57 protein-coding genes, 1 pseudogene and 2 CRISPR repeat arrays are annotated in these 54074 nt (G+C 31.9%); of the genes and pseudogenes, 43 read left to right on the forward strand and 15 right to left on the reverse strand.

Annotated elements, in window-relative coordinates; genetic code table 11:
- Positions 1–36: 36 nt before the first annotated feature.
- The 3 genes from K5Q11_RS03055 to K5Q11_RS03065 form a co-directional block, all read right to left on the reverse strand.
- On the reverse strand, positions 37–315 hold the full coding sequence (locus K5Q11_RS03055; protein ID WP_220751188.1) for a hypothetical protein: 279 nt from the start codon (positions 313–315) through the stop codon (positions 37–39).
- A gap of 143 nt (positions 316–458) precedes the next feature.
- Positions 459–1097, reverse strand: a complete 639-nt coding sequence (locus tag K5Q11_RS03060; RefSeq protein ID WP_220751189.1) for a uracil-DNA glycosylase family protein — start codon at positions 1095–1097, stop codon at positions 459–461.
- A 47-nt stretch (positions 1098–1144) separates the two neighbouring features.
- Positions 1145–1519: a hypothetical protein gene (locus K5Q11_RS03065; RefSeq protein ID WP_220751190.1), complete on the reverse strand. Its 375-nt coding sequence runs from the start codon at positions 1517–1519 to the stop codon at positions 1145–1147.
- A gap of 125 nt (positions 1520–1644) precedes the next feature.
- On the opposite strand from K5Q11_RS03065, the gene K5Q11_RS03070 reads away from it, so the two are divergent.
- The 12 genes and pseudogenes from K5Q11_RS03070 (at position 1645) to K5Q11_RS03125 (ending at position 17488) form a co-directional block, all read left to right on the forward strand.
- Positions 1645–1935, forward strand: coding sequence for a hypothetical protein (locus K5Q11_RS03070; protein ID WP_220751191.1), 291 nt, complete (start codon positions 1645–1647; stop codon positions 1933–1935).
- Positions 1936–2209: 274 nt separating this feature from the next.
- Positions 2210–3001 (forward strand): zinc metalloprotease, encoded by a 792-nt coding sequence (locus K5Q11_RS03075; RefSeq protein WP_220751192.1) that lies wholly within the window; start codon positions 2210–2212, stop codon positions 2999–3001.
- A gap of 69 nt (positions 3002–3070) precedes the next feature.
- Positions 3071–5783: a CRISPR direct-repeat array (repeat unit 29 nt; unit sequence AGAATCACTCCTGCGTGTGCAGGAAATAC).
- Positions 5784–5941: 158 nt separating this feature from the next.
- Positions 5942–8698, forward strand: a complete 2757-nt coding sequence (gene cas3, locus K5Q11_RS03080) for a CRISPR-associated helicase Cas3' (protein WP_220751193.1) — start codon at positions 5942–5944, stop codon at positions 8696–8698.
- Positions 8699–8959: 261 nt separating this feature from the next.
- Entirely contained in the window at positions 8960–10561 is a 1602-nt protein-coding gene (gene casA, locus K5Q11_RS03085; protein WP_220751194.1) for a type I-E CRISPR-associated protein Cse1/CasA, read from the forward strand.
- Between the two features lie 14 nt (positions 10562–10575).
- Positions 10576–11355 carry a type I-E CRISPR-associated protein Cse2/CasB gene (casB, locus tag K5Q11_RS03090; protein ID WP_220751195.1) on the forward strand — a complete coding sequence of 260 codons (780 nt, stop codon included), beginning with the start codon at positions 10576–10578 and terminating at the stop codon, positions 11353–11355.
- Positions 11345–12421, forward strand: coding sequence for a type I-E CRISPR-associated protein Cas7/Cse4/CasC (cas7e, locus tag K5Q11_RS03095; protein WP_220728758.1), 1077 nt, complete (start codon positions 11345–11347; stop codon positions 12419–12421). The genes casB and cas7e overlap by 11 nt, the downstream gene beginning before the upstream one ends.
- A 9-nt stretch (positions 12422–12430) precedes the next feature.
- Complete coding sequence (gene cas5e / locus K5Q11_RS03100; RefSeq protein WP_220728757.1) at positions 12431–13150, forward strand: type I-E CRISPR-associated protein Cas5/CasD; 720 nt, start codon at positions 12431–12433, stop codon at positions 13148–13150.
- Between the two features lie 31 nt (positions 13151–13181).
- The gene (gene cas6e / locus K5Q11_RS03105) at positions 13182–13817 is read left to right on the forward strand and encodes a type I-E CRISPR-associated protein Cas6/Cse3/CasE (protein WP_220751196.1); all 636 of its coding nucleotides are present in this window, start codon (positions 13182–13184) and stop codon (positions 13815–13817) included.
- Positions 13818–13823: 6 nt separating this feature from the next.
- Positions 13824–14756, forward strand: coding sequence for a type I-E CRISPR-associated endonuclease Cas1e (gene cas1e / locus K5Q11_RS03110; protein WP_220728755.1), 933 nt, complete (start codon positions 13824–13826; stop codon positions 14754–14756).
- A gap of 18 nt (positions 14757–14774) precedes the next feature.
- Entirely contained in the window at positions 14775–15683 is a 909-nt protein-coding gene (gene cas2e, locus K5Q11_RS03115) for a type I-E CRISPR-associated endoribonuclease Cas2e (protein ID WP_220751197.1), read from the forward strand.
- A gap of 102 nt (positions 15684–15785) precedes the next feature.
- Positions 15786–15872 (forward strand): annotated as a pseudogene (locus K5Q11_RS07570) (antA/AntB antirepressor family protein); the annotation flags it as partial.
- A 22-nt stretch (positions 15873–15894) separates the two neighbouring features.
- Positions 15895–17205: a CRISPR direct-repeat array (repeat unit 29 nt; unit sequence GTATTTCCTGCACACGCGGGAGTGATTCT).
- A gap of 91 nt (positions 17206–17296) precedes the next feature.
- Complete coding sequence (locus K5Q11_RS03125; protein WP_220751198.1) at positions 17297–17488, forward strand: hypothetical protein; 192 nt, start codon at positions 17297–17299, stop codon at positions 17486–17488.
- 90 nt (positions 17489–17578) lie between these two features.
- On the opposite strand, the gene K5Q11_RS03130 is transcribed toward K5Q11_RS03125, so the two are convergent.
- Positions 17579–18352 (reverse strand): hypothetical protein, encoded by a 774-nt coding sequence (locus K5Q11_RS03130; protein WP_220751199.1) that lies wholly within the window; start codon positions 18350–18352, stop codon positions 17579–17581.
- Positions 18353–18555: 203 nt separating this feature from the next.
- On the opposite strand from K5Q11_RS03130, the gene K5Q11_RS03135 reads away from it, so the two are divergent.
- Together K5Q11_RS03135 and K5Q11_RS03140 are read left to right on the forward strand one after the other, a co-directional pair.
- Positions 18556–18837 (forward strand): type II toxin-antitoxin system Phd/YefM family antitoxin, encoded by a 282-nt coding sequence (locus K5Q11_RS03135; RefSeq protein ID WP_220728749.1) that lies wholly within the window; start codon positions 18556–18558, stop codon positions 18835–18837.
- Positions 18830–19150, forward strand: coding sequence for a type II toxin-antitoxin system mRNA interferase toxin, RelE/StbE family (locus K5Q11_RS03140; protein ID WP_220728748.1), 321 nt, complete (start codon positions 18830–18832; stop codon positions 19148–19150). Before K5Q11_RS03135 ends, K5Q11_RS03140 begins: the two co-directional genes overlap by 8 nt.
- A gap of 102 nt (positions 19151–19252) precedes the next feature.
- Here K5Q11_RS03140 and K5Q11_RS03145 read toward each other — a convergent pair whose 3' ends face one another.
- Positions 19253–19696, reverse strand: coding sequence for a GNAT family N-acetyltransferase (locus tag K5Q11_RS03145; RefSeq protein WP_220728747.1), 444 nt, complete (start codon positions 19694–19696; stop codon positions 19253–19255).
- 497 nt (positions 19697–20193) lie between these two features.
- Between K5Q11_RS03145 and K5Q11_RS03150 the strand changes: the two genes are divergently transcribed.
- Positions 20194–20988, forward strand: a complete 795-nt coding sequence (locus K5Q11_RS03150; protein ID WP_220751200.1) for a replication initiator protein A — start codon at positions 20194–20196, stop codon at positions 20986–20988.
- Positions 20989–21042: 54 nt separating this feature from the next.
- Here K5Q11_RS03150 and K5Q11_RS03155 read toward each other — a convergent pair whose 3' ends face one another.
- On the reverse strand, positions 21043–22158 hold the full coding sequence (locus K5Q11_RS03155) for a hypothetical protein (protein WP_220728745.1): 1116 nt from the start codon (positions 22156–22158) through the stop codon (positions 21043–21045).
- A gap of 139 nt (positions 22159–22297) precedes the next feature.
- On the opposite strand from K5Q11_RS03155, the gene K5Q11_RS03160 reads away from it, so the two are divergent.
- The 5 genes from K5Q11_RS03160 to K5Q11_RS03180 all read left to right on the forward strand — a co-directional run bounded on the left by K5Q11_RS03160 (position 22298) and on the right by K5Q11_RS03180 (position 25471).
- Entirely contained in the window at positions 22298–23530 is a 1233-nt protein-coding gene (locus K5Q11_RS03160) for a HEPN domain-containing protein (protein ID WP_220728744.1), read from the forward strand.
- An 81-nt stretch (positions 23531–23611) separates the two neighbouring features.
- Complete coding sequence (locus K5Q11_RS03165) at positions 23612–24163, forward strand: hypothetical protein (RefSeq protein WP_220728743.1); 552 nt, start codon at positions 23612–23614, stop codon at positions 24161–24163.
- Positions 24164–24256: 93 nt separating this feature from the next.
- Positions 24257–24640: a hypothetical protein gene (locus K5Q11_RS03170; protein WP_220751201.1), complete on the forward strand. Its 384-nt coding sequence runs from the start codon at positions 24257–24259 to the stop codon at positions 24638–24640.
- 33 nt (positions 24641–24673) lie between these two features.
- On the forward strand, positions 24674–25021 hold the full coding sequence (locus K5Q11_RS03175; RefSeq protein WP_220751202.1) for a hypothetical protein: 348 nt from the start codon (positions 24674–24676) through the stop codon (positions 25019–25021).
- Positions 25022–25090: 69 nt separating this feature from the next.
- A complete protein-coding gene (locus K5Q11_RS03180) occupies positions 25091–25471 on the forward strand; it encodes a hypothetical protein (RefSeq protein WP_220728741.1) in 381 nt (126 codons plus the stop codon).
- A 49-nt stretch (positions 25472–25520) separates the two neighbouring features.
- On the opposite strand, the gene K5Q11_RS03185 is transcribed toward K5Q11_RS03180, so the two are convergent.
- Together K5Q11_RS03185 and K5Q11_RS03190 are read right to left on the reverse strand one after the other, a co-directional pair.
- Entirely contained in the window at positions 25521–25865 is a 345-nt protein-coding gene (locus tag K5Q11_RS03185; RefSeq protein ID WP_220751203.1) for a hypothetical protein, read from the reverse strand.
- A 46-nt stretch (positions 25866–25911) separates the two neighbouring features.
- A complete protein-coding gene (locus tag K5Q11_RS03190; RefSeq protein ID WP_220728739.1) occupies positions 25912–26271 on the reverse strand; it encodes a hypothetical protein in 360 nt (119 codons plus the stop codon).
- A gap of 321 nt (positions 26272–26592) precedes the next feature.
- Here K5Q11_RS03190 and K5Q11_RS03195 point away from each other — a divergent pair, with 321 nt between their 5' ends.
- On the forward strand, positions 26593–26772 hold the full coding sequence (locus K5Q11_RS03195) for a hypothetical protein (protein ID WP_220728738.1): 180 nt from the start codon (positions 26593–26595) through the stop codon (positions 26770–26772).
- 33 nt (positions 26773–26805) lie between these two features.
- Here the strand turns inward: K5Q11_RS03195 and K5Q11_RS03200 are convergent, their stop codons facing one another.
- Entirely contained in the window at positions 26806–27726 is a 921-nt protein-coding gene (locus K5Q11_RS03200; protein ID WP_220751204.1) for an SEC10/PgrA surface exclusion domain-containing protein, read from the reverse strand.
- A gap of 142 nt (positions 27727–27868) precedes the next feature.
- Between K5Q11_RS03200 and K5Q11_RS03205 the strand changes: the two genes are divergently transcribed.
- From K5Q11_RS03205 to K5Q11_RS03255, 11 genes are all read left to right on the forward strand, one after another.
- Positions 27869–28597, forward strand: coding sequence for a CAP domain-containing protein (locus tag K5Q11_RS03205; protein ID WP_220751205.1), 729 nt, complete (start codon positions 27869–27871; stop codon positions 28595–28597).
- 36 nt (positions 28598–28633) lie between these two features.
- Positions 28634–29068 carry a hypothetical protein gene (locus K5Q11_RS03210; RefSeq protein WP_220751206.1) on the forward strand — a complete coding sequence of 145 codons (435 nt, stop codon included), beginning with the start codon at positions 28634–28636 and terminating at the stop codon, positions 29066–29068.
- Positions 29069–29245: 177 nt separating this feature from the next.
- Positions 29246–30574, forward strand: a complete 1329-nt coding sequence (locus tag K5Q11_RS03215) for an MFS transporter (RefSeq protein ID WP_220751207.1) — start codon at positions 29246–29248, stop codon at positions 30572–30574.
- 14 nt (positions 30575–30588) lie between these two features.
- The gene (locus K5Q11_RS03220) at positions 30589–31191 is read left to right on the forward strand and encodes an NAD(P)H-binding protein (RefSeq protein ID WP_220751208.1); all 603 of its coding nucleotides are present in this window, start codon (positions 30589–30591) and stop codon (positions 31189–31191) included.
- A gap of 12 nt (positions 31192–31203) precedes the next feature.
- Positions 31204–31605 carry a MerR family transcriptional regulator gene (locus K5Q11_RS03225; protein ID WP_220751209.1) on the forward strand — a complete coding sequence of 134 codons (402 nt, stop codon included), beginning with the start codon at positions 31204–31206 and terminating at the stop codon, positions 31603–31605.
- A gap of 206 nt (positions 31606–31811) precedes the next feature.
- Positions 31812–32270 carry a MerR family transcriptional regulator gene (locus tag K5Q11_RS03230; protein ID WP_220751210.1) on the forward strand — a complete coding sequence of 153 codons (459 nt, stop codon included), beginning with the start codon at positions 31812–31814 and terminating at the stop codon, positions 32268–32270.
- 18 nt (positions 32271–32288) lie between these two features.
- The gene (locus tag K5Q11_RS03235) at positions 32289–32837 is read left to right on the forward strand and encodes an NAD(P)H-dependent oxidoreductase (protein WP_220751211.1); all 549 of its coding nucleotides are present in this window, start codon (positions 32289–32291) and stop codon (positions 32835–32837) included.
- Positions 32838–32858: 21 nt separating this feature from the next.
- On the forward strand, positions 32859–33131 hold the full coding sequence (locus tag K5Q11_RS03240) for a YciI family protein (RefSeq protein WP_220751212.1): 273 nt from the start codon (positions 32859–32861) through the stop codon (positions 33129–33131).
- A 15-nt stretch (positions 33132–33146) separates the two neighbouring features.
- Positions 33147–33443: a putative quinol monooxygenase gene (locus tag K5Q11_RS03245; RefSeq protein ID WP_220751213.1), complete on the forward strand. Its 297-nt coding sequence runs from the start codon at positions 33147–33149 to the stop codon at positions 33441–33443.
- A gap of 177 nt (positions 33444–33620) precedes the next feature.
- Entirely contained in the window at positions 33621–34541 is a 921-nt protein-coding gene (gene rihC / locus K5Q11_RS03250) for a ribonucleoside hydrolase RihC (RefSeq protein WP_220751214.1), read from the forward strand.
- 117 nt (positions 34542–34658) lie between these two features.
- Entirely contained in the window at positions 34659–35684 is a 1026-nt protein-coding gene (locus K5Q11_RS03255) for a threonine aldolase family protein (RefSeq protein WP_220751215.1), read from the forward strand.
- 47 nt (positions 35685–35731) lie between these two features.
- Here K5Q11_RS03255 and K5Q11_RS03260 read toward each other — a convergent pair whose 3' ends face one another.
- The gene (locus K5Q11_RS03260) at positions 35732–36694 is read right to left on the reverse strand and encodes an NAD(P)H-quinone oxidoreductase (RefSeq protein WP_220751216.1); all 963 of its coding nucleotides are present in this window, start codon (positions 36692–36694) and stop codon (positions 35732–35734) included.
- 115 nt (positions 36695–36809) lie between these two features.
- Positions 36810–37430: a hypothetical protein gene (locus K5Q11_RS03265; protein WP_220751217.1), complete on the reverse strand. Its 621-nt coding sequence runs from the start codon at positions 37428–37430 to the stop codon at positions 36810–36812.
- Between the two features lie 152 nt (positions 37431–37582).
- On the opposite strand from K5Q11_RS03265, the gene K5Q11_RS03270 reads away from it, so the two are divergent.
- The 3 genes from K5Q11_RS03270 (at position 37583) to K5Q11_RS03280 (ending at position 39280) form a co-directional block, all read left to right on the forward strand.
- Positions 37583–38095: a hypothetical protein gene (locus K5Q11_RS03270; RefSeq protein ID WP_220751218.1), complete on the forward strand. Its 513-nt coding sequence runs from the start codon at positions 37583–37585 to the stop codon at positions 38093–38095.
- 107 nt (positions 38096–38202) lie between these two features.
- Positions 38203–38493 (forward strand): hypothetical protein, encoded by a 291-nt coding sequence (locus tag K5Q11_RS03275; protein ID WP_220751219.1) that lies wholly within the window; start codon positions 38203–38205, stop codon positions 38491–38493.
- Positions 38494–38563: 70 nt separating this feature from the next.
- Positions 38564–39280 (forward strand): CPBP family intramembrane glutamic endopeptidase, encoded by a 717-nt coding sequence (locus tag K5Q11_RS03280; protein ID WP_220751220.1) that lies wholly within the window; start codon positions 38564–38566, stop codon positions 39278–39280.
- A 92-nt stretch (positions 39281–39372) separates the two neighbouring features.
- On the opposite strand, the gene K5Q11_RS03285 is transcribed toward K5Q11_RS03280, so the two are convergent.
- Positions 39373–39996, reverse strand: coding sequence for a hypothetical protein (locus K5Q11_RS03285; RefSeq protein ID WP_220751221.1), 624 nt, complete (start codon positions 39994–39996; stop codon positions 39373–39375).
- Positions 39997–40174: 178 nt separating this feature from the next.
- Here K5Q11_RS03285 and K5Q11_RS03290 point away from each other — a divergent pair, with 178 nt between their 5' ends.
- The 5 genes from K5Q11_RS03290 (at position 40175) to K5Q11_RS03310 (ending at position 46573) form a co-directional block, all read left to right on the forward strand.
- A complete protein-coding gene (locus K5Q11_RS03290) occupies positions 40175–41683 on the forward strand; it encodes an ATP-binding cassette domain-containing protein (RefSeq protein WP_220751222.1) in 1509 nt (502 codons plus the stop codon).
- Positions 41684–41774: 91 nt separating this feature from the next.
- Positions 41775–42719, forward strand: coding sequence for a hypothetical protein (locus K5Q11_RS03295; protein ID WP_220751223.1), 945 nt, complete (start codon positions 41775–41777; stop codon positions 42717–42719).
- Between the two features lie 557 nt (positions 42720–43276).
- The gene (locus K5Q11_RS03300; RefSeq protein WP_220751224.1) at positions 43277–44776 is read left to right on the forward strand and encodes a phytoene desaturase family protein; all 1500 of its coding nucleotides are present in this window, start codon (positions 43277–43279) and stop codon (positions 44774–44776) included.
- Positions 44769–45623: a phytoene/squalene synthase family protein gene (locus K5Q11_RS03305; protein ID WP_220751225.1), complete on the forward strand. Its 855-nt coding sequence runs from the start codon at positions 44769–44771 to the stop codon at positions 45621–45623. The genes K5Q11_RS03300 and K5Q11_RS03305 overlap by 8 nt, the downstream gene beginning before the upstream one ends.
- Positions 45624–45721: 98 nt before the next feature.
- On the forward strand, positions 45722–46573 hold the full coding sequence (locus K5Q11_RS03310; RefSeq protein ID WP_248702468.1) for a C39 family peptidase: 852 nt from the start codon (positions 45722–45724) through the stop codon (positions 46571–46573).
- A gap of 40 nt (positions 46574–46613) precedes the next feature.
- Here K5Q11_RS03310 and K5Q11_RS03315 read toward each other — a convergent pair whose 3' ends face one another.
- Positions 46614–48299, reverse strand: a complete 1686-nt coding sequence (locus K5Q11_RS03315) for an alpha-glucosidase (RefSeq protein WP_220751226.1) — start codon at positions 48297–48299, stop codon at positions 46614–46616.
- A gap of 70 nt (positions 48300–48369) precedes the next feature.
- Positions 48370–49248 (reverse strand): LysR family transcriptional regulator, encoded by an 879-nt coding sequence (locus K5Q11_RS03320; protein WP_220751227.1) that lies wholly within the window; start codon positions 49246–49248, stop codon positions 48370–48372.
- Between the two features lie 128 nt (positions 49249–49376).
- Here K5Q11_RS03320 and K5Q11_RS03325 point away from each other — a divergent pair, with 128 nt between their 5' ends.
- The gene (locus tag K5Q11_RS03325; RefSeq protein ID WP_220751228.1) at positions 49377–51005 is read left to right on the forward strand and encodes a malolactic enzyme; all 1629 of its coding nucleotides are present in this window, start codon (positions 49377–49379) and stop codon (positions 51003–51005) included.
- 63 nt (positions 51006–51068) lie between these two features.
- Here the strand turns inward: K5Q11_RS03325 and K5Q11_RS03330 are convergent, their stop codons facing one another.
- A complete protein-coding gene (locus tag K5Q11_RS03330; protein WP_220751229.1) occupies positions 51069–52634 on the reverse strand; it encodes an ATP-binding cassette domain-containing protein in 1566 nt (521 codons plus the stop codon).
- 223 nt (positions 52635–52857) lie between these two features.
- Here K5Q11_RS03330 and tnpA point away from each other — a divergent pair, with 223 nt between their 5' ends.
- Together tnpA and K5Q11_RS03340 are read left to right on the forward strand one after the other, a co-directional pair.
- Complete coding sequence (tnpA, locus tag K5Q11_RS03335; RefSeq protein WP_220751230.1) at positions 52858–53310, forward strand: IS200/IS605 family transposase; 453 nt, start codon at positions 52858–52860, stop codon at positions 53308–53310.
- Positions 53291–54074: RNA-guided endonuclease TnpB family protein (locus K5Q11_RS03340; protein ID WP_220751231.1), on the forward strand; the 784-nt coding region annotated here is incomplete at its 3' end. The genes tnpA and K5Q11_RS03340, both read left to right, overlap by 20 nt.

Here is a 54074-nt window from a genome sequence, read left to right on the forward strand (position 1 = left end):
GATTGAATATCGAAATCATTCCATGAAATTAAATATTTAATTTAGTAATAATTGTCTAACTTTTTTAAGGCACTTCACTTCGCGTCTTTCTTTTTCTTTAACAAGCGCATTGTATGAAAATTTATATGCCATCACAATGATTGCTATTAACAATGTAATCCATAAAATACCCCACGAAAGAAATGTCCAAAAATGAATTTCACACAGCATTTGGAAAAGCAATATAAAACATGCTATATAAAAAATACCCTGTATAATTGCCACTAAGCAACCAACGGTTCCGCTCAAAGTGCCAAAAATAATTTTGAAAAGCAATTTGAAACCTCCAAAATATGATATGTTGCACTTAGTGTATGTAACATCGATTAGATTAATATATTGATATTACTAGTGCTTGCTATTTATTAGCATAAAAATTTTATTAAAAGTATTTATTTTTCATTAATGTGAATTTGCTTTTAAATAATGTTAAATTGTTGCATTGTTTTAAGCAGTTTAGCGTGCGATAAACGCGTGTTTTTATTGTTATTAGAGCCAGAGTAGTGGGGGACTTTTAATACTAAATGTTTGCCAATGATTACAGGTTCTTGTTTCTTATAAGTACCGCTTAATTCTTTACGGTAAGTTTTGAAGGCATCATAAGCTTTTGTGCCTAAACATAGAATCACGGCATCATCTTGCATATGTAAGTCGTGCTTTAAATGATGTAGAGTGCTATCAACATCTTTACTATCGGTATTAACCAATTCACTATTGCTTTCAAATTCTGGAGTTAAGTCAGTCATTAAACCACCCCAAAATGAAGTTTGATAAATCGTGGCAGCTAAACGATGGTCATTACTCTTAGTGCTAAAATGAAATGACAATAACGAATTGCTGTGAATATCTTTACCGTCATTGCCAGGGTTTTGACCAATAATAACACGATCATAACGAATATTTTTTAACCATTCTTCATTGAACACTTTAGCTTGAAAGACAGTTTTAAATAATTCATCTTGTTGATTGGGGGTTAAATCTGCATAGTTATGACAATTATTAGGGGTGTCCCAGATTGCGATACTATCAAACTTTGTAAAAGCGTTTTTAGTTAACATATTTATGCATCCTTTGCTAAATTTTATTCATAGTTAAGTCAGATTGATTATCTTTTTACTACAGTTTTGATTGGCCCAAAATCTTTACAATCCTTATTGGGATATTTAGAAAAATGACCTCCGCCAAGTGAACCAAATGTAGCATGAATATGTACATACTTGCCTTTAGTAGTTAATTTAAAAATGTCCGCACCTTGAGCTCCCGGATATGTCCATACGGTAGTTTTATTGCCAACTCTCTTGGTTACTTTAGGACTTTCGGGAGATTCTGTAGAATAACCACCTTTAATAAGTAAGTGTGATATTTCTTTTTTAGATAGATAATGATTGTTGGCACTAGCGTCCACACAATTAAAAGTAAAGATGCTAAGCAATATTACAAAAGCAGCAAATAACAAATCGATTTTTTTAATATGATTCATGTTAATCCTCCTAGAATTTAATTCTTAAATAATGTTATCATAACTCATAATTAATTAAAAATTTATTAGATATGGTTATATTCCACAAACGTATTGTTATTATCAATTAGTATGGAGGTAATTTTTTGAAAGATAATAATTTTAAACGTAAATTATCACGAATGGTAAAGAACATATTAGGTTTATTTGTTGTTTTTACTTTGTTGGTGCTTGTATTTGAAGATGATATAAATTTAAATTCTTTAATAATTAGTTCTCTTAAGGGCCTATTTACAGCACTTTGTATTTTTGTAGGAGTAGGAATCAAAAGATTTAATAAAATATCAGATCATGATATGAAAATTTTTTATTTTAGTTTTTTATTTTGCAGTATCTTTCTATTGATATGTCTTGTAATTAGATGGCTTCTTTTTTAACTTATTTAAACAGTAAAAATGCAGATATATCCGAAATATCTAATATTATCGTACATAACAATATAAAAAAGACATGTAGACTATTAGCCTGCATGTCTTTTTTGCATTCTGTTATCATAAAAATCCTACAATCACAACTAATTACATAAAATACACAAAAAAGTTAACAAAAAATTAATATTTAATGTATAATTATTAACGATTTTATACTTATAACAGTTCATAATCATATAAAACCATTATTAAGATAAATTTAGAAAGGGTATGCATACTGATGCTTAAATCATCATTTTACGCAATATTAGTAATTACAATATTCCTAGGATGCGGAGTTGCACTACCAACAACGTCCGCCAAAAACAAGCAATTTAAAAAAACAGTTAACAAACCTATTAAAAAAACTAATAAGAAAACACATAAAAAGCATTTAACTAAAAAAATACAAAAACAACTAGATGATAATAATACTTTTATGTATTACTCCAGTGATAATCAAAACACAAATAATGATAATAAGCCCAAATTGTTAGCATTTAATCATTATGGTCCTAATAATAATGTTAATATTCAGAAAATTCAAAGTGATAATACGATACATTATAAAGTAACTAATACTGATCCAAGTTTGAAAATAAATATTCAAGCAGCGGTAAACAATTGGAATAAATTGAATGTTATTAAACTAAAAGAGGTTAATGTTAATGATGATTCCGCCCATATTAATATCGGTGGAGTTATTCATAATAATCAGCATATGACTAAAGACACATTGGGAATTACTGGAACTTACACTGGGGGTAGTAGTATGAGTTCTAAAAATCATAAAATTAACTACATTGTGAATGCTAATATCAATTTTTCTAAACAATTATTATGTATGTCTGAATATTCTCAGACTAGAGTTATTGAACATGAAATTGGTCATGCGTTAGTCTTTGCCGATGAAGAAGATGATTTGCAATGGAATGATGTGATGTATGCCAACCATATGGATACTGAAGATTCAAATAATGAGTTAGGTAAAAATGAAGCTTATTCATTAGATTATTACTATGATAAATATTGAAATTAAAAGCCGCTATAAATTTTATAGCGGCTTTTTTAATTGTTGCAGATAAAGATTTAATTGTATATCAGAATCACTCCTGCGTGTGCAGGAAATACTTCATCTTTATTCCCCCCTATTTGTATTGATTAGAATCACTCCTGCGTGTGCAGGAAATACAAATAAAGCTATTCAAGAGTCGATGTCTAATTAGAATCACTCCTGCGTGTGCAGGAAATACCAAATTAGCTATTTTAATCTATTTGAAAAAGGAGAATCACTCCTGCGTGTGCAGGAAATACACTAAAATACCGTTAGAAATACTATCAATGTCAGAATCACTCCTGCGTGTGCAGGAAATACTCTTCAATTAAAACGTTCTTAACAGCAGTTAGAGAATCACTCCTGCGTGTGCAGGAAATACTGAAATCAAGTGGATTGATTATGGATTGCATGAGAATCACTCCTGCGTGTGCAGGAAATACCAGATATCAAGGTAAACTAGCTGAAATTGACGAGAATCACTCCTGCGTGTGCAGGAAATACTTGCTTAAAATATTTTGTGTTTCACGTTGTTTAGAATCACTCCTGCGTGTGCAGGAAATACTCTTGAGTGAACAAAAGCGTTCATAGCCATCCAGAATCACTCCTGCGTGTGCAGGAAATACCAGTTATTAAAAATGGCGATGGATCATACACAAGAATCACTCCTGCGTGTGCAGGAAATACTAATTTTAACTGCTTTACCACTACTTTTATGTGGAATCACTCCTGCGTGTGCAGGAAATACTCCCAACTACAATGGCATCGTTCATAGAGTGCAGAATCACTCCTGCGTGTGCAGGAAATACCCTTTACGGATTTTAGTTAAGGCGTTACGACCAGAATCACTCCTGCGTGTGCAGGAAATACCACCATAGTTATTAGCTCTACGATCAAGTGATAGAATCACTCCTGCGTGTGCAGGAAATACTTTGGCCTTTTTATCCATATCCATACTTGTATCGAATCACTCCTGCGTGTGCAGGAAATACGGCTCGTAGCAAGTCCTGTAACCGTACTGTTAGGAATCACTCCTGCGTGTGCAGGAAATACATCTTTCGTTTTAGATCAGAGTGACTACCGCTAGAATCACTCCTGCGTGTGCAGGAAATACTTTTCCACCGTCATATCGTTTTGAGCTAGGATAGAATCACTCCTGCGTGTGCAGGAAATACAAACAGGTAAATTGCTCCACCAGTCGCACGAAAGAATCACTCCTGCGTGTGCAGGAAATACTGCCTAAGTTGCTTAGCGGTATGTTTAAGACTGGAATCACTCCTGCGTGTGCAGGAAATACTCGATACTATCATCAACAACACTCACACTGACAGAATCACTCCTGCGTGTGCAGGAAATACCGTGAGTCTACATAAGCTGTTGTTGCATATGCAGAATCACTCCTGCGTGTGCAGGAAATACTAACGTTTGTGGGTCTAGCTCCGTTAATGCTGAGAATCACTCCTGCGTGTGCAGGAAATACTTAGCAGATGCTGAATTATCACTATACCAACGAGAATCACTCCTGCGTGTGCAGGAAATACTTGCTCTGCCCATGATAATGACAACATCAACGGGAATCACTCCTGCGTGTGCAGGAAATACGGATGCAGAGCAGGGGACTTATGACGAACGAGAGAATCACTCCTGCGTGTGCAGGAAATACAAAATCCTCCTATATATGTAAAATACATAACTAGAATCACTCCTGCGTGTGCAGGAAATACCTTAAAAACGGTTCAAAAGTCTTTGCTGATATAGAATCACTCCTGCGTGTGCAGGAAATACCCGGTCCAAAGATAGTTTCACACGTACCCTCAAGAATCACTCCTGCGTGTGCAGGAAATACGTAATCATGGCTTTTAACCTCCAAATGCGTTAAGAATCACTCCTGCGTGTGCAGGAAATACTTGATAAAAATTACAAAGAGTACATTGAAAATAGAATCACTCCTGCGTGTGCAGGAAATACGCTAACTGATGAAGTTGAACAACGCATATCTGAGAATCACTCCTGCGTGTGCAGGAAATACAACAAGAAAGTGATTTAGATTATCAAGAAAGAAGAATCACTCCTGCGTGTGCAGGAAATACTTGCTTTGCTATCCATAACACAACCATATGCCGGAATCACTCCTGCGTGTGCAGGAAATACGTATCTAGCCTTATGGCAGTACCTTTTTTTGCGGAATCACTCCTGCGTGTGCAGGAAATACTAATTATTACCACTATCATTCCAGCGATAATCAGAATCACTCCTGCGTGTGCAGGAAATACAGTGTTTTGATACATAAGGTATAGTGTTTTGTAGAATCACTCCTGCGTGTGCAGGAAATACCTGTTAAAAACCAAAATAATATCATTAGTCGTAGAATCACTCCTGCGTGTGCAGGAAATACGTCACTGTACCGTCTGACGTGATTTGAGCGTCAGAATCACTCCTGCGTGTGCAGGAAATACATTTAAACACTCCTTTATTTTTATAGTGATACAGAATCACTCCTGCGTGTGCAGGAAATACACTTTTTCTTTTTCCCAAGTATTAAAGATTTTAGAATCACTCCTGCGTGTGCAGGAAATACAAATGTAAACTTTTGTAACCATTTTGTTGACAAGAATCACTCCTGCGTGTGCAGGAAATACGACATGATTTCTGGTTCCAAAACCAATAATAAAGAATCACTCCTGCGTGTGCAGGAAATACCAGAGTGAATCCACTTAGATGTGTCTAATTTTAGAATCACTCCTGCGTGTGCAGGAAATACACTAAAGAAACGTTGATTTTGCAACGTTTCATATTTTAGTTTATGCAAAATACATTCACTTTTATTATATTAACATATTATGAAAATTTTTAAACATGATAATTTTATAGTAGAATTATAATCGTTTTATAAATGAAATTTAAAAAATGAGGTAAAACATGGATAAAAATATATTATGGGCTAAAAAAGCTAGAGGCCTGGATGGCACGTCAAAATGGTTGCCATTATCTCAACATTTGTTAGATACCAAATTCGTTATTTCGATGTTATATGAGCATTATTTAAGCGAACATCAAAGAAAAATAATACAAAAGGCAGTTGTAAATCAATTAGATTCTTCAGCTGCTAAACAAGTAGTCGCGTTTACTGGGCTAGTACATGATATAGGAAAAGCTACTCCGGCATTTCAAACTAAGCCAAGTTATCAAGGCTTGGGTGATTTAGATGAAATGTTAATGGAAAGGTTATTTAGTAAGGGTTTCGTTCCAGATGATTATTTAAGCTTACTTTCACGATCTAATAGATCACCACATGCTATGGCTGGTGAAAATATTTTAGAACATTTTGGGGTTCGAAATGATATTGGTTCGATTGTTGGTGGGCATCATGGGAAACCGCTTGAATATGATAGTGACTGTGATAATATTGATACCTTTTCTGATAATTATTATTATGAAATGAATTCTAATAATCCAATACATATTAAATGGTTTAATTTACAAAAGGAATTATTTGAATGGGCATTGTCAGAGAATGGTTACGATGATGTAACACAGATTCCTAAAATAAATGATGTTTCAGCACAAGTGATCATTGAAGGTTTATTGGTCATGGCAGATTGGATTGCTAGTAATGAAAAATACTTCCCACTATTTGAAGAAAACCAAACTGAATGTGATAATTTACAACAAAGAATGGAAAATGGTTGGCTCAGTTGGTTTAAAAACACAAGGTGGGAGCCTAAATTCAATGCTGATGCCGATCAATATTACCAAGAAAATTTTGGCTTTACACCTCGCGGCTTTCAACGAAAAATTTTTAATACAATAAAAAATACACTTAATCCAGGGATTATGATTGTAGAAGCTGGGATGGGAATGGGAAAAACTGAAGTTGCGTTATCAGCAGTAGAGCAGTTAGCACAGAAACAAAATTGTGATGGGATGTTTTATTGTTTGCCAACGCAAGCTACTACTAATGCAATGTTTAATAGAATTTTAACTTGGTTATCTAAGGTTTCTGCAATGGATGATGAATCTAAAGATATTCAATTGGTACATGGTAAATCAGCTTTAAATCGCAACTATGCTAATTTGCCTAAAAATATTGACATTGGAGAAGATAGGGCAGCTGGGGTTATGGTCAATCAATGGTTTTCTGGTAACAAGACTGCGATATTAGATGACTTTGTAGTAGGAACTGTTGATCAACTATTGCTTTTAGCGCTGAAGAAAAAACATTTGGCACTACGTCATTTGGGATTCAGTAGCAAAGTGGTAGTGATTGATGAAGCTCACGGATTTGATTCATATATGCAAACTTATTTGTGCCGAGCATTGCAATGGTTAGGTAAATATCATATTCCGGTTGTTATCCTATCAGCTACTTTACCTGCACAAAAAAGAATGGATTTTATTAACTCTTACTTAGATAAGTCAAGTGTTGATGATAAGGTTTATAATAATTTATCATATCCATTAGTTTCTTACAGTGATGGTAATGATGTTAAAGTTTTAGATGATTTCGAACCAATTAAGCAAACTACTGATGTAATGATTAAACGGATGTCTGGTGACAACGGTGACTTAATTAATAAAGTTAAAGAAATGCTTTCTGATGGTGGAATTTGTGGAATTATTGTTAACACCGTAAAACGTGCGCAAACAATTGGTCAAATGTTCATTGATTACTTTGGAACAGAAAAAGTTGACATTTTACATGCCAGTTTTTTAGATACGGATAGATCCGTAAAAGAGCGTTCTTTATTAAAAGAAATAGGTAAAAAAGATGCCAGTACCAAACGTCCAAAATTAAAAATAGTTATTGGAACTCAAGTTTTAGAACAATCCTTAGACATTGATTTTGATATTTTATTTACAGACTTAGCGCCAATGGATTTGATGCTACAAAGAATGGGACGTTTACATCGTCATGCTAAAAACAATGCTAATCGTCCCATTAAACTTAAAAATCCACAACTTTATGTATTGTCCATAAATGATAATTATGAATACGAGGAGGGCGCATCATTTATCTATGGTGACTTACTATTAATGCGCACGCAGTATTTCTTGCCTAATCAAATTAATCTACCTAATGACATATCCAAATTGGTACAACAAGTTTATGATCTTTCGGTACCTATCAAATTAAATGACGATTTAAATTCAAAGTATAAGTCAGCTTATGAAGACTATCATATCAAGATACAAAGTAAAAAAATTTCTGCTAGCACTTATATCTTGGATAATTACGACGATGTTCATGCTAATCTTATCGGTTGGTTAAATAATGATGACAAACAGCAAGATGACAGTGATGCTAAAGGATTAGCACAAGTGCGTGATGGTGATGATACGATTGAAGTTATTATGGTTAAAGCTAATGATGATGGCGGTTACTCTATCTTAGGCGAAAAAGATGATATTTCTAATGATGTGGCAATGGGTGATCTAGAGGCTACAATTAAACTGGCTAAAAATACAATTAAATTGCCACAAATGTTTTCTAAAAATTATAATATCGAGAAGACAATTGACTTTTTAGAAAAATTTAATAAGCAATATTTATCAAATTGGCAATTTCAACCTTATTTAAAGGGAAGTTTGGGGATTATTTTAGATGAAAATAATCAGTTTACTTTATCCAATCATGTTTTAACTTACGATAAAAATATCGGACTAACAGTGGAATGATTTGTATATGTGTATTAATAACTAATTTTATGGTAATATTTATGTCTGTGTTAATTTATTTGCAGACGCGAATGTGATCCATAAATTTAATAACATTATAATCTTGGTTTTTCATAATTTCTTGCAAACGCGAGATACAAAAAAGAGAACTTTTCAGTTCTCTTTTTAATTTACTGTTGATTTTTATAATTAAATATAATAACATTAAATATGTTATGAAAAACTTATAACAAAATAATTAATAAAAAGGAGAGGTGAGAAATGTCCAGATATAATTTACTTTACGAACCATGGCTAAAAGTAATTGATAATAATAATGAATTACAAAAAGTGTCTTTACTACAAATTTTTGAAAATGCACATACTTATAAGCGACTTGCTGGTGATACTTCAGTTCAAGATTTTGCTATTTTAAGGTTATTATTATCGATTTTACAAACAACTTTTAGTCGTGTTGATGTTGATGGAAATCCAAGACACGATGAAAATGATGAAATAATTATTGATTGGAAGAAAATGTGGGATAATCAAAAATTTGCTTTTACGCCTATTAATGATTATTTAGTTTCACAAGAAAATAAATTTTATTTGTTTGATGATCAATATCCATTCTATCAAGTTAGTAAAAATGATTTAGAATCGGCTAATATCAAAAAGACAGGAAGTATTAGCGGTAAATTAATCAATCGTTTGATATCGGAAAGTAACAATAAGGATGAGCTTTTTGTTATTACTGATAATAAGAATCATTTGACGAATGATGCTTTAGCTAAATGGATTATCATGTTCATGAATTACACTGGTACCTCAGATAAAGCCAAATTTCCTGGAATGACCGCTTCAGCCAGTAAAGGTTGGAATCTAGGTATGGGTTCCATATATTTGGGTGGTATGAACTTATTTCAAACTTTAATGCTCAATTTCGTAGTAACCAAAAAAGCTGCTTCACAAAAGCCAGTTTGGGAAATGACGTTTGCTGAAAAGTCTAGAATTAATTCCAATTATACACCTAGTAATTTATCTGAATTATATACTAACTGTTCTAGATTAATTTTTATTGATCCAGATACAGATTTAGAAAAACATGATGTTGACATTGAAGCAGTGCAATTACCAGGAATTGACATTAACAATTCTAAAGCCATCGAGCCGATGACATTATTTCAAGTTCCTAAATCGGGTAAAAATAAGGGAAATACTATTCCTAGACCACATAATCCAAACAAATCATTGTGGCGTAATTTTGGACTATTAGCTAGTGTGCTTGATAAAAGCAGTGAACATTTACAACTACCTGGTGTGATGAATAACTTTTATTCATCCCTTAGTAAATATGTTGATGATAAGCAAAATATTACCATTACGGCCGTAGGTATGACTTATAATCACGACGCTTCTAGCATGCCAAATGGTGAAGTTTATGACGTTTTAAACATAAATAAAGATGTGCTTAGTGATGTAGTAACTGACGGATTAGTTGCACAAATTAATGAAGAAGTTGCTAAAACTGAAAAGGCTGTGAACACATTTAGATACTTTGTCTTGAACGTGATGAATATCAGAAATTCTAGCAATAATGGATTGGTCGATCGAATGGTCGAGGAAGTCTATTTCGCCATTGATGAACCGTTTAAATATTGGTTAGGTCATATTGATGCTGATACCGATATGGGACGTTATACGGGGCAATGGAATCGTCAACTTTATCGAATTCTAGTAGCTAAAGCTCAAGAACTTATGCATCCACTATCTGATCGCGATTTGTTAGGTGCAATTAATGAAAAGACAAATTCCGTAGAAAATATTATTACTAGATATAGTGCCTTAACTGGTAGTTTAAGAAAACAATTAAATATAAAATAAGGAGGCTTGTATTAATGATTTCCACAGTAAATGGAGTTACTAAGAGTATTATCAAAAGCCTAGATAGTAATTTGCAATCTAGTTATACCAAAGCGGTTCTAGCTGAGTTGAGAAATTCTATTAATAGAAATGAAAACTATGCCAGCAAAACTTGGCAATTGTTATTTGAAAAGCTACCAAAAGACTTTTTAAATACTAACGGTTACTTAACTAGAGAAGAGCGTTCTATCCTAGCTGTTTTACAACTTTATGCAGTACACCAACAGGGAAATTTAGAAACAGTTAACTATGAACAAGAAGAGTTTATTGATACAGTTGGGCATTTTGATGTGCAATATGCTAATAAAAAATTCTTTGTAAATTATAAAGTTATTAATGCTGATAATGAAACTGTTACATGCAATCGCTCATTTGAAAAATATGATGAATTAGTTAATTTTATGAACGAATGGAATGCACAGATTCCCAATAAGATGCCTAAACCTAGAAAATACAGCTCTAATTTAGGACAAAGCTTAAATGTTTTTAGAAGTAATTTAAACGATACTACTGCAATTGATAATCGATTTAATACTATGTTAACCGCTAGTACATATGACGAATTACTAAATCATCTACGCCATATTATTAAAATAGTTAAAGCTAACAAGCAAGTAAAAATTAACTACCCTCAACTAGCTAAAGATATGTATAACTTATTGGGTAGTGAAAATTCACGTAATCGTGTCAAATTACAATGGTCACAAGCTTATTACCATGTTGATTCAAAGAAGGAGAATTCAAATGAAAAATAATTTATATGTTGATATCCACGCAATTCACAGTGTTCCATCTTCAAATATTAATAGGGATGATACCGGAAGTCCAAAAACAGCTCAATACGGTGGAGTTACCAGAGCCAGAGTTAGTTCTCAAGCATGGAAAAAAGCTATGCGTGAATACTTTATTAACAACTTAGATGAAAGCAAATTAGGAACTCGTACACTAGAATTAGTTCGTTATGTTGCTGAAAAAATTCAAAAAATAGATGACAGCATTGATGCAGAAGAAGCTATGAAAAAAGCTGACGATGTTATTAATAAAGCTGGTTTAAAAACAGCTAAATCAAAGGCTGAAGATAAGCATAAAATACTAAAGGCTTTGTTCTTTATTGGAAATGATCAAGCTGAAAAATTAGCTCAAGCAGCTGTTGATGGTGTAAATGATAAAAAAGAACTACAAAACATTTTGAAAAATAATCCAGCAGTTGATATTTCATTATTTGGTCGTATGGCTGCTGATGATCCTAACTTGAATGAAGATGCTTCTGCTCAAGTTGCACATGCAATCTCAACACATTCAGTACGTACTGAATACGACTTCTTTACAGCAACTGATGATTTTACTAATGGTGATAATGCTGGAGCCGGCATGCTAGGCACAGTGGAATATAACTCATCCACACTATACCGTTATGCAAATGTTGCAGGTCACGAATTAGTTAAACAATTAGGTAATGCTGACCAAGCTGCTAAATCAATCGCTTTATTTATTGAAGCATTTGTAAAATCCATGCCAACTGGTAAAGTAAATACTTTCGCTAATGAAACATTACCAAGTGCAGTAGTGGTTACAGTTAGAAACGATCGCCCCGTAAGTTTAGTTAATGGATTTGAAAAACCAGTTAATGCTGATGATGGTTACGTTAACTCATCTGTTCAAGCGTTAAATGCTGAATTTGATAAAGTAGCTAGTTTTGTCAATGAACCAGAATTTACATTAAGTATTGGTGACCAAGACCTAGGTGAAAACCAATCAAACTTAAATACATTATTAGATAATTTTGTGAATGAGATAACTCCATTATTGTCTGAAGATTAAGGTGGTAGTATGAAAACTTTATTAATGAAATTTTCCGGACCTCTACAAGCTTTCGGAACTAATTCTCATTATGAAAATCGTCAAACTGGCCGCTTTCCATCAAAAAGTGCGGTAATAGGGATGATAGCTGCTGCAATGGGATATCGCCGATATGAAGATAGTAAATTAAAGGAATTAAACCAACTATCTTTTGGCGTTCGGGTTGACCAACCTGGCAACATATTACGTGATTTTCAAATTGCAGTTAGTCATAAACCAAATGGTGAAAGAATCCGTAGTTATGTAACGAATCGTTACTATCTTCAAGATGCTGTTTTCGTAGTAGCAATAGGTTCAGATAATGAAGATTTAATCGACCGGATCCGTTATAGTTTAAAACATCCTTATTTTCAGCTCTTTTTGGGTCGTAGATCTTTGCCAATCAATAACGATTTTCTCATTGATGAAGAAAATTATTCTGGAAACGATTTAATAACCGACTTAAAAGATATTAGCTGGCAGGCAGCACCATGGTATCAAAAGCAATGCCTAAAACTGGATAACAAATCAGTTTATATATGTGCTGATAGTCAATTAATCGATAGTGACTATAGTGAAATGGTTAGAGATATTCCTGAATCATTTTCACAAGGCTTAAATGATTCACCAGATAATCACTATGATCGCAGAAGCTATAGACTACGTTCAATTAGTTTTATAAATAATATCGATGTTAAAACTACTTTTTAAAATTTGAATATAAGCAGAAAGGGGGATTTATATGTATTTATCAAGGGTAGAGATTGATGTTAATGATCATCAAAAAATCCAAGATTTAAATCATCTAGGTGCTTATCATAACTGGGTTGAACAAAGCTTTCCGGATGAAGTTAATGCATCAATCAGAACACGCAAGTTGTGGCGAGTAGATGAATTAAATCATAAAAAATATCTATTGATAGTTAGTGAAAATAAGCCGGTTCAAGCTAAATTAGAACATTATGGTATTCCTGGATCTAGTTCTATTATTGACTATGGTAAGTTTATTGAAAAATTAAAAAATGGAATGCATGCGAGATTTCGTGCAGTATTAAATCCAGCTGTTTCAAAGAGTACAGGTAAAAAATCAGGTCAACGAGGCAAGGTTTATGAATGTTTAAGTTTAGATAGTCAAATGCAATATCTATACAATCGTGCTGATAAAAATGGTTTTGATATATCTGATGGTGAATATATGGTTAAGCATAGTTCATCAGAGTTATTAGTGAAAGCTAATCGACCATGTTATATAAAGCAAGTTGCTTATGAAGGCCGACTGGTCATTAAGGATATTGATAAATTTAAAGCAGTTTTAACTGAAGGTTTGGGACGTAAAAAAGCTTACGGCTGTGGAATGTTTACCATCATTCCAGAATAGGAAAAAATGAATAAAAATATAGGAGCTAAAAAAGCAGAACTAACTGAACTGCCACGGATTGGTGATCGAATTAGTTTTATCTACTTTGAACATGCTAAGATTAATCGACAAGACAGTGCAATTACATTTGTCGATAAAAACGGAACGATTAAAGTTCCAGTGGCTATGATTAGTGTACTGATGCTGGGACCAGGAACTGATATTACACATCGAGCGATGGAATTACTAGGTGATACTGGAACGAGTGTCATTTGGGTTGGTGAACGTGGTGTTAGGCAATATGCAAATGGTCGAGCTTTGTCACACAGTAGTAGATTTTTGGAAAAACAGGCTAAATTAGTATCTAATACTAGAACTAGGCTTGCCGTATCACGAAAAATGTACCAAATGCGTTTTCATCACGAAGATGTTAGTCACCTAACAATGGAACAATTACGTGGTCGTGAAGGTTCTAGAGTACGTAAAATATATAAACAACAATCAGAAATGTATGGTGTGAAATGGACTGGTCGAACTTATGACCATGAAAATTTTGACAATGGTAATACGATCAATAAGGCTTTGTCGGCAGCTCACACAGCACTATACGGATTAGTTTATAGTGTAATATCTGGATTAGGACTAGCACCAGGGCTAGGTTTTGTGCATACCGGTCACGATTTATCATTAGTTTATGACATTGCGGACTTATATAAGGCTGAATTAACAATTCCAATTGCTTTTGAAGTTGCAGCGCATGCTTCTGATCAAGATGATATTGGACAAATTACGCGATTAAGGGTTAGAGATGCCTTTGTTGATGGAAAAGTCATTAAACAAATCGTTGCAGATATTCAATATTTATTAGATATAAGTGAAAAAGATACGTTGGATACTGAAGTAATTAGTTTATGGGATGACAAAAACAAGCTAGTAAAACATGGTGTTTTATATAGTTAAAATGAGTGGTGATTATGTATGCCGATGACCGTGGTGACACTAACTAAAGTACCACCCTCATTAAGGGGAGATTTAACTAAGTGGATGCAAGAAATAGCTACTGGCGTTTATGTTGGTAATGTTAATTCTAGAGTGCGTGATAAGCTTTGGAGTCGCATTACGGAAAACGTTAAACAAGGTCAAGCTACAATTAGTTATCATACTAATACTGAATTAGGATATAACTGTGAAACTTACCATACCTATCGCAACATAATTGATTGCGAAGGCATTCCTTTAGTTCAAATTCCAAATGCTGAAAATCAGAAAAATAGTATAATCAGTGGCTTTAGTAAAGCTGCTAAGTTTCGTAAAATCAAAAACATTAATAAGTCGAAGTCTAAGGATAAGAATAAAGTTAATTTACCTGAATACGTGGTTTTTGATGTTGAAACAGATGGGTTAGATACTAACTCTGATAATATTATTGAAGTAGGCGCTATCAAAGTTTCGCATGATGACCAAAAAAAGTTTGATTATTTAGTTCAGCATGCTGGTTCAATTCCAAATAGTATTCAAAAATTAACTGGTATTGATGATACAATGATATCTAAAAATGGCTATGATATCTCATTTGTATTAAAACAATTTGTTAAATTCATTGGTAATGATACTTTAGTAGGTTACAATGTTAATTTTGATATTGATTTTATTAACAATAAACTATTATCGTTGAAATTAGATCCAATTCAAAATAAATATATTGATATTTTGCCGTTAGTAAAACATGATAATATGTTTATGAGTAGTTATAAGTTAAAAGATGTTGTTTTAAGTTATGGTATTAATGTAAAAACATTTCATAGAGCATTATCAGATGCTGAATCAACATTAAAACTCTCGACTAAAGTGAATGAATTTGCTAATAAGTTGAAATTAAAACGTTGATATGTCAGACTTTCTTTAGTGTATTTCCTGCACACGCGGGAGTGATTCTGGAACGTATCAAGCGTTATGACATGACCGGAAGTATTTCCTGCACACGCGGGAGTGATTCTAAAAACAGAATTTAGTCATTGGATTAATAGAATGCTTAAATATGGATTTACTGAAAACGCTGATTTTGCCGTAATCGTCAAAAAAGACGATGACGATACAGGTATTTCCTGCACACGCGGGAGTGATTCTACAGTTACTTACAGATTAAGTGGAATAACTCAGTATTTCCTGCACACGCGGGAGTGATTCTTTTGACAATCTCACAAAAATAAAAGATTCCACGTATTTCCTGCACACGCGGGAGTGATTCTGGTAACTTTAAATCTTATGCTAAAGGTACTGGGTATTTCCTGCACACGCGGGAGTGATTCTACAAAGAAATTATCAGCAAAGCTAAAGAACAAGTATTTCCTGCACACGCGGGAGTGATTCTATTATTGTTAATACTGCTAAAACGGTCATTTGGTATTTCCTGCACACGCGGGAGTGATTCTTTCATCAACTGGATTAGCTTGGTTGATAATCGGTATTTCCTGCACACGCGGGAGTGATTCTGCCATAGCGTGCAATGACCTTATAAACATATCGTATTTCCTGCACACGCGGGAGTGATTCTAGGGGAAAAATAACATGCAAGCATTATCTAATGTATTTCCTGCACACGCGGGAGTGATTCTGTGGTTAGGTTATGTCAGGTTTTTAGCTACATGTATTTCCTGCACACGCGGGAGTGATTCTTGAAATTACAGTATCAACCATCTTACTTCGATGTATTTCCTGCACACGCGGGAGTGATTCTGTTTTTGTATGATCCAGAGTTCAAAGCAATTACGTATTTCCTGCACACGCGGGAGTGATTCTTTACCGAAAAGACTACAGACAAAAGGCAGGTGGTATTTCCTGCACACGCGGGAGTGATTCTTCCATCGAATGTATATTCAAATCGCATGGGTAGTATTTCCTGCACACGCGGGAGTGATTCTGCTGATTTGTAGGCGTTCGTGATACTAATAAAGTATTTCCTGCACACGCGGGAGTGATTCTGATATTGAGATTTTAAAGCTATCAAGGTTATAGTATTTCCTGCACACGCGGGAGTGATTCTGGACGTAGTGAATGTTTCAAAAGGAACAGCAGGTATTTCCTGCACACGCGGGAGTGATTCTTACACCTGTTAATGATGAACTATAAGCATTTGGTATTTCCTGCACACGCGGGAGTGATTCTTCCATAACGTCCTCCTATTAATAGGCCTTTCAGTATTTCCTGCACACGCGGGAGTGATTCTTTATATATTGCTAGTGGCTGAAAGCTACTGTAGTATTTCCTGCATACGCGGGAGTGATTCTTAATTGGCTAAAGCCTCTTTTCTATATAAATTGTATTTCCTGCATACGCGGGAGTGATTCTCGTGCAGGCTTTAACGGTTTATGGCGTGTAAAGTATTTCCTGCATACGCGGGAGTGATTCTAAACTTGTTTACACTGACGAGACTATTTAAACTTATGTATATTTAATATAAAATTATTACTTGAACATAATTAAAAAGAGATGTTTAATCTATGACTAAGTTCATAAAATACGTTTTAATGATCATATTGCTTTCTATGGCTACTACTCTCATCAATGTGATACTAGATGGAGATGTATTTTCATTAAGTTCTTTTATATTTGGATTGATTTTCTGGATGATTATTTCATTAATAGGTTGGACTGTTGTTTTTATAATTTTATACTTTAAGGTTAAGAAGTGAATATTTACTTATTAATAATTTAAAAAAAATAACCCCCAAATTGTTGAACAGTTTCTTGTCCAAACTTTTGGGGGTTTCATCAATTGAATCTTATTTTTTAATTAATTTAACTACTAAATAGTCAATCAAAGTCATAATGATCAACATTCCAATGGCAGCGATAATGAATGATATAGGATTAAAGGCTAATCCATATCGGCTAGAGCTAAAGCCAAATAGATGCATTATGGTTTCTAGTGCTGGCGCAGCTGAGTGTAAAATAACTATCATGATAATCATTAGCCCAGCAACTAATATTACTAAGCAGCCTAGTTTAGCCAATCTATTTTTTACAGGCGACAATAAGTTCGCCACTATATCTATTCCTAAAAATATTAGGGCAAACATCATAAATCCTACCAAAAATGAAGCCACAACGTTTAAATAATAGTTGTCAAAATGCGAATAGAAATTGACTAAATCAGTCACATAGTATGGAATAGTAGTCTTATCGCTCCACCTTACAAACATTAATCTTTCCGTTGAAAGATGAAGTATCATGTATATACCTTCGTTAATTAAAGCACCAGATAACATTAAGACTATTCTTTGTTTAAAATTAAAATGATGCGTGGCCCTTAAATTTAACCAGGTAAAGATTAAAGCCATTGAAAATGCTAAAGTTAAGAATTGAATAATATCATTATTATTATAAAAGTAATCCAAAACATTTAAAATGTTGACTTTTTCATATAAATCTAAAGATACATTGCGCGTAGCCCGTGCAATCCATGCCAATGCCACCAATGCGATAAATACATAAAGCATATTTTTACGCATTTTTATATAAAAATTATGTATAAAACCTTTATCAAGGGTTTCCAATCAAAAACATCTCCTAAAAATTATTTAAGTATAAATATTTAGTTATTTATACTATAAAAACAACTTATTAAGTATTCCATACTTTAAAATAACATGTCAAATTTTTATTGATAATGTTATTAATGAAAGTTATTCGCTTGACTTTTTACTAAATAACGTACATCATTTAGTAAATAATGTAGTGATAGAAAGGGAATGATATAATGGCATTAGCAATTACACAAAGTGTTTTTCGTACTCAATTAAAAAAGTATTTGGATCAAATTAATGACAATAATGAAACTATTTATGTCACTAGAAGCAATAACCCATCTGTAGCAGTAGTTAATCAAGATAAGTTGAATTGGTTGGAAAAGTATGCTCAATCAGAAGAAGGTTCTAGAGAGCATGCAATTGCGAGAGATCAATTAATTAAACAGGGAATCATTGCTGCTGATCCAGTAGTTAAATCTGATGATAGTTACTGGGGTCAATTTAATGGCTAAGCTAAGATTTAGACCGAGCAGGGATTTTAATATTGAACTGAAACGATTATCAAAGTTGGACAGATCGATTGTTTCTGAAGTTAGAGCGGCTATAGATATACTTTTAGAAATGAATAGTCTACCAGAAGAATTCAAAGATCATCAGCTAAAAAATGAACTTAGTGACTATAGAGAATTTCACATCAGAGACACTCCTAAGTATAGACAGCCCAGTCAGATTAATGATGTTATAATCACTTACTCCGTCAATTATGGAGATTTAGTGTTAACTGCCATTCATATTGGAACTCATAAGAGCATTTTTGGAAAATAAATCATTAAAAAATAGATACTATAATATATAGTATCTATTTTTTGTGTAATATTAGGGCAACTAATTTTCATGTTAGTTCATGAAATCAGTTACCCAATTAATTTATAATTTATGATTGTATTTCATCATGATATGCATAGATTGTTCATGCATAAAAGGTTCGCCCATACTTACAAAGCCAAATTTTTCATAGAAACCTTGCTTATCAAGTTGTGCAGTGATAATAATGTCTTTTTGATCAGTATTGTATTTAGCAATTTGCATCATCAAATAATCCATTAATTGCTTACCCATACCCGTGCCACGCACTTCTGGAACCGTTAGCACTCGACCAAAAGATAAGTAATCTTTTTCATCATAAAAACGAGCGTACGCGACTAATTTACCGTCTTTAGTTGCTAAAATGTGTTTAGCAGTTAAATCGTTATCATCCGCATCCACAAAAGTTCGATTTTGTTGCACACAAAACGTTACTGCACGAATATGATACATTTGCCAAATTTGTTGATTAGTAAGTTGATTAAAATCTAAGCATTGCCATTGCATAATAAAACTTCCTTTTTATTAAAATGATATAGCGGATTACGTTAGCTTTTAAACAACTCGAGCTCGATTAATTATAATGGTGATTATATGATTTTTTTTAACTAACACTAATTTTTTTATGTTAATAAGACATTTAATTGCCTGCATAATAACCACCCTTACAATTTTTTAAAATAATATCACATTTGTGAATAAATATGAACCGTAAGACTTAAAAAAACAGTTCACTTTTCATCACAACTACTGTATAGTTATAAACATACAATTACATAGAAAAAGAGCGTTGATTAATAATTATTGGAAGTAATTATTAACCAGCTTACAAGTATCCAAGTACTTGCTCGCCTTTTAACGCCCTTCATAAAGTTATATAACTTATAAAATGAGTATATAACATTTTAAGGGCGCTTTCAATCTTTATTATGCATATTAAAGCTAAGGGTGTGGCAGGAGTCTATCTTGTTGCACTCTTTTTTCTATCCAAAGGGGATAGTCACATGGCACAATTTATACAAATGGATATGCAGATTTTACATAATTCAGCACTTAATTCAGATGAAAAAATCGCTTTAGCACTAATTATGGATCGTATGAAATCATCGGTTCAACGTAGTGAATTTTTTGATAAACAGCATCAAGCCCACTATGTTATCTATTCAGTAGCAGAACTAGCACAAAATCTAGGTGTGGGTTCAAATACGGCAGTTAAAATTTTAAAGAAGTTAGCGCAATTAGGTTTAATTATTAAACAGCGGGTATTCAGTCATGCAACGCGTATTTTTCTACCAACTGAAAAATCAGAATCCACCCAAATGTTACATTCTACAACTACTAAATCCCAAAAAGTAACATCTAATCAAAGTACTTTAAATCAAAATAAATACACAGATGATACAAATGACACCCAAGCAACTGTTGCTGAACATATCAAATCAGATGCATTAACGGTGCTAGGGCAGGGACTAATCCGCAAGGGTGGAATGCCCAGTCGATTAGTTGATATTTTAAAAGTGTATGCGTTTGGTAGTCGTGAAAAACTATATACCTATGCTAGTCTAATTTTCAAGGCGAAACATTGGGCAAGTAAACGAGCTAGTGCATATATAGATAATGCCTATAGTCCATTTCGTTTTGAACTTAATACATTAATGACCACTGCGTTAGTGCATAATATTAAAACGATTATTATTAATGCACATAAAAAAGCCCACAATCCAAATGGCTACATGATGAGTTCATTCATGCGGCTATTTGAAGAGCAGGCGAATGCGTATTTGGTTAATAATGCGTGATTGATTTTCAATTAAAAAAAGATTGAGTCCTATATTTTGAACTCAATCTTTAAATTAATGCTTTTTATTAATTTTCTTGTGTGATTGTTTTTTTACATGTTTTTTATGTGTAATTTTTTTCTTTGTTTTTTTAGTTAATTTTTTAGCTTTATTATTATTAATGGATTTTTTTAAGCTATTTATTTGTTCTTTTAGATTATTTATTTCATTTTTATTATTCGATAGTTCTTGCTTTAAGTAGTCGATGCTAGCTTGGTTATTATCAGATCCATTTTGAATTATTACTGTTGAGCTTTTATCTGTTTGTTGAGTATTTTGTTTTGAATCTTTATCATTGTTTGTATTTGTTTTATTATCGAATATTTCTGACATTCTATTATATATTTCATTGAATTTGAAATCATCATCTGAAAACTCATCTTCATATTCGAATCCTCTAACTGTTTCTAAAAATAAGCAATCATTGTGAGCATTTGAAATATCGTTAAATACTTCCCTAGAAAGACCCTTAGAATTTAACATGCTATTGTATTTATTTTTATATAATTTTGATGCTTCCAATGCTTTATCAGAATAATACTTTAATTTATCAATATTTTTTCTCAAAGAATCGTCATTGTACCTAACATTTAATTCTTCTATTTTAGGTTTATAGTTCGTTAAGATAATATTACGTGATTGTTCGATTAATTTCTTAGTGTCAACATTAGGTATGGTTGTAAGATTATGAGTGTATGTGTCTAAATTCTTTTGTTGAGACTTACTTAAACCAGATAAATTGCTATAAGGGTTAGTGCTTGAAATCATTTCACAGAATTTTAATATTTCTTTTCTGTCATTTGTATTTGAATCAAAGTTTTCAAAAAATGCTTTTTCTGAGTTTTTAGAATCTATTTGTTTTTGTATGTCATTGTAATGCTCGTTTATTAAGTTGATTGATTTTTTAGCTTGGTTAGACAATTTTTCTTCAAATTGACTAGCTAAAAGTTCTAAGCTAGCGTCATTATAAGTGTTCTTGAAGTTATTTTGTCTTTCTTGACTGTTTTTTAATTCTTCTTGCTGTGACCAGTTTATCTCGTTTGCTTTAGCATGTGTTAAATTTAATGAACCTCCCAAAATAATCATTGCCATTGGTGCTATTAGTAGTGATTTTTTGTTTATATTCTTCACAGTAGTAAACTCCTAAATATGTATTTTTTAAATATGAACGTAATATTCTACCATGATTTTTAATGCTAAAGCAATGTTTGATTTGATATGTAGGCGATTGTGATATATTAGAGATGTAAATTAAGGAAGTGCATTTTAAATGAAAAAACATTTTGACGTGAATACTTTGAAATGTAAAGTGTTTGCACTATTAAATAATATAAGAAATGATGAAAATAGTGATAAAGTTGACTTTTCTGTTGTTTTGCAATCTGGTATGTTATCCTATTCCACTATGTTAATGAATGATGTTTTAAAATATATTATTTTAGAAGCTAGCTCAGGTGACTATTTTTCAGAAGAAGATTTATCAAAAGATATACTCCAGATATGTTGCAGAAGTATATTGTCAGAAAAAGATGATGAAACAATCTTTAAAGAAATTATGCGATTAATTAATTCAAAACCAAAAAAATTTTTTTGTATTATACCAATACACGGTATTGAGTTAACTTATTGTTATAATTTTGGAATTGTGAGTCTTTATCCTTCATCTATGAAAACTGAAGTTATACGTTCAAGTTATAATAAGGATATGAGCGACTTTTTTTTAAATTCCAAGAATAAAATTGGAAATTTTGATAATGAAGATTTTGCAACCATTAACGTATTAGCTTTGTCATCACAAAGAGCAGTAGAAATTGCAATTTATGAAATAAATAAGACGTTAAACGTTATAAAGTTTCTTTTTAATGGTATTGGTAATTTATATCAAATTGGAATTGGTAAAAAAACCGAAACAATGTTTGACAATGAATTTATAGTTGCTTCTAATGAATATAGTAAAGGTTCAATGAAACATCCTTTTAAGTTTTTGCCAATGCCTGCAAATTTAAACAATCTAAACAAAAACGGTAAAAAATTTGTAGAAATAGTAACTAAAATACAAAGTAAAATTTATAAAAAGCAAAAAACGACCCCTTTAGAAAGGTCGTTATTTAATTCCGTAAACTTAATTGCATCAGCTTTATACACTGATGATTATGAAGTACGTATGATTAAATTAATGTCAGCAATTGAATCTCTAGTTGAGCAAAAAACTTTTAACCAAAGTATTACTGATCAAGTTTGTGAACGTACAGCTTTATTATTAGGTAAAGATTTAAAATTAAGAACAGAAATATATAACACGATGATTAAATTATACAACAAAAGATCAATTTTAAGTCATGGTGACACAGTAAGAATTACTAAATATGATGTAGACTATTTATTTAATAAATCAAGGAATTTATGTTTTCTTTTTCTTGATAGATTTGATGAGTTTAACGATTCTAATAAAAAAGAAAAAAACAAATTAAAAGAATATATTTTAAAATTGAAACTGAGTTAGTTTAAAGTAATGATTGACGTTATTTCCACGTAAAAGATCTAATGTATAATGAATATATACATAAGAACATAGGAGGATAAAATGGATTTTTGTGAAAACTGTGGAAATGACTTATTATTTGATCATGATTTTTGTTATCAATGTGGATACAACATTAACAATCCGCAAGATTCTTACGTGGTGAATGTGGATATGCCAGCGATAAACTATTCTAAACGAAAACAGAATCGAGATTTTAAAGCTGCCGAGATTTTAAAATATAAAAATCGCTTAAGTTTACATAGTGGCATTGAAAACGTCTTTATTGCTCAAGTGGCCAATAAGCAACGAATTATGTCTTGTTCGTATGTGATGTCAGCAATCTTAGACGTTGAATTTTTTGTTTTATCATTTGAAGATGCTGGCATCGTAATGTTAGGAATGGATATGCGCGGTTGTTTTGATAGTAATAATATCTTCATCCCTAGAAATGCTATTACGACCATTCATAGTCGCCGTGGTTTAATGCATCGAGTACTTAAATTTTCAACGGGAAGGCTTAGCTTTAAGTTACTTTTGCCTAGTTTGGTAATTGGTTCCCCTTATCAAAAGGCTAATTTAGCTCATTTGCAACGTTGTATCGCTAAGTATTAGTGGTTTTAGCTTGGGTTGTTCAGAATATATGCATACAATATAGGCACTTTAACCTATTTGTTAAAGCTAAATTTGTATGAAGGGATGATAGATATGGTAAGTGTGACACAACTAGCTAGAACTTATAAACAACCATATGGTGGTTATTTACCTGTACGTACTTTTACTAAAAAGCAATTTGATGATGGAATTGAACTATCTACAAATGAAAATATTTTGCCCCAATTAGTTGGGTTAGCGGTAGATTATTTAACTCGTTTATGTCAAAATCAATCTTTTGAAACTGCTTTTTTCATTTCATTGCGAGGAATTGATAATTATAAGGCGATTACTAACCAGTCAGTAGATCCAAGTATGATGGAAATTAATGGCTTAGATGATAAATCAATCATTAATGCATGTCGATTGGCCTCTTTTGACGTATGGTATCGCAACTTGGCGGCTGCACGGACTTTTAAAGATCCCAAATTAATTTAACCCAATGCGGAAACCATTAATAACATTAAGACGATGGTTACTCGTACCCTTACGTTCTTTGATAACTATGAGCAAATCGTAGAAAATGGTTTTACAATGCCTGGCGGGTATACTGCAACGGTTGATTCTGGTGATGGTGATTATCTAACTACCCACACATTAGTTGATTTAAAGGTATCAAAGCAAAACATTAATAGTAAATACACTTTACAGTTAGCAATGTATTATTTAATGGGCATGCATTCCATCAATCCTAATTTTGAAAATATTGAAACATTGGCAATTTTTAATCCGCGTTTAAATAAATTATACAGTCGGACAATTGCAGACATTGACCATGATGTGTTGACATCCATTGCTAGTGATGTAATTGCGTATTAATTGTCTTAGCGTTTTGTTATAAGTTTATTTTTTTGATATTATAAGTATAACTAGAAGGGAGTTGCTTGAATGGATTATATGCAATTTATTACTCAACATTTCTGGATATCCTTAGGTATCGCGATTGTTTTACTGGTTATATTTTTATACATAGTTACTTCACTGATTAATCGTCATTATCTTAAGAAACTTAATGCAATGATTGACGAAGCACCTATAACAGCTGAAAATATGAAACCAGGCCAAACGATTGTTAGAACGCTAGGCACTACGAATGATGATATTATTTCTCGTTTTTTAGAACCTTTTACAGCGGATAAATTTACGGTTAAAGTTAGCAATCGTCAAGTTGGGGGTAAAAGTGTTAACTATAATAACGTTACTAAGACTTATGACAGTCAAGATAACACGCGCTACGTTACAGTTTTAACGATTACTAAAAAGTATTAGATATAAAAACGCTACTAACAGGTTAGTTAGGTAGCGTTTTTGTTTAGATTTAATTATTATCGGTATAGTTTAAATAATTTTGGGTTATGGATGCAACTGAGAATACTAACAGCCACCCATAAATGCCATAAAATAGAAAAGCGGGCATTACAGCAATAACAAATACTATATTTATATATAATATTCTTTTTCGATTCTTTTCATTACGGATAATTTTATATTTAGGGAATCTTTTTGTAACCATACTTAATATTAATGCCATAATAATTGATACTAATGCTATTATAATTATTTTAGTTATATTCATTTTGGTAAAATATGAGCTAAAGCTTAAAATCCATAAGGGAATTAAAAATAAGTTATTTAAAATGATTGCTTTAATCCGATCAGACATATTATTAAGCCTCCATTTCTACGTAGTTAAGGATGTTAAAACATATCTATTTAACTAGCTTAAACCACTTAGTGTTTAAAGGTTTATTCATTGTCCAAAATGCTTTGTGATGACTGTTAAAACCTTTGCCGCTTACAATCCAGCCCCAACTAGCGCCACCATTTTGAACTTTGATAATTTGACCGCGATTGATATTTTTACTTTGCAAAATTTTAGTGTTATTGGCCCAATCACCATGTTTTAGTGTAACTAAATGAGTTGTCACCTTTTTGGTAGCTTTCACCTTGCGTACTTTTGACCAGTAATTAGAGTTAAATCCCGGATTACTTTGAGCATTAGCAACGTTTGTGTTGGTAAATAACATGATTGAAAAGGTTAGTATGAATAAAGTAAATAATTTTTTCATCTCGACAGCTCCTTATAAATATAGTTTGACCTAATGATAACACTATTGATTTTAAATAATAGTATCATAAATAGAAAAGTCCTAGCTATTCGAAAATAGCTAGGACTTCGATGTTTCTTTGTACGAAGGAGTTCGTATTTAAAGAAGGATGGTTTTGACTTTTAAAGAAAGCTCCCAACGGAGCAACTACATTGTAAGATATATTGTATACAAATGGAAACAAACAGCTTATGAATTTGGACATGTGTAATAATCGATGCTTGTTAATTTGATTTATTTATACTAATGTAGTCTCAAAAAGGTTGGGAGGATGAATTGATAATGAGATATTTATTACTTACCGCTGGTTATTTATTATTAGTAATGTTAATGGGATTCTTAGTGTTAAATGTTTTTGGTGATGGAAAGTTCGTTCAGTCATTATTGACAGGCTTAACAATTGTATCGGCTAGTGCATTTACTATTTGGATTAGAAAACAAATTAAAAACAGACCATTTTAAAGGGTCTGTTTTTATTATCTAATATACTTAATTTTAATTATCTTCACCATTATTATATTCTTTAGAATATGAATGTGGAACTATCACAAAATGCAACTTAGACATATTATCAATGCCTACGCCGAGTCCCTCATTTGATTCATTTAAAAAGTCTGCACTTAATAACTTGTCAGTTCTACCCCAACTATATTCATCGTCGTTAAAAAGCATAGTACAAACGGCACCATAGACAGCTTCTTTAACATGCGCCATACTGTCTACGTTCTTAAGTTTAGAATGTATTACTTGGTCATAATTTTGTATATTATTCTTTAGACAATAAGGACATAAAAACATTCCATAATTTCTCGTTACATCATTAATTCCTTTGACATCATCTGTATATGCTGATTTCCAATGATCTTCGTTATACTTTTTAACGATGTCATTGGTAAATTTAGTAGTATTATCATCTAACGTTAAATCTGCTGTATAAGCATTGTTATTAGATATTTTATGTCTTGCTGAATTTATTAAATTAGCTGCATATTGAGTAATTTCATCTTGTTGTGATTGGGTTAGGCTACGAGTATTAACTTTTTCGTTAACGTCTGATGTTTTAGGATGAAATTTATTTATCTGGTAGCTTTCTTTAATGAACTTAGTATTAAAATTATCTGGCATATCGATTTTTCCATTATCGAATTTAAAAGGATATCCTGTTGGAATATTAACTTCATCGGTAGCATTTTCACTAGATAAATTACTAGATGCATATTTGAAGCTATTTTCTGGGTGATATCTTAACACTCCGTCAGGTAACTTAACCTGTTTTTTAGCGTGTTTGGTAACTTTATGCTGACTCTTTATGTGTTTAGCATTTACATTAATGGTTTGAATATTTGATACCATTGGTGAGCAAAGCATTACTAAAGATGCGATCCCTGATAAAATGATTGTATTGTTTAAATGCATATTTTCCCTCTTTTTTCATTAGTTTTAACGTATAATATTAGAAAACAATTTTTATTATTTGTCAAATGTAATTCTATTATAATTTTTAAGTATGTTAATATATTTATATATTATTTTACATAAACTAGGGGGATATTTAATTTTGAAAAAATCTAAAATATACAGCTTATTAGTTCTGTCTACTTTCTGTCTATCTTTCGCAGGTGGCAAGGTCGAAGCTAATCATGTTCATCATCATAAGGTTGCGGTTAAACATGTTAAAAAGCATAAACGTGTTAAAAAAGTTCATAAGAACCATAACAAACATAAAATTGTTAAGATTAAAATAATGCCCAAAAAACATTATACGCCCAAGCCCGATAAAATAGCTGATGGTTTTAACTATACTAAAGGTAAGATAACTGATAGCAATGTTTATCACAATTTAGTGGTAAAGCAGTCACTAGCAATGACTAATGACTTACGTTTGAAAAATAATTTAAACCCACTAACCGAAAATCCAACACTGGATATGATAGCTGATATGCGTGCTAAGCAGGAAGCTGAAAGATTCGCTGCCACTAATGATTTTACTCACTATAATGAAAATGGTGAAGCATATGTAGATATATTAACTCGTCAATATATAGGGAATAACACTATGTACGGTGAAAATCTAGCTGCACAATATGATCCTACAGGTGCTATCAGTGACGGTAAAATTTTAACTAATGAATTTATTGATGAAGGTCCAGAAAATGGTGATGGTCAAGAACATGGACATTATATGAACATGATAGATTCTAATTATAGTGAAATTGGAACTGGATTTGCTATTGTTACGGATAAAAATGGAAATAATTTTGAAATCTTAGCGCAAGATTTTATATAAACTAACAGGTAGCTACACTATAAAGAAGGTTAAATAATGAAATGGATGGTAAAAGTTCTTTTAACACTAGGCTTATTGTTGCTAGTGTTATCTGGTTGTGGCAAAAAGAGTACACAAGGTAAGGACTATGTTAAAATTTATGATCATCAAAATCATCTATTAAAAAAATTAACTACAGCCAAAAGTATTCGATACTTTTCTGACTATGTTGGTGATGCTGCTGGTTCAGATACCAAAACGAACGCTAATCAAAAAATAGATGAGAAAATATCTAAAGCGAAAGTTAGCTATAAGTATTTAATGCACCAAGCTAAAGGTGATGTTAACTCTACTATGACGGTATATTCTAATGTTAAATATGGTTCAGTAGATAATATTGCCGGATTTGGTAAAGCTAATTTTAAGATGAGTGATAAAGCGTTTAAAACCTTTAATCATCCTAATCAACTTATTAAAAAATTAGAAAAATAATTAAAAATCGTTTATTAAGTAACATATCTTGATAATCTAAAAAAACCACTGAAAACTTTTTTCAGTGGTTTTTTATATAAAATTATTTTTAAAGCTTGACTTAAAGTTCACTTTAACATTTATGATAGGTTTCGTTGATATAATAAAACATTTTAATCAAGGAGCGTGAACTTTATTGTGAACAAAAATAAGTTTGGAATTGTATTACCAATAATACTATTAAGTTATTTTATGATTTTATTGGACAACTCAGTTATTTTTACCAGTACAGTTAAAATTGCCAATGAACTAAATTTAAATGCTCAAACATTATCTTGGGTGACTAATGCTTATGCATTAACATTTGGTGGTTTCTTATTGTTGGCCGGTAAGGCTGGGGATGTTTATGGGCGTAAGAAGATATTTTTAGTTGGATTAACCATTTTTAGTGTAGCTTCCTTAATGGTAGGTTTATCATTTAGTGGAATAATGATTATTACTATGCGTGCTATTCAGGGACTGGGCGCATCCATTTTGGCACCCACCACACTAGCATTATTAATGGATAATTATCATGGAGCTATGCGTACTAAAGCCATTGAGTATTATGGAGCAACTGGTGGTTTGGGCGCTAGTTTAGGTTTGGTAATTGGCGGATTAATCGCTAGTAATTTTTCTTGGCGTTATGGATTTTTGCTAAATGTACCAATTGGTCTGCTAATGTTATTTTTGACTATTAAATATGTACATTCAGAACATGCTAGGTTAGGTTCATTAGATTGGGCTGGTTCTATTATGTCAGTGCTAGGACTTAGTTCATTAGTTTATAGTATTAGTGGCAATGTTCATCAATTATTCTTTTTCATATCTGCCATTATTTTAATCATAGCTTTCATTATTAAAGAATCGGTTAGTGAAAATCCAATTATGCCACTAAAAATATTTAAAGATAATGAACGTAGTAGTGCATATATAGCTCGCTTTTTCTTTTTAGGAGCAATGATTGCTTATTTTTTCCTAACTCCACAAGCAATGCAAGAAGTATACGGTTATACTCCATTATTAGCAGCGATAGCATTTTTACCTGAAACGATTCCGCAATTCTTAAGTGCAACGTTATTAACTAAACTTAATAGTCGATATACAAATCATCAATTACTAATATTTGGGGTTACGACTACTTTTATAGGATTGTTGATTAGTACATTGATTGGAATAGATCACGGTTATTGGTGGTCAATTGGATTGCCAATGATTGTAATTGGAATTGGACAAGGTTTCGCACTAAGTCCTTTGACGGTTTCTGGAGTATCTAATACTACGCCAGATATTGCTGGTTCGGCTTCCGGAGTGGTCAATACCATGCATCAAATTGGGAGTTCATTTGGACTCTCGATTGTAGTAGCGTTAACTAGTCAATATCATTTGCCAAATGTTTCATTTAATCATGCGTTAATTGTGATTACTAGCTTAATGCTAATTGCGTTAGTGGCTAGTTTAAATATTATTATTCATAAAAAAATATAAAGGGAGTTTAAAATATGCGTATTTTAATAATTGGAGCTACAGGTTCTATTGGTCGTCAATTAACTAATAAATTACTTGATAATGAAAGTGTATCATTAAGATTATTTGCTCGTCATGCTAATAAATTAAATTTAGATAACGAGCGTGTTGAGATTGTTAGTGGCGATGCTAATGATATTACGCAATTAAAACAAGCTATGCAAAATGTAGACCGTGTGTTTGTAGCTTTAAGTGGGGATTTACCTAATATGATAAATAACATTATATTGGCGATGCACCAGATGAAAGTGAATAAAATTGTGTTTATTGCTTCAATGGGTATTTACAATGAAATTCCTGCTAATTTAGGTATAATGGGAAATGTAAAATTTAATCCAATGTTGATACCGTACCAAAAGGCTGCCAAATTAGTTGAAGATAGTGATTTGAACTATACTATCATCAGACCAGCTTGGTTTGATAATGGAAATGATGAATATGAAATAACTCAAAAAAATCAAGCTTTTAAAGGCGGTAACGTATCGCGAAATGCAATTGCTGACTTAGCTCGTCATGCTTTATTAGACTTAAATTATGCTAATCGACAAAGTTTAGGAATTAATCGTCCTGAAATTTAAGGAGATGTTTTTATGAATATTAAAGAAGCTAGTGCTAGAACTGGATTGTCGTCGTCAACAATTCGTTACTATGAAAAAGAAGCTTTAATTCCTCCAATTGACCGAAATGAAAATGGAATTAGGGAAATAGATGATCGAATTATTCGTCGAATTAATTTTGTTAAAATTATGCGTGCAGCAGGGATGACGATTGAGGCTTTAAAAAAATATATTGATTTATTCGATTCGGAACAAAATCATAAACAAGAAGAATTAAAACTATTAAAAGAACAAAAATTAATCATGGAAGAAAAAAGAGACGACTTACAAGCAGCAATTGATCATTTGGATTACAAGATTAAGCATTTTGATGACCATATGCTACAAACAGAAGCTGAACTAAATCAGCTAGAAAAAGAACATTATGAAAAATAAGAAGGGATATTCTGTTGAATATTCCTTTTTTATTTTTATAAATACTTTCAAATTATCAACATTGTCTTACTAATTAATTAACTGTTTGCCTATTTTTATAGCTATATATAATATCTTTTAATAATTTAAAAAATAAAATAAATCCTTGACTTTGAGTTAACTCAAACCCATATAATCTATTTTGTAGTTGAGAGGAGGGCGTCACAATGGCAGATTTATCCATTACCGAATTAAGCAACAAATTTAATATTAATCAAAACACAATTAGATATTATGAACGGATTGGTTTAATCCCTAAAGTACCTCGTAAAAGTAACGGGAATCGTTATTATGATAATAAGATGCAAGCTTGGATTGAAATGATTTTGTGTTTAAGACATTCAGGGGTATCGGTAGAAGTTTTGTATGAATATGTAGAGTTATTACAACAAGGTGATGCCACCTTAGATACTCGTGAACAGTTATTAAAAGATCAAGTTGATATGTTAGTAGAAAAGCAAAAAAGCATTCAAGTATCAATTGATCGTTTAAACCACAAAATTTCACTTTATGAAAGCGGAGAAATCAAGCAGAATAAGAGCTATTTTGATGAATATCAAATTGCAAATGATATATTGAAAGATAATGAAATGAAACGTAAATTTAAAGAACCTAATAATTATTAAAAATAAGGAGATAACGAAATGAATATTCAAGTTTTAGTATTTCACCCTAGTATCAAACAATCACGTGTTAACCGCAATTTAGCCAACGCACTTTCTGATGCAGATAACATCGATGTAAGTTATATGTATGACCTTTATCCAGATTACAAAATTGACGTTCAAGCTGAACAAGATAAATTAAGTAAGGCGGATAGAATTGTTCTTCAATTCCCAATGTATTGGTACAGTAGTCCATCTTTATTAAAGAAATGGTTAGATGATGTTTTAACACATGGTTGGGCATACGGTTCAACTGGGGATGCTTTAAAAGGTAAAGAATTAATTATTGCGATATCACCTGGTGCAGGTGCCGAAAATTATCGCCGTGATGGTGGATTTGGATATACAGTGACAGATTTCTTAAGACCATTTCAAGCTACTAGTAACCTAATTAGTACTAAATTTATGAAGCCATTCATTACAGTTGGGGCGGCATCTATTTCAGATGAAAAATTAGCTGAACAAGCTCAAGACTATTTGAAGTATCTTACTCAAGATAATCTTCAAGAATTAGGTCAATTTGAATAAAACAAAAGGAGAAGATTTATAATGTACTTAGTAAATATAAAAGTTAAAGATAATGTAGAAGGCAATATTACAGATAGAATGGTTCAACATCGTGATTGGATTAAATCAATTATTAAGAATAATCAATTATTTACTGCCGGTGCTTATGTAGATCAAGATAGAGCTGGAATGGTATTATTAGACGTGGACACTAAAGCAGCTGCCGAAAATATCATTGCTAATGATACTTTTTATCCTAATGAAGCTACTTATGAAATTAACCAATTACAAGTTAACTTCAAACCGAATAATTAAAAGGGAGCATGCAATATGGGTTTAACTGTTAATATTTATTATACTGGTCAAGACGGATCAGCCAAAAAATTTGCTAAAGAAATGATTGATAATGGCGTTGTAGATAGAGTGAGAGCTGAACCAGGTAATTTAAGATATGAATACTTTATACCTTTGAATGACCCAGAAACTTTACTTTTAATTGATCAATGGCGTACAGAACAAGATTTAGATTTACATCATAAAAGTGAAATGATGCAAGAAATTGCGCAATTGAGATCTAAATATAATTTAAAAATGCATGTTGAAAAATTTGAGAATGAAAATTATTAAATTGAATTAATCAATGTATTGAGAGCTAATTTCGTACTAACACGAAATTAGCTCTTTTTGTTTTAGTTGCTTGTTTATAAAATTTTTAAAGTTGCAAATGCAAACGCTTACATTTGCATTCCTTTAGTGATATTATTTATTTGTAAATACAAATATAGATAAATGGGAGCCTATAAAATGACTGATATTATAATGGATTGTGACCCCGGAATTGATGATGCAGTGGCTTTATCCATTGCATTAAATAATGCACATTTAAATGTAAAATTGGTTACCACGGTGGCCGGTAATGTTAGCGTAGACAAGACCACTAAAAACGCATTAAATATAATTAACTTTTTTGGCAAAGCTAAGACAGTTAGAGTAGCAGCTGGTGCTAAACAACCATTAATTAAAGCTTTTGAAGATGCGGCTAGAATTCATGGTAGTTCTGGTATTGGTGGATATCAATTTACACATCCTAGCTTAGTTCCACCACTTAAAGTCAACGCGGTACAAGCGCTATATAATGAAATTATGCAAAGCTCTAATCCCATTACCTTAGTAGCTACTGGTTCATATACCAATGTAGCATTACTACTTTCTGAATATCCTGAGGTTGCGAAAAAATTAACACGCATTATTGCCATGGGGGGCAGTTTAAGTAGCGGTAACATGACTAGTGTTGCTGAATTTAATTGTTTTACTGATCCGCATGCCGCAGAAATTATGTATCAGTCAGGGGTTCCCATTGTAATGGTGGGACTGGATATTACCAATAAAGCCTTACTCACGCATGCAACGCTACAAACAATTGCACATTTAAATTCTACTGGAAAAATGTTGTATGATATTATTTCAGCTGATGGCGATCAGAATAATCAAGGGGTGGCCATGCATGATGTAAACACTATTTTCTATTTATTACATCCAGAATTTATTCACACTCAAGCATTTTGGATTGACGTCCAAACCACTGGACCAGCTAATGGCGCCACGGTCGGTGATATTCGCGGTGCATATCATAATGGTAAAACTAATGCTGAGGTTTGTACGGATATAGATGTGCAAGCTTTTAATAATTGGTTTATAAATGAAGTTAAGCAAATGCCATTTTAATGAAGAAATTTTGTAGTATAAATACATTAATTTGTTTAAATAATGCGAAAGATAATTGACATTCGATAATTATTTGATAATAATATATATTCATAAATAATTATCCGGAGGGAAAATATGCTTTCATTTGAAAATGACTATTCTGAAGGTGCGCATCCCCGCATTTTACAAAAACTAATGCAAACTAATATGCAACAAGAGCCTGGGTATGGTGAAGATAGTTTTACCGCCCAAGCTAAAGCAAAAATAAAATCGGCTATTGATAATCCCAATGCTAGTGTGCATTTTTTACAAGGTGGCACCCAAACTAATCAAATCGTGATTGATGCTTTGTTAAAACCTTATGAAGGGGTGATTACACCAGACAAGGGACATATTAATGTACATGAAGCTGGAGCCATTGAATATACGGGTCATAAACTATTAGCTCTGCCAACGGTAAATGGTAAATTAACTGCGGCTGAAGTTCGTAAATATTTAGAAACTTTTTACGATGATGATCACCATGATTTTATGGTATTTCCAGGAATGGTGTATATTTCATTTCCTACTGAATATGGTTTATTGTATAGCAAGCAAGAGTTGACTGATTTACATCAAGTTTGCCAAGCTTATAAAATACCGCTGTTTATTGATGGAGCACGACTAGGCTATGGCCTAATGAGTGACGAAGCCGATATCAGCTTTAAAGAGTTAGCACAATTATGTGATGTTTTTTATATCGGCGGTACTAAAACTGGAGCATTGTGTGGTGAAGCCGTTGTTTTCACTAGTGATAATGATCCTAAGCATTTTGTGACCATTGTAAAACAGCATGGGGCGCTATTAGCAAAGGGGCGTTTGATTGGAATTCAATTTTTAGAATTATTTAGCGATAATCTATATTTTGAACTTAGTAAACATGCAGATGAAATGGCTAAAATCGTTAAACAAGGTTTTTTGAAAAAAGGTTATCGTCCATATTTAGCTTCAGCAACTAACCAGCAATTCTTTATTGTAGAAGATACTAAAATTGCTGCATTAGCGAAAAAGGTTAAATTTGCTCGGTGGTTAAGATATGATGATACGCATTCAGTCATTCGCTTTTCAACTTGTTGGGCGACTACGGAAGATAGTGTAAAAGAGTTACTGACATTGATTTAAACTAAAAAGGTCATCCCCATATTAATGGTGATGACCTTTTTTATGTTTTATTCCATTTCTAGTAAAACCTTACCTACGTTTTGACCAGAATTAATATATTTGTATGCTAATTTAACATCTTCCATCTGGAAAACTTTATTGAAAGTTGGCGTTAGGGCTTGTTCATCAAACATGGCTTTTGTGTTTTGATTAAAACTTTCAATAAGTTGGTCTTTGTAGGCATCTGAACGAGATGACAACAAAGTTCCAGTAATTGTCAATCTTTTCATTATAATTTGTAGTAAATCGACTTTCTTCACTTCATTACTATCAAGATTACCAATTAGAACTAACTTACCATCAATGGCTAGTGAATCGATATTTTGTTGAAAATAGCTAGCGCCCACAAAATCTAAAATTAAGCTAACGCCTTGTTCATTTGTCAGTGTGGATACTTCTTCAGCAAAATTTTGAGTTTCATAGTCAATGGAATTATCAGCACCGTTATTAACGCATAATTTAGTTTTGTCACCACTAGAAGTGGTAATAACTTTGGCATTGGTTAAGTTTTTAGCTAATTGAATAGCAGCTAATCCAACACTACTGTCACCAGCATGAATTAATACACTTTGATTATTTTCTAATTTACCAATATTAAACAAGGCTTGATAAGCGGATAAATAACTTTCAGGAATACTGGCAGCTTGACGGTAATTAATATCATCAGGAATTGGCATAACTCGACTAGCACTTGTAGCAACGTATTCAGCGTAACCACCTTGATCTAATAGCGCAGCCACTCGTTGACCGACTGCAACTTGGTCACTTTTACTAGCAACAATTTCACCAGATATTTCAACGCCTAGTATTTTTTCATCAATTTTTTTAAAATTTTGAGCTTGAGTTAAATCAAGTTGATTAATACCAGCATTGTGGATTTTAATTAGTACCTGACCATCTACAATAGTTGGAATATCAGCATTCTCAATTACTTTACGTTTATTGACACTTTTGGATGTAATAATTTTCATAATTTATGCTCCTCTTCAATTGCTATACCTTTAACTTTAGATATAAGTGACTCAATTATCAAATAATCAGCCCCAAAAAATAAAAAAAACATTAGTTGGGTTCTTTATTTTAATATTAATAGAATCCTTGCCCAATCAGAATGGAAGGGATATCATATTTGTTATTTTTAACGAAAGCTTGTAATTGTTGTACTGATTTTTCAGCTATTTGACGATCATTAGGATTCTTAATTTGATTAGTTATTTTGTTTAGTTTATTAAAGTCGTTTTGATTTAATTTGCCACGTTCATTTTTGTCTAACATGTTTAATTCTTGTTGGATTAATGGTTTTAAGGCTTTAATTTTAGTATCTTTATGGTAGTAGTCAATAATATAATCGACACTAACGTGATATTTATTATTTTTGGAAACTAATTCGATACTTTCGGAACCAGTTGCACCACTATATACCCAAACTTTTTTAACCTTAAAGTCAATTTTGTCTTTGACGATCTTTCGAGCTATTTGTTTATTATAACCATTCTTTTGACCAAAGATTTTTAAATCATCACGAGCTGAAGAACCGATGCGATAAGCATAGCCTTCTTGTTGAAGACGATGAGTTACGGCTTTATCGACGTAAATATGTTCAACTGGCCAAGTCGTTTTACGATTGGCTTTAACGTTATGTTGATTACTTATTAATAGGGTAGCAGTACAAGCAAAAAATAAAATAATTTTAGTAATTTTCTTCATAACAATCACACTTTCTATCTATGTAACATTTTTGTAACACTTTATACATATAATTGTAATATTAATCATACAAATATACAATCCTTAACTTGTAATTCATTGCAAATAACTTATAATGAAATTCAACTGAGACAATATAGGTGGTGAACATTATGATAGAACGTATTAAGACACATCCGTTAACTAATGTTGGCACGGTTTTGTTTATCTTTTTAGCTACCATTATTTTTTCTAATTCAATTAATTTACATGGACAAATCATTAGCTTAGGCATTAGTTTCAGACGTTTATTTGACGGATTGCATGGAGTTATTCTATTGTCAGTTGCTTATGCGATTGCATCGCTCTTTAAGAACAAATTTATTTTGCTACTTTTGTATTTATATGAAATACTTCGCGTATCATTTTTTGTGACTTTAGGGATTGAAAATCTAAAGCTATCTCAATTTAATTGGTCAGCTGTACATTTCTTAATTGCTGTAGTTATTTTAATTTGCAATTACTTATTGTATATGTATGCTGAAGATGTCATAGCTTTAAAAGCTAATTTATCTGGATCGTTTTTAAAACGTTGGACTAGCTCGATAGGGAAAGTATTTAATCGCTATGGAGTTTGGCTTTTAGTCTCACTAGCAATTTACTTTTTATTAGTTTTAATATTTTAGTTTTAAAAGAAGGGTAGTTTACCTTTCTTTTTATTTTTATGTATGATAATTTTAAAGCTGTGAGACTTACTTAAGGGGAGTTAGATATTAAAAAATACATACCACACTTGTCCTTATTATTGATGATTATTATTGCGATTATTTTATTTTTCAATAGTTATTTACCTAATGTTGTTGGAGTTTATTTTAACAAAAGTAAAAACGTAGATGTTATATTATGTAAAAATCATAAGGCGCAATATATGGATGCACATGACAAAATAACTGGGACTTGGTCACAAAATCAAAAAGAAGTTGACTTAAATTTAACAAATGGTAAACATTTAGTAGGCAAAATTGAGAGCAATCGACAACTTTACTTTGATGATTTGAATTTACGTGTATCCAACGTCAATTAGAAAAAGCTTTTGCATATGCAAAAGCTTTTTTAGTTAGTATTACACTATTATAAACAAGGCGGTAATACTAATGACAAATTTAAAAAATTTCAAATCTATTTTGTGGTTTTCAATAATCGTATTTGCTACATCTATTTTAATTAATATCGCATCATCATATCTAGTTATATTGACGAAAATCCCACTATCTTTGTTGGCTTACATACAATTTATCCTTTTAATGTTGGCCTATGTTTTTTTGAATAAAAAAATAGCTATGAAAAGAATTCACATAAAATCATACTTACCATTTAAATATCAAATTATTCCATATTTGACTGCTATGTTAATGATTGTATATTTGCTTAGGCCCAATTCTCACAATGCAGAGATTACTTTCAATCAATTTTTTATTGTTAATATTGCTAACTGTGTAGGAGCGGCAATCTGTGAAGAATACTTTGTGAGAGGGATTTTATTAAAATCATTACTACAGTTGTATAAAAAAAGTGGTCGAATGGGAATTTTGTATGCCATTTTTGCAGCAAGCGTTATATTTGCTCTTTTTCACACATTTGAAGCGGTTATGACTAAGTCTTGGATTGAAATATTAGTTCCATTTTGTTTAGGTATAATTTTATGTGCAATATATATTGCTTGCGAAAGTATCATCCCATGTATAATATTTCATTTCGCATATGATTTTATGGTTTACTTTTTAAATAATAATGTAGCTGGGATAACTATTCCAGAATATATTATTATTACGTTGATTATTACTAGTATTATTTTATTGCCAGTAATGTAGCGTGGATCAATAAGCGAAAAATTTTATAAATAAAAAAGACTTACTAGTTTGGTTTATATAACTATGAATTAGTAAGTCTTTTTTAGTATATATTAATAAATTCCTTGACCTAACAATAGTGTAGGGATGGTTTCCTTTCTATTTTTAGCATATGTTTTAAGTTCATTATACGATTGCAAAGCGATTTTCTTAGCATGCTTATCAGAAACATTATCGACTAACTTACGCAATTGATTAAAACTATCTACGCCTAAGTTTTGTTTTTCATTTTTGTTAATCATGTTGAGTTCCATTTTTACGATAGGTTTTAATGCTTTTAAATTAACGTTTTTGTTGTATGCGCCGTTCAAGTAATCAGTTTGAACTTGATAGTGATGATTTTTGGAAATTAAATCAACATGTTGTGATGCGGTTGCACCACTGTAGATGGTAATTCTACTTACTTTAAAATCAGGATTTACTTTACGTAAATTTTTTAATGTATTGGAGCTAAGTGTTTTACCGTTAATATTCTTAATATCATCAGATTTAAAAGATGCCAGTTTATAAACGTAACCAGCTTTGGCTAAACGATTAGTTAATTTTTTTAAGGTATATGTTTTCTCTTTAACATATTTAACATTGTTATCAGCTTTAACCGTATGTACATTGGCAAAAATTGGGCTAATGGCTAGGGCTGACAACAAAGTGACACTAACTTTACTAAATTTATTCATGATAATGCTTCCTCTCATTTATTTATCTATAATTTATTGCTAACTTTACTGTTTGTCAATTAATCGGTTGAATTAAATTAAAATTATATTATAATTTGGTTAAATAAAAATTAAAGGAGTAAGAACATGAAAAAAATAAATTACAAATCAGATTATTACTTTACTGAGGTGGATTTAATTGTTAAATATAGAAAGTGGCAAATTATATATCAACGGGGTGCATTTATTTGACTACCCAAACATCAATGTTAATGATGGTGATGTCGTAGGTTTAATTGGGGATAATGGTACTGGTAAAACAACTTTTATCAATCAACTATGTAAGCATTTAAACGCGCAGACTATTAGCAACTTTGATGGAACCTTCGAATTAGTTGAACAAATTCAACCGATTGTAGATACTGGCAGTGGTGGTGAAATCACTAAATATGCAATTATGCAAGCCTTGCATAAGGTTCCAGCATTATTGATTTTAGATGAACCATCGACTAACTTAGACGTGGTACAGCAAAAATGGTTATCACAACAAATTAAAAACTATCATGGAATGGTTATTCTAATTACGCATGACGAAAAATTGTTAAAATTAGTCAATCGAATTTGGGCTATTCAGAATCACCAGTTATCCGAATTTAATGGAAATTACGCAACTTATTTAAAAGAACAGGCTAGCCAAAAAAATAGTCAACTAGTGGCGTATAAAGAACAAAAAAATAAGATTAACCGTTTAAAACAGCAAGTTATAAAAAGAAAGCAAGCTGCGCAACGTATTAAACATGGAAATGGTAAGAAAATGAGTTCCTCTGAATTTAAAACTTCTAAGACACGTCATGACTCAATGGAAAAAAAGATGCAAAAAAAGGCTACGGCATTAAAAACACGCATCGATAAGTTAGATAAGTTGATTCCACCTAAACATGATAAAGAAATTAAATTCATAGATCCTGCTGGTCAGCAATTTATGAAAAAAACAGTCCTGCATGTTAGGAAAATGGATGTGAAATTTAAAAAGACGACTTTAATTTCACAAGTTAATTTATCATTAAAGTATGGTGAACACGTTAATATTCAAGGTGTTAATGGAAGTGGTAAAACTACTTTTATTAAACAAATATTAGCTAGTAAGGATTACTTTAATCAGTCAATTAGCATTGGCTATTTTGATCAATTGAATCAAAACTTAGTGCTGACCCAAAGTGTTTGGCAAAACTCCATCGCTGATTCAACGCAAGATAACCAAGTGGTTTTTCACGTTCTATCAGCTTTAGGATTATTAGCGTTTAAAGATAGATTAGCAATGAATTTAAGCGGTGGCCAAAAAGTTAGACTGCAACTAGCTAAAGTTTTACTTGGGAGTCATCAAGTGATTATTTTAGATGAACCAACTAATTATCTGGATTTAAAAGCTAAACAAGCATTGATTACTTTTTTAAATAACTATCCGGGGAGCGTAATTTTAATCAGTCATGATGTTGCATTTACTAATCAAATTAAGGGTAAAACATATTTTATTAAAAATAAGCGCTGGTTAGATTCATTAAGTGTTCAAACATTTAGTAACCGCAATAAAGGTAATTTGATGGATTTAAAGTATCGATTGGATGCAATGATTCAGAATCCAGACACTGATATCGAGGATATTCGAAAAATAAGACAGCAAATCGATGATTTAACATCAGGAAGATAGATCAAGCTAGAGCAAAGGCAAATCCAATCGGGTTTGCCTTTTTATAATATTTATGATAAAAACAATACTTATAATACATAGGAGGATTAACATGAAACTAAGAAAAATTGTATATTTAGCAGCATTTACTGCTTTATGCATACTTACTTTTAATACTAAAGTAAGTGCGAGTGCAGTTCCTGAATTTGATAGTTCATACTGGACCACTCAATGGCGCTATGTTCAACTGACAGCTCCATGGAAAATTAAGCTGTCAGAACGTTATCAAGATCCAGTAAGTAAGGGATGGAGCCGTCATACGACTAAGACACGTATTTTACCAGCTGGTAGCAAGATTTATGTAACAAAATATTTGGATCACATGACAGTTAGTCTTACTCGTCCTAATTCAATTAAATCCAATGGTCTAGGTCAAAAAAGTTGGCGCTATAAAGTTAAAAACAATCTATCACTAAGACTTTTAGGCACTAAAGTTAAAACTACATCTAATTATAAACAAGCTAAGGTCAGAAATTTTTCTAATCAAACTTGGAACTATGCCAATTTGAGTGCACCTTACGGTCAACACAGTGGATTTATATTTAAAAATGAGCGGGACTTAAGCACCTATGAAAAATATCTTGATAAATACTCAGAAATTTTAGAAGCTAATGACTCTGACTTAAGCGATGCATCAAAGGAAGAACTAGATGAGTTTCATGAGGCACAACATCAGATAAAGACTTATGAAAGTAAATCCATTAGGTTAACTTCCCAAAATTCACGTTATTTAGCTCAAAAATATAAAAGTAGTATGATAAAAATTTTATATCAAAATAAAATTTATTATGCCTCTACTTATGACTTTAAACCTTATAATACAGTTGCAGAACTTGATGGAATAAGCTCTAATTTATTACCTACTGATTATCAAAACATTATAGTGCGTTTAGGTGATAAAATTAATTTGTATAAAGGATTGTCTTGGCATCAAGAGATTGGCCGATTCGACATCGTTAATTGGAAATATAATGGTTACAAATGGATTAAACAGTAACAGAAAGGCACTCGGATGAGGGCCTTTTTTATTTGCGTCGATTAGCGGATTGACGTTGATTGATGTAAATTAGTTTGGATAATTGATAAATTCACTTGAAGAACTAATCAATCAGCGATATATTGCAGTCACGAAAAATAGTGTCCAATAAGGTGATGTTAATTATGGTAAAAACTAAGCGAATGTTATCTAACTTGCTAGATTCTTTTTTTTATTTTTTATTTGATTGTTTTTTCGAACTGCTTTTCAGGCTTATCGTTAGTTTATTGTTATTTATTTTTAGGGTCATTTTTGAATTGAGATAGATTGTCAGGTGAAGAGTATGCATAAAGACCGTTTTACAATTGTAGAATTGTTGTTCGATTTATCTACTATATTGTTTGACATAATTGATTTTATTCTATCTTAAACTTATTTAATCTAAGTTTAATTAATTATATTTACGAGAATTTAAAAATATATAATTTTTTCTTTATTTAAATGTAAATTCTTTAAATTACATAAAATTAATGCAAAAATAATAATTAGATTGTCTTATATTTTAGAAGGTGCTAACTGTGAAAAAGAATATAGCTATTGTGGGAGCAGGTGTAGGTGGATTAACTACAGCAATTTATTTACAACATGCGGGGTATCAAGTTACTATTTTCGAAAAAAATAGTCGTGTCGGTGGAAAAATGGATCGCATCGAAAAAGATGGCTTTAAATTTGACACTGGTCCAACGATTGTAATGATGCCTAAGGTTTATGATCAACCATTCAAAGATACGGAGGTTGATCCACGCGATTACTTTACAATGCAAAGAGTTAATCCATTTATGGATATTAAGACCGGTAATAAAACCATTCCTTTATCAACTGATTTAGTAGATTTAACGAATGAATTTGAAAATGTCGACGAGTCCGAAATGCTAGGATTTTTGAAGTATCTAACAGATATTTATGAAAAATATTTAAATGCTAAAGATAACTTTATTTATAAAAGTTTTCGTTCACCTAAAGATTTTTTCAATCCTAAGACTCTATGGCAAGCATATAAATTAAAAACCTTTTCTTCTTCGTATGGAGCGATTCAAAAGTATATTTCAAACACTAATTTACAATATTTATTGTCATTTCAAACTTTATACATAGGCATTTCACCATTTAATGGTCCTTCAATTTATAATATTATCCCCATGATTGAGCTATTATATGGAGTTTGGTTTATTAAAGGGGGAATGTCTGCGTACGCTGATGCTCTACTAAAACGCTATTTAGAACTAGGCGGTCAAGTTAAATATGACAGTCCCGTTAGTCAAATTGTGATTAATGCTAATCGTGAAGCTACAGGGGTATTAGTAGATGGTGATAAATATAATTTTGATGGAGTAGTTGCTAATGCTGACTTTCCATATGTTATGAATAATTTATTGGACGTACCAGAAAAATACAAAACTAAGTATACTAAAACCAAAGTGGATCAAATGGATTATTCAATGTCTTGTTTCATGTTGTATTTAGGAGTGGACAAAAAATATGACCGCTTAAGATTACATACCATCAAAATGGCTAAAGATTTTAGTAAAAATGTTGAGGAAATTGATAATGGGAAACTGCCATCTGATCCTTCCTATTACATCTATAACCCAAGTTGTTTAGATGATTCATTTGCACCTAAAGGACAGTCATCTTTATATATTTTGGTTCCGGTGTCCAACTTACAAAAATATGACAAATGGGATGACTATAATAGCGATAACTTTGAAGAATTTATTATTAAAAAAGTTCAAAATGAGTTAGGTTTAGATAACTTGGGAAGTCATATCGTTACTAAGTGTCGTTTCACTCCGCGAACTTTTGCAAGTAGATATAATAGTAAATTTGGCACTGCTTTCGGGCTAAAGCCAACCCTAATGCAAAGTAACTATTTTAGACCACATAACAAAGCTGCTAGAATTAAAAACTTATACTTTACTGGAGCTAGTACGCATCCTGGAGCGGGGGTGCCTATCGTGGTCACTAGTGGATATCTGACAGCTAATGAGTTAAAAAAGGATTTGAAGCCCAATGAATAAAGCTGAAAAAATTTATCGATACACTGATGGAATGGAAGAGAGTAAACAAGTTATCAAAGCCAACTCAACTACTTTTTACTATGCTTTTTCTAAATTACCAGACTATCGTGCTAACAGTATATTTGTTTTATATCATTTTTTAAGGCAATTAGACGATTTTGCTGACCATCACAAAGCTGCTAAATTTAATGCTATGGTTGACGTTTGGTATAGCATTAAAGCTAATTCGCCAGAGACACAGTTAGGTCGCAATTTATGGAATGTTTTTGACGTTTTTAATTTGCCATTCTATGACATGAATCAAATGATTGCAGGACAAAAAGCTGATTTATATGGAGTTAAAATTCAAGATATTAATGATTTAAATCGTTATTGTTATCAAGTTGCAGGAACAGTAGGACAATTAATTATGCCCATTTTGACTGATTACGATATTTCTAAGATTTACGAAAATGTCAATCACATTGGGATAGCTATGCAAATTACTAACATCATTCGTGATGTCAAAGAAGATGCTCTGTCTGGTAGAGTATATTTACCAACTAAGTTGATGGAAGTTTTTCACGTTAAAAAAGAAGACTTACTAAAAGAGCATGCCGACAAAAATTTAAAAGCATTATTAAAGTATTTGGCAGACTATGCAAACGATTTATACAAGGACAAAAAAGTAGTTTTAAACTTTATTGATAATCGTAATGCCAAGGTGTCTATTAGTTTAGCTATTGATGGATATCATAAAATTTTAACTAACATTGAAAAAAGAGACTATGATGTTTTAGACAGTCGTGTTTATGTTAATAAGGCTAGTAAGTTAATGCTATACTTAAAAAATTCAATATTTCAGTAGAAAAGAACTAAACTGATAGTTCTTTTTTATTTTTTCGTTTTATTATAACTTTAGTGTTATAATTTTATGTTGTATAAATTATATTGGAGGGGTTTATTTTGAATAATTATTTTAAGTTATTCTTTTTAAGCTTGTTATTGCCTTTTATGTTCGTAATTTCTGCACATGCAAATAACAAGCCACAAAAATTGGTATCAGTAGTTAAAGCTGATTACCAAATTCATCAAGGTAAGTTTAGTAATAGTTCAGCTAAACAAGTTTTTCATCGTGACTTTTTAGTAAAAAAAGCTTTTACTAGCAATAATCAAAAATACTATTGGCTAGTTTCATTAAAAAAACATTCAGAAATTGGTTACATTAACAAAAGAGCTACCGCTACTGAGAATCAAACTAAACTGTTAAAGGTTCCTTACATAAGTCAATATAAACCAGTTTTTGCACCATGGGGATGTGCAGCTACTTCGATGGCAATGCTATTAGGGTCTCGTGGAAAACATGTTGATTTAAAATATGCGCAAAATCATTTGCCAATGCAACCTACACCTGGAGGTCAAAAAGGTAATGTATATACTGGAGCTGGGTTTGGATATGTAATTAAACCCGGTGCATTAGCTAATTATGCTAAGAAATGGTCAAAAGATGTTTACAATATTTCAAGTGCTAAATTAAGTGTAAACAACATTAAAAAATATGTTCAAGGTGGTCAACCAGTTTTATTTTATGGATTTTCTTCCTATCAAAAGCCAGGTGACTACGTCAGAAATCATTGTAAAGTTATTACTGGTTATAAAAATCACCAATTTAGAGTTAATGATCCACTATACTATTCTAAACACGCTAAAGCTGGTGCCGGTGGTAAAAATATGAAGTACGACCGAGGAGCTATTGCTTGGGAACCATTATCCGCTTTTAGTAAAGAATACAATCGCAAGGCTATAACAATTCAATGAAAATAAAAAACCTTAAACATACTTGTTTAAGGTTTTTGTTTTATTTGTAGATTAGTATAGCTTGATATGGTGATAGGGATGTTATTGAAATAGGTTCACTATATTTATTTTGATAGTTATCTATTTGGATGGTACCTGAAAATGCTTTGCTGAAATTTTGATTACTGTTGCTTAGATTTACTAAGACGTTCATTGAATGCTCATCATTACTTAGTTGATAAGCTACAACATCTTGTTGAACGTCTTGGATAGGTTTGAATTCACCATTGGTCAGTAAAGTTTTTATGGCTGGTTGATGATGAATATTACTCATTTCACGATAAAAGTTTAAAACAGAATTAGAATCATTAGTTTCAGCTTCCACGTTAATATCAACACGTTGATTACCCATTGGTAGCCAAGGCGTATGCTGAGAAAAACCACCATATACTGAATCATCCCATTGCATGGGTGTTCTAGCATTATCACGTGATTTGTTATTAACAATTTGTAAAGCTTTATCAGCATTTACACCATTTTCAATTGCTAAGTGGTAATTATTAATCGAAGAAATATCATTAAATTCATCAATCGACTGACGCTTAAAGTTTTTCATGCCTAGTTCTTGACCTTGATAAATGAAGGGGGCACCAGGTAAGAAGAAATACATTAATCCTAGTGCTTTAGCCGCTTTAGGTGATTGTGCAGCTGTGTCTTTAATTAATTTAGATAAAACACGTGGTTGATCATGATTTTCTAAGACATTGGCGTACCAACCATCAGCAGCTTTGATGCCCTTTTGACCCTTGAAAATGATATCTTTTAAATCTTGAATAGACCAGTTAGGCTGTCCACGGAACCACTCGTCAACATCTGCAACATCAATGTTCATATAGTTAAAATCAAATATCATGGAGAAGTAGCCATTTGGACCAACGAATTTTTTAAGGTCGTCAGCTTTTAGGCCATATGCTTCACCAATAGTTACCGCATCATAGTTCGCAAAAGTATGTTCATACAAATCATCTAACAATTTATCGACACCAGGACGATTGCGCCCCTTACGAACTACTGAACCTAAGCCATCGTCTGCATCAGGACTAATATTAGCCCAATCTAAATCCTTTTTGATGTGTGTGATGGCGTCAATTCTAAAACCACTAATGCCCTTATCAAGCCACCAATTAATCATTTTATAAATTTCTTGGCGTAAAGCAGGATTTTCCCAATTTAAATCCGGTTGTTGTTTCGCAAAAGTATGGAAATAAAAGGTTCCTGGCTCGTTAGGCACTGGTTCCCAAGTAGATCCACCGAAAATAGAGCGCCAATTATTAGGGGCTTTACCGTTATCGGTATGCTTAAAAATGTAATAATCACGATATTTACTATTGGGGTCTTTTAGGGCGGCTTTAAACCATGCATGTTGGTCAGAAGTATGGTTAACGACCAAGTCCATAATAATGCCAATGCCTAATTTTTTAGCTTTAGCCAACAGTTCATCAAAGTCTTGCATGGTACCAAAAATAGGGTCAATTGCTTTGTAGTCAGCAATATCATATCCCATGTCGACCATTGGCGATTTGTAAATGGGTGAGAGCCAGATATTATCTACATTTAAACTTTTAATATAATCTAGTTTTGAAATGATTCCTTGAAGATCACCAATACCATCACCGTTGGAATCTTTAAATGAACGTGGATAGATTTGATAGAATACGTCATTTTTCCACCATTGTGTATTTGTCATATTTTAATCACCTTAATTATTTATTTAACTTAATCCTACCAAGATTACACGTTATATTCATGTAATAAGACTACAAATTATTTTTTAAAACGTTAATTAATTGTATTTGACTAGGAGTTAAAAATTGATGTCTACGATAAACTAAACTGGTGATGAATTGGGGAGCATTAGCATCTAATAGGGTTAATTTTTTAATGTCATATGCATCAGTATTCACAATCCGTGTAAAAAATCCAATGCCTAAATTTCGATTGATTAACTTCATAAGCATATTAATGTCATTGGATTTAAAGATAATTTTAGGGTGAAAATTATTTTGCTGTGATAACTGGGTAAATGCCTGATTATGAATGAAATTTTGTTTAAAAAATACAAAGTTCTCATTAACCAGGTCTTTAAAACGGATTTGATTATATTTAGCTAGGGGATGTTTATTTGATACATAAATACAAAAAGGTTGACGTTCAATTTCACTAGCAATTAAATCATCATCCTTAATTGGAGTGATTGAACCTAATAGGCTTAAATCAATCGTTCCCTCATGAATAGCTTTAGTTAAACTGACTGAACCAGCTTCAACCGTGGTTAATCGATTTAGGATTTGTGCATCCGCTAGCTCTTGACAAATCTTTGAAAAATAATGATTTTCAATAATAGGCGGTAAACCTAACACTAATTGCTCACGATTAATGCGATCGATTTCTTTTTGTGCCAAAGTTAATTCGTTTAAAATGATTTGACTACGCTTGAATAGTTGCTGACCGCTAGTAGTAATTTCCAATGTGTTGTGTTTACGATCGCGAATAAATAAGGTAGTGGAGAATTCTTTTTCTAAGCGCTTGATTGCAGTGGTAATCGTTGGTTGTTGAACTTTAAAATGCTCAGCTACTTTAGAAAAATTTTTAATTTCTACTAGACATGTAAAGTATGCTAAATCTTTAGTGTTCATAATGGCTCCTGTAATATCGGTATTTTAGCATTAATTATAAAATAAATTTATAGTTATCAACAAATTTGACTATAAGCTTAGCCTGGATTTAAGGTAATTATATACAAGCCATTGGAGGAATTTATAAGATGAACAAATCAGCTAGTGAAATTTTAAATAATCCTTTTTTAAATAAAGGGACCGCATTTACATATCAAGAACGTCGTGAGTTAGGTCTAATTGGAACCTTACCTAGTCAAGTTCAAACTTTAACGCAACAATGCCATCAAGCATATGCACAATTTAAAAGCAAAAGCAGTCGTTTGGAACAACGAATTTTTTTAATGAATCTATTTAACGAAAATCGCACGTTATTTTTTAGTTTAATGGATAAACATTTAGTTGAATTCATGCCCATTGTATATGATCCCGTAGTGGCAGAGTCCATTGAACAGTACAATGAAATCTTTTTGAACCCACAAAATGCCGCCTTTATTTCTGTAGACCATCCTGAAGATATCGAAACTACTTTAAAAAATGCGGCCGATGGTCGAGATATTCGTCTAATTGTGGTAACGGATGCAGAAGGAATATTAGGTATTGGTGATTGGGGAGTTAACGGAGTCGATATTGCAATTGGTAAATTAATGGTTTATACGGCCGCGGCCGGTGTTGATCCATCCCAAGTTTTAGCAGTTAGTATTGACGCTGGAACTAATAATCAGCAGCTATTAGATGACCCCTTATATTTAGGTAACCGTCATAAGCGAATTTACGGTGATAAATATAATCAAGCAATTGACCAATTTGTTCAAGCTCAACAAACATTATTTCCAGAAGCATTGCTACATTGGGAAGACTTTGGTCGCAGTAATGCCCAAGCAATTTTGGATAAATATAAAAATAAACTAGCTACCTTTAACGATGACATTCAAGGAACTGGGATGGTAGTATTAGCCGGAATTTTAGGTGCTTTAAACATCTCACATGAAAAAATTACTAATCAAAAGATATTGATTTTTGGTGCTGGAACTGCTGGAATGGGCATTGCTAATCAAATTTTAGATGAACTAGTTCAAGCCGGATTATCTGTAAATGATGCTAAAAAGTGCATTTATGCGGTAGATAAGCAAGGGTTATTATTTAACGATACACCGGATTTAACGCCGGCTCAAAAAGACTTTGTCCATCAACGTAATGAATTTGCTAATGCTGACCAGTTAAACAATTTATATGAAATAGTTAAAACTGTTCATCCAACCATTATGATAGGAACCTCTACTCAACCAGGCGCTTTTAATGAATCAATTGTAAGGGAAATGGCTATGCACACTAAACGACCAATTATTTTCCCATTATCTAATCCAACAAAACTAGCGGAAGCTAAAGCTCAAGATTTATTAGAGTGGACTGACGGTAAAGCATTGATTGCTACTGGAATTCCAGTAGACGATATTGAATATCAAGGGGTTAAATATCAGATTGGTCAAGGCAATAATGCTTTAATGTATCCAGGTTTAGGGTTTGGCTTAATTGCTTCTACGGCTAAAATCTTAAATTCACAAACCCTTTCTGCTGCTTGTCACGCATTAGGTGGCATTGTTGATGCAACTAAACAAGGGGCTGCAGTGCTACCACCAGTATCTAAAATTACAGAGTTTTCTCAAAAGATTGCTGAAGTAGTGGCACAAAGTGTAGTAGATCAACACTTGAACAGGGAACCCATCGATGATGTAAAACAAACAATTGCCAACATGAAATGGTATCCCAAATATTAGTTATTAAAAAACCACTCAGCTGATGAATTGCTGAGTGGCTTTTTTACTATGAATTTAGAATACTTATTCATTTAGTCTAATGACTTGATTGTATTTATTTAATTGTGTTTTAGAAACTTTATGTGATACTTCAATTAAAGTTTTTGAAGAGTTCAGTAAGTAATTAGAAACTTTGTCTGCAGTTTCTTTGTCTAATGCTGATGTGATCTCATCAGCTAAAATCAATGAACGATTAGACAATATACCTCTTGCAATTTCTATTCTTTGCAATTGACCACCTGATAAGTTATCACCGTTCTTGCCAACTCGATAATCTAATCCTTTGGTTTGTACCATACTTTCTAATTGTGCGAAACGAATAGCTTCTTTGATTTGTTGTTTGCTATAATGATTTCCCATAGTTATATTGAACAGAATTGTATCATCGAATATAAATGGCTTTTGCTTAATTAAGGCTACAGAACTTCTTAGTAATGAACTATTAGCTAAATTTCCATTAATAATATATTCACCATTATTAAAACTAAGAAATCCAGCAATTGCTTTTAACAAAGTAGATTTGCCATATCCAGAAGGAGCTAGTATCAAAACCTTATCACCCATATTAATATTTATATTTAAATTACTAAGAATTGTTTTCCCTTGTAAACTAATTGCACCATTTTTAATACATAATGATTTAAAATTAAGTTTTTTAATTGATTTATTAACACTTGTATCATGAATAGATTTTAATAAATCACTGGTTTGCTTAGTAGTTTTTCTTTCATTTATTGAATTAAAAATATTCAAAAGTGGGTTAATTAAATTGTTAGAAATTTGAATTATAGCTATAAGTTGTCCAACTGCTAAGAAACCTTGAAGTACTCTTAGAATTCCAAAACCAATTGCTAAACTTAAAATTGACAAATTAGCAACTGAACTAGTTGTGTAGTTACTTACGCCCACTGTAATGTTCATATTTTTAAGTGCTTGTTCTAGTGCTCTAGATGATTTACTGAAATGTTGATTGGCTGCTTTTTGAGCCTTATAGTTCACGATGGTATCAATTCCAGAAACATAGTCATTGACTGTTCCCATGTATTCACTATTTTTATTTGACCAATTTTTAGATCTATTAGCAATTTTTTTAGAGAACATTTTAGATACAAATAATGGCAAAAATGAAGCAATTAAAAAAATAATAATTGTTGCATAGTCTATAAAGAGTCCATATCCAAGAGCAAATAAAAACATCAAGGAATTTAAAATTATAGATAGTTCGTTGACTAGTCCTTTTGTTTCTAGTTGTTTTAAATCATTTGTCATTAGGGATGCATAAGCTTTAGACGATTTGTCTAACCTATTGTTTAGTAAATAATTAAATAATTTCTTTTTTATATTTTCATTACAGCTTTGAATTAATTCATTCTTTGCTTTGTTTAAAATAATGTTTATTAGAAGTAAAACTAACATTCCAAATATAGAGAAAAATACGTTCCATAACAAGTTTCTATAACTGCCCTTTATTGCTATAGTAATGAAGTTATTAATTACCCAAGCAGAAAAAACACCTTCCGTGCTAGCTAAAACAGAAAATAATATCGTAGTAAAAAACCATTTTTTATTGCCATAAATATATGTATTCATATAATAATCACCAACTATTTATAAAATTATTATCTAACTAAAAATTATAATAAGATTAATTTTTGATTAGAAAAGTTAGTGATAGTATACTCTACATTTAAAAAAATAAAAAACTTTTTTTGATATTTTGGCGAGGAAACACGTTCTTTTAAGGACGTGATGAATCGCCTATTATTTTGCACTAAACACACATGGTTAGATAAAATAGTGTTATAATGATTGTATGAAAGATACTAAAAGAATTACATATGGTAGAACATCTGTCTTTAACTTAAATTATCACATCATATGGGGAACTAAATACCGCAATCGAGTTCTAAAAGGAAACGTTGAGATTGTATTAAAGAAAACATTACTTGAGATTGCTTTAAAATACGGTTTTAGTATTGACCATATGGAAGTTGGTAAAGACGACTATATTCACTTATTGGTCAGCGCACCACCAAAGCTATCTGTAACTAATATTGTAAGGTGGCTTAAAGGAATTAGCGCATGGCGGTTATTCCACGAATGCAATGAGTTACAAAATAGTTATTGGAAAAAAGCCAATCGTCATTTGTGGTCTCCCAGTTACTATGTTGAAAGTATAGGGACAACAAACCAACGAGCTGTATCTAAATATATTGATGACCAACGTGCAAAGGAAGTGAAATTAGATGACTCTACGAGCCATTAAAACACGGATATATCCTAATTTAGCGCAACAATCTAAGATTATTTTTAATTTTGGTTGCTGTCGTTTCGTTTGGAATCAATTACTTAATATGCAAATTGAACGATACAACAATGGTGGGTCATACGTTAATGAATTTGATATGAACTACTTAATTAAGTGTCTAAAACACGAATATCCATTCTTGAAGCAGGCTGAATCAACTAGCTTATTACATGTTAGCCGTGATTTAAACCAAGCCTTTCAAAAATTGTTTAAAGAACACACTGGTTATCCTAAGTTTAAATCACGTAAGTTTCCTAAGCAGAGTTACAAATCAAACTCAGTTAATCACAACATCCAACAGCTCAATAACTGTCTAAAATTACCTAAATTAGGAAAAATCCCTTTTAAAGCAGGACACCAAATTAAAGGTAAGATTAAGAATGTTACTATTAGACTGTCCGCAACGGGCAAGCATTATGCCGTTGTACTAGTTGATGTAGATATTTCTAAGTTGCCCACTACCAACCAATCTGTAGGTGTTGATATGGGTGTCGCAGACTTATTAGTTACTAGTGATGGTGTTAAATATCCAACGATACGCTTTGATAAAATGTTATCTCATAAAAAACATTATTGGGAAAAACGGCTTGCTCGCAGAAGATTACATGCCATTAAGGAAATTGCATGGGATAAGCACAACAAGGTATTAGAGCCTCGTAACTTATCAGATTTTAGCAATTATCTCAAAGCTAAACATATGGTTGCCTTGTATAACGAAAAAA

It is taken from the genome of Apilactobacillus xinyiensis, assembly GCF_019656235.1.
Classification (GTDB): Bacteria; Bacillota; Bacilli; order Lactobacillales; family Lactobacillaceae; genus Apilactobacillus; species Apilactobacillus xinyiensis.

Coding starts and splice junctions, on each gene's coding strand:
- K5Q11_RS03145 (WP_220728747.1), bottom strand. CDS start 19,696: ATGCAATGGCAATGCTTAGATTTTAATCAACTTACTAATCAACAAATT.
- K5Q11_RS03175 (WP_220751202.1), top strand. CDS start 24,674: ATGGTTACTCGTACCCTTACGTTCTTTGATAACTATGAGCAAATCGTA.
- cas1e (WP_220728755.1), top strand. CDS start 13,824: ATGAATAAAAATATAGGAGCTAAAAAAGCAGAACTAACTGAACTGCCA.
- K5Q11_RS03330 (WP_220751229.1), bottom strand. CDS start 52,634: ATGAATACATATATTTATGGCAATAAAAAATGGTTTTTTACTACGATA.
- K5Q11_RS03060 (WP_220751189.1), bottom strand. CDS start 1,097: ATGTTAACTAAAAACGCTTTTACAAAGTTTGATAGTATCGCAATCTGG.
- K5Q11_RS03065 (WP_220751190.1), bottom strand. CDS start 1,519: ATGAATCATATTAAAAAAATCGATTTGTTATTTGCTGCTTTTGTAATA.
- K5Q11_RS03320 (WP_220751227.1), bottom strand. CDS start 49,248: ATGAACACTAAAGATTTAGCATACTTTACATGTCTAGTAGAAATTAAA.
- cas7e (WP_220728758.1), top strand. CDS start 11,345: ATGAAAAATAATTTATATGTTGATATCCACGCAATTCACAGTGTTCCA.
- K5Q11_RS03325 (WP_220751228.1), top strand. CDS start 49,377: ATGAACAAATCAGCTAGTGAAATTTTAAATAATCCTTTTTTAAATAAA.
- K5Q11_RS03195 (WP_220728738.1), top strand. CDS start 26,593: ATGAGATATTTATTACTTACCGCTGGTTATTTATTATTAGTAATGTTA.
- K5Q11_RS03140 (WP_220728748.1), top strand. CDS start 18,830: ATGGCTAAGCTAAGATTTAGACCGAGCAGGGATTTTAATATTGAACTG.
- cas2e (WP_220751197.1), top strand. CDS start 14,775: ATGCCGATGACCGTGGTGACACTAACTAAAGTACCACCCTCATTAAGG.
- K5Q11_RS03160 (WP_220728744.1), top strand. CDS start 22,298: ATGAAAAAACATTTTGACGTGAATACTTTGAAATGTAAAGTGTTTGCA.
- K5Q11_RS03125 (WP_220751198.1), top strand. CDS start 17,297: ATGACTAAGTTCATAAAATACGTTTTAATGATCATATTGCTTTCTATG.
- K5Q11_RS03245 (WP_220751213.1), top strand. CDS start 33,147: ATGGGTTTAACTGTTAATATTTATTATACTGGTCAAGACGGATCAGCC.
- cas3 (WP_220751193.1), top strand. CDS start 5,942: ATGGATAAAAATATATTATGGGCTAAAAAAGCTAGAGGCCTGGATGGC.
- K5Q11_RS03075 (WP_220751192.1), top strand. CDS start 2,210: ATGCTTAAATCATCATTTTACGCAATATTAGTAATTACAATATTCCTA.
- K5Q11_RS03170 (WP_220751201.1), top strand. CDS start 24,257: ATGGTAAGTGTGACACAACTAGCTAGAACTTATAAACAACCATATGGT.
- casB (WP_220751195.1), top strand. CDS start 10,576: ATGATTTCCACAGTAAATGGAGTTACTAAGAGTATTATCAAAAGCCTA.
- K5Q11_RS03230 (WP_220751210.1), top strand. CDS start 31,812: ATGGCAGATTTATCCATTACCGAATTAAGCAACAAATTTAATATTAAT.
- K5Q11_RS03280 (WP_220751220.1), top strand. CDS start 38,564: ATGACAAATTTAAAAAATTTCAAATCTATTTTGTGGTTTTCAATAATC.
- K5Q11_RS03270 (WP_220751218.1), top strand. CDS start 37,583: ATGATAGAACGTATTAAGACACATCCGTTAACTAATGTTGGCACGGTT.
- K5Q11_RS03180 (WP_220728741.1), top strand. CDS start 25,091: ATGGATTATATGCAATTTATTACTCAACATTTCTGGATATCCTTAGGT.
- cas5e (WP_220728757.1), top strand. CDS start 12,431: ATGAAAACTTTATTAATGAAATTTTCCGGACCTCTACAAGCTTTCGGA.
- K5Q11_RS03315 (WP_220751226.1), bottom strand. CDS start 48,299: ATGACAAATACACAATGGTGGAAAAATGACGTATTCTATCAAATCTAT.
- K5Q11_RS03210 (WP_220751206.1), top strand. CDS start 28,634: ATGAAATGGATGGTAAAAGTTCTTTTAACACTAGGCTTATTGTTGCTA.
- K5Q11_RS03285 (WP_220751221.1), bottom strand. CDS start 39,996: ATGAATAAATTTAGTAAAGTTAGTGTCACTTTGTTGTCAGCCCTAGCC.
- K5Q11_RS03200 (WP_220751204.1), bottom strand. CDS start 27,726: ATGCATTTAAACAATACAATCATTTTATCAGGGATCGCATCTTTAGTA.
- tnpA (WP_220751230.1), top strand. CDS start 52,858: ATGAAAGATACTAAAAGAATTACATATGGTAGAACATCTGTCTTTAAC.
- K5Q11_RS03165 (WP_220728743.1), top strand. CDS start 23,612: ATGGATTTTTGTGAAAACTGTGGAAATGACTTATTATTTGATCATGAT.
- rihC (WP_220751214.1), top strand. CDS start 33,621: ATGACTGATATTATAATGGATTGTGACCCCGGAATTGATGATGCAGTG.
- K5Q11_RS03225 (WP_220751209.1), top strand. CDS start 31,204: ATGAATATTAAAGAAGCTAGTGCTAGAACTGGATTGTCGTCGTCAACA.
- K5Q11_RS03265 (WP_220751217.1), bottom strand. CDS start 37,430: ATGAAGAAAATTACTAAAATTATTTTATTTTTTGCTTGTACTGCTACC.
- K5Q11_RS03135 (WP_220728749.1), top strand. CDS start 18,556: ATGGCATTAGCAATTACACAAAGTGTTTTTCGTACTCAATTAAAAAAG.
- K5Q11_RS03190 (WP_220728739.1), bottom strand. CDS start 26,271: ATGAAAAAATTATTTACTTTATTCATACTAACCTTTTCAATCATGTTA.
- K5Q11_RS03295 (WP_220751223.1), top strand. CDS start 41,775: ATGAAACTAAGAAAAATTGTATATTTAGCAGCATTTACTGCTTTATGC.
- casA (WP_220751194.1), top strand. CDS start 8,960: ATGTCCAGATATAATTTACTTTACGAACCATGGCTAAAAGTAATTGAT.
- K5Q11_RS03150 (WP_220751200.1), top strand. CDS start 20,194: ATGGCACAATTTATACAAATGGATATGCAGATTTTACATAATTCAGCA.
- cas6e (WP_220751196.1), top strand. CDS start 13,182: ATGTATTTATCAAGGGTAGAGATTGATGTTAATGATCATCAAAAAATC.
- K5Q11_RS03235 (WP_220751211.1), top strand. CDS start 32,289: ATGAATATTCAAGTTTTAGTATTTCACCCTAGTATCAAACAATCACGT.
- K5Q11_RS03240 (WP_220751212.1), top strand. CDS start 32,859: ATGTACTTAGTAAATATAAAAGTTAAAGATAATGTAGAAGGCAATATT.
- K5Q11_RS03185 (WP_220751203.1), bottom strand. CDS start 25,865: ATGTCTGATCGGATTAAAGCAATCATTTTAAATAACTTATTTTTAATT.
- K5Q11_RS03255 (WP_220751215.1), top strand. CDS start 34,659: ATGCTTTCATTTGAAAATGACTATTCTGAAGGTGCGCATCCCCGCATT.
- K5Q11_RS03260 (WP_220751216.1), bottom strand. CDS start 36,694: ATGAAAATTATTACATCCAAAAGTGTCAATAAACGTAAAGTAATTGAG.
- K5Q11_RS03305 (WP_220751225.1), top strand. CDS start 44,769: ATGAATAAAGCTGAAAAAATTTATCGATACACTGATGGAATGGAAGAG.
- K5Q11_RS03220 (WP_220751208.1), top strand. CDS start 30,589: ATGCGTATTTTAATAATTGGAGCTACAGGTTCTATTGGTCGTCAATTA.